A 57,311-nucleotide genomic window follows, 5' to 3' on the forward strand; every position below is an offset into this window, starting at 1 on the left:
GCTTTTTTACACGGAGTTTCCCCTACTTCCCGGTCGCCGGTCTATATCGCCCGCCGTGGAACCGATTAGGCGTTAAGAGTCGGCGCACGCTTGCGCCAGGTTCGCCGATCTCATCTCGAAGTGAAGCGTGATGTTGCTCGGGAACATGCAACGCTTAATAAGCGGCATATTGCCGCATCTGATATTGGATTCTCACCACCAAACAAAAAAGGGTTCCGAAAACTCGGAACCCTTCTTTACATCTTTGGTGGGCCGGGTCGGATTCGAACCGACGATGTCCTTTCGGAGGCGGATTATGAGTCCGCTGCCTGCAACCAGCACGGCGTCCGGCCCAAGAAAAAGACCCGGTCATGAAGGCCGGGCCAATTCGTTGATTGGCCGACATACTACACGAAAAAGGGGCCTTCGCAACCGCTTCGCCTAAGCGAAACAACCGGAAGACCCCTTCAAACCGCTACATCATTTCGCACGACCGCCTGCTTCGATCAATTCCCTTCGAGGAATGACTTCAGCTTGTCCGAACGGCTCGGGTGACGCAGTTTGCGCAGCGCCTTTGCCTCGATCTGACGGATCCGCTCACGCGTCACGTCGAACTGCTTGCCGACTTCTTCGAGCGTGTGATCGGTGCTCATCTCGATACCGAAACGCATGCGCAGCACCTTGGCTTCGCGCGGCGTCAGCGAGTCGAGCACATCCTTCACGACATCGCGCATGCTGGCATGCAGTGCGGCGTCGGCCGGCGCAACCGTGTTCGTATCTTCGATAAAGTCGCCCAGATGCGAATCGTCGTCGTCACCGATCGGCGTTTCCATCGAGATCGGCTCCTTCGCGATCTTCATGATCTTGCGGATCTTGTCTTCCGGCATTTCCATCTTCTCGGCCAGCGTTGCCGGATCCGGCTCGAGACCGGTTTCCTGCAAGATCTGACGCGAGATGCGGTTCATCTTGTTGATCGTTTCGATCATGTGAACCGGAATCCGGATCGTGCGCGCCTGGTCAGCGATCGAACGCGTGATGGCCTGACGGATCCACCACGTGGCATACGTGGAGAACTTGTAGCCGCGACGATATTCGAACTTGTCCACCGCCTTCATCAGGCCGATGTTGCCTTCCTGAATCAGGTCGAGGAACTGCAGACCACGGTTCGTGTACTTCTTTGCGATCGAGATCACGAGACGCAAGTTCGCCTCGGTCATTTCACGCTTTGCCTGACGCGCTTTCAGTTCGCCCGCCGCCATCTGGCGGTTGGTTTCCTTCAGGTCCTTCAGCGGCAGTACGACGCGCGCCTGCAGGTCCAGCAGACGTTGCTGCTGTTCGCGAATGGCCGGAATGTTACGCGTGAGGATCGCGCTATACGCGTGACCTTCGCCGACGATCTTGTCGGCCCATTCCAGATCCGTTTCGCTGCCCGGGAAACGCGCGATAAATTCCGCACGCGGCATGCCGCACTTATCGACCACCGTATGCAGAATCTGACGCTCGACCTGACGCACTTCGTCCACTTGCGCACGCAACGTGTCGCACAGACGCTCGACCGTACGCGCGGTAAAGCGGATCGTCATCAGCTCGTTCTGGATCGTTTCCTGCGCCTTCAGATACGACTTGGACTTGTAGCCTTCCTTCTCGAACGCACGACGCATCTTGTCGAACCATTCGCTGATCATGGCGAACTTCTCGAGGGACGCACGCTTGAGCGCTTCCATCTGCGCTGCGTTGGCCGTGGCTTGCGCGGCGCCGTCGTCTTCTTCCTCGTCGTCCGATTCCTCTTCCTCGGCTTCCTCGTCTTCGCTTTCGATCGCTTCCGCTTCCTGCGCCGAGAAACCGTCCGCATCTTCCGCGTTGGCGTCGATCAGGCCGTCGACCAGTTCGTCGATGCGGATTTCCTCGTTCGCGACGCGCTCGGCCATCGCCAGAATGTCGGCGATCGTGGTCGGGCACGCGGAGATCGCCATCACCATGTGCTTGAGGCCGTCTTCGATCCGCTTCGCGATTTCGATTTCGCCTTCACGCGTCAGCAGTTCGACCGTACCCATTTCACGCATGTACATGCGGACCGGGTCCGTTGTGCGGCCGAATTCGGAGTCGACGGTGGAGAGCGCGACTTCCGCTTCCTCTTCCACTTCGTCGTCTGACGAAGCAGCGGGTGCGTTGTCGTTCAGCAGCAGCGTTTCAGCATCCGGCGCCTGCTCGTACACAGCCACGCCCATGTCGTTGAACGTGCTGATGATGCCTTCGATCGCCTCGGTCTCGGTAAAGTTGTCCGGGAGGTGGTCGTTGATTTCCGCGTACGTGAGGAAGCCGCGCTCCTTGCCGAGCTTGATCAACGCGCGCAGTTTGGCGCGGCGCTCTTCGAGTTCCTCGACGGTGCCCGGCTGCGACGACGCAAACGCGTCCTTCAGCAGTGCTTTTTCCTTTGCACGACGATCGCGAGCCTTGACCTTTTCCACCTTGCCGGGAACGGCAGCAGGGGTTTCTTCGCTTTGGGTTGCGTCGTCATCGACGGGTGTTTCGTTCAGCTTTTTCGTCATGGAGTTCGTCGTACCGGCTGTAGTCTCGACTCGCGGCTGTTGGACAACAGCCGGTTGAACCGTGGATACTGGAGTCTCACGCTCTACCGCATCGTCCTGCGCGGCAGGCGCTTCCCTTGCGCTTCTGACACCCGGCCGTTTTGCGGCCGGTGGTGGTACAGCTTTCGCCGCCCTGACCGGCTCCGCTCGCGCAGCGGAAGTGGTCGAGGATTTCTTCCCGGCAGCAGGTGTGACGCTTGCGGCAGACGCTTTTCTGGGGGAAGAAGCTAACTTGGCCTCGGTGACCTTTCTGGTCGGCTCATTCGAACCTGTGCCCGTTGCTTTTTTTCCGCCTGGTGTCTTTGCCATCGCAATCGCCTTTTCGCCTTTGCTAGGAAAACCATTGAAAAAACAAACCGCTAGAAACTTTTTATTATAGCACTCAGCTTTCTGCCATCCCGCTTACAGCCCGAGCTGGCGCTTCATCTCAGCCCGCTTCTGATTCAGGCCCGTCAGCTCCGCAAACTCCTCCGGCGTGTGCCGGGATTGCAGCGAAAGCTGCTCGAGGCGATCGCAGTAAGCGTCGTATCGCATCTTCAGAATCGCCGCTTTCAACTCCTCTCCGACGATCCGTTCCTGCTCGCGCCGTTCCTCGATGACGGTCGCATCCTCCGGGTCCTTCAGCAGCAAATCCCGGACGTTTTCATCATAGTCTAGAATTTTGCGAAAGATTTCCTCGAAAGTTGGGGCATTTGCGCCGTTTCGCAATAGGTCGGACAGCAACTGAAACTCCGCCGAATCGCCCAGCGCGCGCGCATGCGTCGTCACTTCTTCGAACAGCTCGCCGTGCCGCGTGACGCTCAGAAGCGCCTGTTCGGCTTCCTCGTCGAGCACCGCCACGGTCCGCGGATACATCACCAAATTACGCAGCGTCTTTTCTTCGATCCCGGTCACACTGCGCCGGTCCTTGCGGGCCGGCGCCGATCGGGCGGCCGCCGCGATCCGGGCGTCGACTTCGCATAAAGCGGCCACTTCCTCGAACGGCACGTCGAGCCGGTCGGCAAACATATGCATGATCTGCGCGCGCAGCGCATTCGCGGGCAGCTGCTGCAGCAGCGGTTTCGCGTCGAACAGCGCACGGGCGCGGCCTTCCGGCTGATCCAGCTCCTTGCCGGCCAACACCTCGTTCAGCATGAACTGCGACAGCGGCATGGCGCGCTCGACCTGCTCGGCGAACGCTTCTGTGCCGAATTCACGCACGTAGCTGTCCGGATCGTGCTCGGACGGCAGAAACAGGAACCGGATGGTCCGGTTGTCCGCCGCGTGGGGCAGGCAGGCGTCCAGCGCACGGCGCGCGGCGCGGCGCCCCGCCGAATCGCCGTCGAAGCTGAAGATGACCGTATCGGTCTGGCGCATCAGTTTCTGCACATGAATCGGCGTGCAGGCCGTGCCGAGCGTGGCGACCGCGTTCTGGAACCCCAATTGGGCCAGCGCGACCACGTCCATATAGCCTTCGACCACCAGCACGTAATGCTGTTCACGAATCGCCAGACGGGCCTCGAAGAGCCCGTAAAGCTCGCTGCCTTTGTTAAATAGAGGCGTTTCCGGCGAATTCAAATATTTGGGTTCACCGCCGTCCAGCACGCGCCCGCCGAAGCCGATCACCTGCCCTTTCACATTCCGTATCGGGAACATGATCCGCTCGCGAAAGCGGTCGTACCGGCGGTTCTGACCTTGTGCGTCCGACTTTTCGCTGACGATCACGAGACCGGACTCGACCAGCGAATCATCCCGATAGTTGGGGAAGGCCGGTTCGAGGTTCTGCCAGCCGTCCGGCGCATAGCCGAGGCCAAAACGGGCGGCGATCTCGCCGGTCAGACCGCGTTTCTTCAGATACTGGATCGCGACCGGCGCGACACGCAACTGCTTGCGGTAGAAATCGCAGGCGGTCTGCATGACATCGGACAGCGCCGTGGTCACCGCCTTGGACGCACCCGGCGAATACCCGCCGGAGCCGCCACCGCCGCCATAGCCCGGCGAAGGCTCGTTCGGCACGGTCAACCCGACCGATTGCGCGAGTTCGTTGACCGCCTCGGGGAACGTGGACCCAACGTGCTCCATCAGGAAGCCGATGGCCGTACCGTGCGCGCCGCAGCCGAAGCAGTGATAGAACTGTTTAGTCGGACTAACCGTAAACGAAGGGCTCTTCTCGTTGTGAAACGGGCACAGCCCCATGAAGTTCGCGCCGCCCTTTTTCAACTGCACGTACCGGCCGACCACGTCGACGATATCGACGCGGTTGAGCAGGTCCTGCAGGAATGACGGTGGAATCACAGTGAATGACGCTACCTAAAAAGCTCAAGGCTGTGCGCGCCGTCGAACAACGGCACGCGCAGACCGGAAATACAGGAATTACTTCGCGAGCGCGGCTTTGACTTGCGCCGAGACAGCGGTCATGTCGGCGCGACCGGCCAGCTTCGGCTTGAGCACGCCCATCACCTTGCCCATGTCCTGCGGGCCCGCAGCGCCGGTTTGCGCGACCGCGGCCTGAACTTCGGCAACGATCTCCGCTTCGGACATCTGCGCCGGCATATAGGCGGACAGGATGGCCAGTTCGGCCTTTTCCTTGTCGGCCAGATCCGTGCGGCCAGCGGCTTCGAACTGGCTGATCGAGTCTTTGCGCTGCTTGATCATCTTGTCGATGACGGCGGTGATCGCCGCGTCGTCAAGGGTGACGCGTTCGTCGACTTCGCGTTGCTTGACCGCGGCGAGCAGCAGGCGGATCGTGCCGAGACGCTCGGTCTCACGCGCCCGCATGGCCGCTTTCATGTCGTCGTTGATCTGGTCCTTGAGGCTCATCACTCACCTGAATGCGTTGAAAATTTAAAAACCGGCCGCTTACGGTACCAATGCGCCGTATCAATACGCCACATCCAACACAAACGCCCGCTTGGGACTGCTTCCTCAAGCGGGTTGGCGCAATTTTGCGTAGTGGATGCGACCCTGCCGGCTGGCCCGAAGGGCCGTGTTTTCCGCGATGGCACCTGCTGTGCCGTCACCGTTGGATGTCGCCGCTCCGTTCAACGGGAACCGCGGCAACGCCAGAATCAGTAGAACTTCTTTGGCAGCATCTGGCCACGCAGACGCTTGAAATGACGCTTAACCGCAGCCGCCTTCTTGCGCTTGCGCTCAGCCGTAGGCTTTTCGTAAAACTCGCGGGCGCGAAGTTCCGTTAGCAGCCCGTTTTTCTCCATCGTGCGCTTGAAGCGGCGCATGGCCACTTCAAACGGCTCGTTGTCTTTTACATGGACGGTCGTCATTTTTCAATAACGGGACTTTGTAAAGGTTCAGGAGTATAGCAGAGCTTTCTCACAAAGCTAATGCGCCGTCAAGCCCCTAAAACGTACTCCGCGGACGCCTGGCCGGCCGCCACGCCGGAGGCCCACGCCCACTGGAAATTGTAGCCGCCGAGCCAGCCAGTCACGTCGACCGCCTCGCCGATGAAGTACAAACCCGGCGTGCGGGCGCTCATCATCGACGCCGACGACAGCTCGCGCGTATCGATGCCGCCGCGCGTGACTTCGGCCTTGCGGTAGCCTTCGGTGCCGTTCGGGGTGAGCGTCCAGCGCGACAGGGCCTCACCGATGCGGCGTAGCGTCTTGTCAGGCAGATCGGCCACGCGCGCTTCGGCGGAAATCTGGTGGGTTTCCAGCCAGACGTGGGCGAGCCGTTGTGGCACCCATTCCGAGAGCAGATTGGCGATCTGGCGCTTCGTGCCGGTTTTGGCTTCCAGCAACGCGGTGGTGGCGTCCTGCTCGGGCAGCAAATTGATGTGAATCGGCTCGCCGGGCTGCCAGTAGCTCGAAATCTGCAGAACCCCCGGGCCCGACAGGCCGCGGTGCGTGAGCAGCAGGTCCTCGTTGAACTCGGAGCCGGTCTTCTTGTTGCCGGTCGCCAGTTGCACTTCGAGCGACACGCCGGAGAGCGCCGAGAACGGCTCCCAGTCGGCCGGAGCAAAGGTCAGCGGCACCAGCGCGGGGCGGGTGTCGATCAGCTTATGGCCGAATTGCTTGGCGAGGCGATAGGCGAAATCAGTGGCGCCGATCTTGGGGATCGACAGGCCGCCGGTCGCCACCACGAGCGCGCGGGCCGTGATCGGGCCGGAGTGGGTGTCCAGCGTGAACCGTCCTTCGGCGTCATGCCGCACCTGGTCGACCGCGAGCGGCGTGCGCCACGCAATGCGGCCCGCGTCGCATTCGTTCTTCAGTACGTTGATGACCGCGTCGCTCGACTGGTCGCAGAACAGTTGCCCCTTATGCTTCTCGTGCCACGTCACGTGATGGCGCTTGAGCAGCGCCATGAAGTCGCGCGGCGTATAGCGCGCCAGCGCCGAGCGGCAGAAATGGGGATTGGCCGACAGGTAATTGGCCGGTCCGGCATACAGATTCGTGAAATTGCACCGGCCGCCACCGGAAATGCGGATTTTCTCCGCGAGGCGCTGCGAGTGGTCGATCAGCACCACGCGACGGCCGAGTTGCCCGGCCACGGCCGCGCACATCATGCCGGCCGCGCCCGCGCCGATCACTGCGATATCGAAGGATTCCATGGGGCCGCATTGTACCTGCGCGCCTGCGGCTCCCTGCCCGCACTGCTATACTTTCAGGCTTGCCTTTTCACTTTTGGGCGCTGGGGTGGCTTCACTCTCGCTCCCATTCAAACCCCACCCATCATGCTCGTTCTCGGCATCGAAAGCTCCTGCGACGAAACCGGTCTCGCGCTCTACGACACAGAGCGCGGACTGCTCGCGCACGCGCTGCATTCGCAAATTGCGATGCACCGGGAGTACGGCGGCGTGGTGCCGGAATTGGCGTCGCGCGACCATATTCGTCGCGCGCTGCCGCTGCTCGAAGAGGTGATGGAACGCGCCGGCACGGTGCGCAGCGACATCGACGCGATCGCCTATACGCAAGGCCCTGGCCTCGCGGGCGCGCTGCTGGTCGGCGCGAGCGTGGCGAATTCGCTGGCCATGGCGTGGGACAAGCCGACCATCGGCATCCACCATCTCGAAGGGCATTTACTGTCACCGCTGCTGGTGGACGAGCCGCCGCCGTTTCCGTTCGTCGCGCTGCTGGTGTCGGGCGGCCACACGCAGTTGATGCGCGTCACGGATGTGGGCGTCTACGAGACGCTCGGCGAAACGCTGGACGACGCCGCCGGCGAAGCTTTCGACAAAACCGCCAAGCTGCTGGGCCTAGGCTATCCGGGCGGCCCGGAAGTGTCGCGGATGGCGGAATTCGGCACGCCCGGTGCAGTGGTCCTGCCGCGTCCCATGCTGCATTCCGGTGACCTCGATTTCAGCTTCAGCGGGCTGAAGACCGCTGTCCTCACGCACGCGAAGAAGCTCGGCGGCGCGAATATCTGCGAGCAGGCGAAAGCGGATCTGGCGCGCGGTTTCGTCGATGCGGCCGTGGAAGTGCTGGCGGCGAAATCGCTGGCCGCGCTCAAACGGACCAAGCTTAATCGGCTGGTGGTCGCAGGCGGCGTCGGTGCAAACCGGCAACTGCGTGAAGCGCTTTCCGCCGCGGCGAAGAAACGCAATTTCTTTGTGCACTACCCCGATTTGTCGCTGTGTACGGACAACGGCGCGATGATCGCGTTGGCAGGCGCATTGCGATTGCAACGCTGGCCCGATCAATCGGGTAAAGACTACGCGTTCACCGTAAAGCCGCGTTGGGATTTGACTTCCCTCGCACGCTGAGCCCGCAACGAGGCCGCGACGCCCTTCGCATACCGGGCCACACGATGACAATGGCAACCCCATAGAAAAAGCCGCTTCGAAAGCGGCTTTTTCTATTTGCGGAAAGCAAGAAGCTAAAGCGTGATCACGCCGCCCGCTTATCCCGCTCGATCACTGCATACGCGCTGTGATTGTGAATCGATTCGAAGTTCTCAGCTTCGAGCACATAAGCGACGATGCGCTCGTCTGCATTCAGACGCTGCGCAACGTCACGCACAAGGTCCTCGACGAACTTCGGATTTTCATAGGCACGTTCGGTGACGAACTTCTCATCCGGACGCTTGAGCAAACCCCACAGTTCGCACGAGGCTTCTTCTTCCGCGATACGAACCAGCTCTTCCACCGCCACGTCGCCCACTAGCTCCGCGTTGATCGTGACGTGCGAGCGCTGGTTGTGCGCGCCGTACTGCGAAATTTTCTTAGAGCATGGGCACAGGCTCGTGACCGGCACCAGCACCTTCAGGAACAGACGCGTCGCGCCGTTGCGGGTCTCGCCCGTCAACGTCACTTCGTAGTCGAGCAGACTTTGCACGCCGGACACCGGCGCGGTCTTATTCACGAAGTACGGGAACGACACTTCGATTCGGCCTGCCTCGGCCTCGAGCTTTTCCAGCATCGCGGCGAGCATGGTGCGAAACGTGGCCGCCTCGAGCGGCGCCTTGTTCTCTTCAAGCAGCGCGACGAAGCGCGACATGTGCGTGCCCTTCTGATCGGCGGGCAGATGCACGTCGAGATTCCACGTGCCTACAGAAGGCTGCACTTCGCCGCCTTGCGTGCGCACCGTCAACGGATGGCGCACTGCCTTGACGCCGACTCGTTGAATCGGGATCTGACGCGTATCGGGCGTGCTCTGCACGTCGGGCATCACAAAGGCGGGATTCATCTGGTTCATATTCTTGTCCTTTCAGGAAACGCCGGGCCGTCCCATGTTTTCCGCTCCGCAGGAAGTCCCCCGCCCCGAAGGAAGCCCCTTCAGGGATTGGAGGACCCCATCGGCGGGTGTCGCAAAGCGACACGTTTGAGGGCGCTCAGCGGCCGTGCGAATCAGGTCGCGCAACGGCAAACGCCGGCCCCTGCCGGCGTTGGATGATGGACCCGAAGGTCCATCGACTCAAGTTGGAGATTGCTATGGCCGCCATAGCCGCGGCGTAGCGCACGGCAGTGCAGCTGAACGACTCAGCCAATCCACGCCGCTAAGTGAGGCAACTGAGTGACGCAACTAAGCGACGCGCTTCACCGAGGATTGGCCAGCGACCGCGCCGCTGGAAAGAAAGCGTTCGCGAATCGACTTGGCGATGCCCGCTGCGTCCAGACCGCAGGCGGCGAGCAACTTGGCCGGATCCCCATGATCGATGAAGCGATCCGGAAGGCCCAATTGTAGTACGGGCCGGATAACTCCACTCTCAAGCAGGGCTTCGACGCATGCCGATCCCGCGCCGCCCATCACGCAGCCTTCTTCCACCGTGACGATGGCGTCGTGCGTTTCGGCGAGCTGACGGACCAGTTCGGCGTCCAGCGGCTTCACGAAGCGCATGTTCGCCACCGTGGCGTCCAGTTGCTCAGCGGCCGCCAGCGAGGGCGCAACCATCGTGCCGAATGCCAGAATCGCAATCCGCTTGCCGGCCGGTTGCGACGTTTCGCGACGGACCTCGCCCTTGCCGAGCGGCAGCGCCGTCATTTGCTTGACGGTTGCCACGCCCGTGCCGGCGCCGCGCGGGTAGCGCACTGCCGTCGGGTTCGGCTGCTGCAATGCCGTGTACAGCATCTGGCGGCATTCGTTTTCGTCCGACGCAGCCATCACCGTCATGTTCGGGATGCAGCGCATGAACGCCAGATCGTAAGCACCCGCGTGCGTGGCGCCGTCCGCGCCGACCAGACCCGCGCGGTCGATGGCGAACACCACCGGCAGGTTCTGCAGCGCGACGTCGTGGATCAACTGGTCGTAAGCACGTTGCAGGAAGGTCGAGTAAATCGCGACCACAGGCTTCATGCCGTCCGCAGCCAGGCCGCCGGCGAACGTCACTGCGTGCTGCTCGGCGATGCCGACGTCGAAGTAACGATCCGGGAAGCGCTTCTCGAACTCGACCATGCCCGAGCCTTCACGCATGGCCGGCGTAATACCGACCACGCGCGCGTCCAGCTCGGCCGCGTCGCACAGCCATTCGCCGAACACCTGCGTGTACGTCTTTTTCGACGGCGTGGTGGCGGGCTTGATGCCCTCAGCCGGATTGAACTTGCCCGGGCCGTGATACAGCACCGGATCGGCCTCGGCCAGCTTGTAGCCCTGCCCCTTCTTCGTGACGACGTGCAGGAATTGCGGACCGCGCAGTTCCTTGATGTTCTGCAGCGTCGGGATCAGCGAATCGAGGTCGTGACCGTCGATCGGGCCGATGTAGTTGAAACCGAACTCTTCGAACAGCGTAGCCGGCACGATCATGCCCTTCGCGTGCTCTTCGAGCTTGCGGGCCAGATCGAGCATAGGCGGCGCGACGCGCAGCACACGTTCGACGCCCGCACGCGCGGCGGCGTAGAAACGGCCCGACATCAGGCGCGCCAGATGGCGATTCAACGCGCCGACCGGCGGCGAAATCGACATGTCGTTATCGTTCAGGATGACCAGCAGCGGCACGTCGTCTTCGACGCCGGCGTTGTTCATCGCCTCGAAGGCCATGCCGGCCGTCATCGCGCCGTCGCCGATCACGGCGATGCCCATGCGGTTCTCGCCCTGCAGCTTACTGGCAACGGCCATGCCAAGCGCCGCCGAGATCGACGTGCTGGAGTGCGCGGTGCCGAAGGTGTCGTATTCCGACTCGTCGCGCTTCGGAAAGCCCGAGATGCCGCCGAGCTGACGCAGCGTGTGCATCTTGTCGCGGCGGCCCGTCAGGATCTTGTGCGGGTAGGTTTGATGGCCGACATCCCACACGATCCGGTCGCGCGGCGTGTCGAACACATAGTGCAGAGCAATGGTCAACTCGACCGTGCCGAGGTTGGACGAAAGATGGCCGCCCGTCTGCGATACGCTGTCGAGCACGAAGGCACGCAACTCGTCGGCAAGCGGTTGCAATTGGCGGCGATCGAGGCGGCGCAAGGCTGCCGGGTCGTCGATAGTTTTCAGCAAGTCGTACATCGTCGTTCCATTGTAGGAAAACTTACGCGCCCGCACTTCATACATGCACCCCGTAGCAAAGGTGCGCGGCGGCGGGCTTTCGCGTTCAGCTAACCCGGTTCACCACCAGGTCGGCCAATTCGGCAAGACGCTGCGCGCGCGCACCAAACGGCGCAATCGCAGCGTGGGCGTCGCTGCGCAGTTGCGCTGCGAGCGCACGCGACGCATCCAGCCCAATAATCGACACGTAGGTCGGCTTCCCGTCCTTCGCGTCTTTACCTGCGGTCTTGCCAAGCGTCGCGGAATCGGTCGTCACGTCGAGAATATCGTCGACAACCTGAAACGCGAGGCCTACGGCGGCCGCGTACGCGTCGAGCGAACGCATGGCGTCCGCATTCGGCGTTTCGCCCGCCAGCGCGCCCATGCGCACCGCGGCACGCAACAAGGCGCCGGTTTTCATCCGGTGCATGGTTTCGAGCTGCGGGCGCGTCAGCGTATGGCCGACACTCGCGAGATCAATAGCCTGGCCGCCGCACATGCCGATCGAGCCGCTCGCCAAGGCCAGTTCACGCACCAGCGCGGCCTGCTGCGCCGGCGCCAGCACATCCGACGTCAACGCGACGAATGCCTGCGCTTGCAGCGCGTCGCCGACCAGCAGCGCCGTGGCTTCGTCATACTTGACGTGCACCGTGGGCTTGCCGCGACGCAGCGCGTCGTCGTCCATGCAGGGCATGTCGTCGTGCACGAGCGAGTACACGTGGATCATTTCCAGCGCCGCCGCGGCCGCATCCAGGCACTCGGCGCGCGCGCCGGTCAGCTCGCCGGCCGCGTGGCACAGCAGCGGGCGCACCCGCTTGCCACCGCCCAGCACGGCGTAGCGCATGGCTTCATGCAGTTTGGCCGGCTCAGTCGCTTCCGTGGGCAGATAGTGTTCTAGTGCCGATTCGACACGTTCGAGTACCGAGCGTGTCCATTGTTCGAATGTCATAGGTCGTCCCCGCTTTCAGTAGCGGCTGTGCCTGCGCTATTCATAGGCAGCGGCTTCAGCGTCTCGCCATCGAGCACGCGCACCTGTTGCTCGACCTTCTCGAGCTGCTGCTGGCAAAACGCGACGAGCGCCGCACCGCGCCGGTAGGCGGTGAGCGATTCCTCGAGGCTGAGATTGCCGCCTTCCATGCGCGCCACCAACCCTTCCAGCTCAGCCTGGGCGGCCTCGTAGTTCTCGGGCAACGGCGTGGTATCGACGCCTTCAGCAGGCGCGGCAGCAGTATCTTTCGACGCGGTCTTCGCCATGAATAGTCGCAAAATTAAAACAAGTCGGACATTCTACGGCAAAAGCGACATTTCCGATCCCATCGCCAGCCCGCGCCCCGCCTTTGCCCTTCGCGCCCGCCTCTCAGTCTCGCAGAAAAAAAACGATTGGTCTGCGGCGAAAACCGTGAACTTCCTTGACATTTTTGACCCAAATCAGGCACTTAAGCGCCCCGAGGAGGGGGAATCGGGTATAATCGCGGGCTCCCTAAATCGAATCTATCGATGGTTGGGTTGTTCACTGCTTTCACGTCTTCACGGGAGTGGGAATGTCCAATCTGAGCAATGCATTGCAGTTGCGGTCTGTCCACAGCCAGCTGCCAGTCACGGCTTACTTTGACGAAGCGCTTCTAACGCGCGAAATCGACACCCTTTTCAAGAAAGGTCCTCGCTACGTCGGCCACGATCTCATGGTGCCCGAAGCGGGAAATTATTTTGCTCTGCCCAGCGAGAGCGAAGGGCGTGTGCTCGTCCGTAACCAGCAGTCGCAAGTCGAACTGTTGTCGAACGTGTGCCGCCACCGGCAAGCCATCATGCTCAACGGCCGCGGCCAGACGGAGAACATCGTCTGCCCCCTGCATCGCTGGACGTACGACCTGAACGGCCAGCTCCTCGGCGCACCTCATTTTGCGGATAACCCCTGCCTGAATCTCGGCGCCACGCCGCTGCAGAACTGGCAAGGCCTGCTGTTCGAAGCGCAGGGGCGCGACGTCGCGCGGGATCTGGCGCGCCTCGGCACCAAGCAACACTTCGATTTTTCGGGCTTCATGTTCGATCACGTCGAAGTGCACGAGTGCAATTACAACTGGAAGACCTTCATCGAGGTCTATCTGGAGGACTACCACGTCGCGCCGTTCCATCCGGGCCTCGGCAGCTTCGTCAATTGTGACGACCTGACGTGGGAATTCGGCGAGTGGTACAGCGTGCAGACGGTCGGCGTCCACAAGGATCTGGAGCAGCCGGGCAGCCCGACGTACCGTAAATGGCACGACGAGGTGCTGCGCTTCCGCGGCGGCAATCCGCCTGATTTCGGCGCGATCTGGATGGTGTACTACCCCGGCATCATGATCGAGTGGTATCCGCACGTGCTGGTCGTGTCGTGGCTGATTCCGCGCGGTCCGCAGAAAACCACCAATGTGGTGGAGTTCTATTACCCTGAGGAAATCGCGCTGTTCGAACGCGAGTTTGTCGAAGCCGAGCGCGCTGCCTATATGGAAACGGCCCGCGAAGACGACGAGATCGCCGAACGCATGGACGCCGGCCGCCGCGCGCTGATGGATCGCGGCGAATCGCAGGTCGGCCCGTATCAGAGCCCGATGGAAGACGGCATGCAGCACTTCCACGAGTTCTTGCGGCGTGAACTCGGCGCGATCTGATTCGCGCGCGGTCCGCATGCATCGGTGTTTGATGCCGATCCTGGCGCGAACCGCATCAAAACATGGAAGACGGGCTTCGGCCCGTCTTTTTTTGTTTAGACTATCAGTATCGTTCGGCCATTCGCTAACGGCCTCAAGCCGCTGCGTAAGCGCCGCAACCATCTTGCATGGGACTGGAGACGTCATGCCCCACACTCACTACACCACACTCATCTCCGCGACAAACCTCGCGGAACGGCTGGCCGCCGCGCCGGGCAGCGTGTTCGTCATCGACTGCCGTTTCGATCTGGCGGACACCGAGGCGGGCGAAAAAGCCTATCTGGCCGGGCACTTGCCGGGTGCGCACTATCTGAACCTCGATCGCGATCTGTCGGGGCCGAAGAACGGCCACAATGGCCGCCATCCGTTGCCGGATCGTGCAAGGCTGGTGGAAACGCTGGAGTCGCGCGGGCTCAAGCAGGGTCAGCAGGTTGTCGCGTATGACGCGCAACGCGGCATGTACGCCGCGCGCGCATGGTGGCTGCTGCGCTGGCTCGGCCACGATGCGGTTGCGCTGCTCGACGGCGGACTGCAAGCCTGGGAGGCCGCCGGTCAACCGCTGACACAAGACGCGCCGGCGCAGAATACCGGTGACTTCAAAGCGGGGGCGCCACTCTCCGTCACCGTGGACGCGCAGACCGTCGAGCGCAATCTCGGCACGAAAGAACGCGTCGTGGTCGATGCGCGCGCGAACGATCGCTATCGCGGTGAAAACGAAACGCTGGATCGCGTCGGCGGCCATATCCCTGGCGCGCTCAACCGGTTCTTCAAGGACAACCTCACCGCCGACGGCCGCTACAAGCCGGCCCACACGCTGCGTGAGGAATTCCATGCGTTGCTGGGCGACACGCCGCCGGAACACGTCGTGTTGCAATGCGGCTCGGGCGTGACGGCGTGCGTGAACGTGCTCGCGATGGAGATCGCCGGCATGCATGGCGCGGCGCTGTATGCAGGATCGTGGAGCGAATGGAGTTCTGATCCGAAGCGGCCGGTTGCAACGGGCCCGAATCCTTAAGCGGCCCATCAAGCGGGACGAATAGCAAAAGGCCGTGGCTGCTTTCCAGCGGCTACGGCCTTTCTTATTCTTTAAGGCGAGCATATCGACGCACCCTTTTGGCACGTTAGCGACGACATCAAGACGCACAACCGGTCAGGCAAGCGCGCGCCCTCAGGCGACCCCATGCTGCTTGAACCACACCAGCGCACGTCGCCAGCCATCCTCGGCATCAGCCTCCTTGTAACTCGGCCGGTAATCCGCGAAAAACGCGTGGCCCGCATCGTCGTACACGACGAATTGCGAGCCGCGCCCCGCCCGCGGACCCTGCGCGATGGCCTGTTTCATCTGCTCGAGCGTGGCTTGCGGGATACTCTTGTCCTGGAGCCCATATAAACCCAGTACCGGCGCATGCAGATCCGCCACCAGGTCAAGCGGATTGGCCGGCGTCATCGCGTTCTTCGCGCCCACTAGGCGCCCATACCAGGCCGCGGCAGCCTTCAGCCGTGGATTGTGTTCGGCATACAGCCACGCAATACGCCCACCCCAGCAAAAACCGTTCACACCGAGCCGGTTCAGATCGCCGCCATGTTCGCCGGCCCACATGACGGTCGCATCGAGATCGGCCATTGCCTGCTCGTCCGGCACCTTGCTCATGATCTGATCGTCGATCTGCTGGATGGTCGGCAGCACCGAAGGATCACCCTCCCGCTCGAACAGGTTCGGGGCGATCGCCAGATACCCCAGCTTCGCAAAGCGCCGGCACACATCGGCGATATGCTCGTGCACGCCAAAGGCCTCATGCACGACGATGATCACTGGCAAATGCGTCTTGCCCTTCGGCTGCGCGCGATAGGCCGGCACCAGCGTGTCGCCCGAACGCACGCCAATCTCGCCGGCTTCAAGACCGTCGCTATCGGTATGGATGGTTTGCGCCGACACCGGCAGCACGGCCGCGGCGAATCCGGTGCCGAGCGCGGCTTTGATGAAGGTGCGTCGATTGAAGGGAACGTGCGGGACCAGGCTGTCGATATCGGGTTTCAGCATGCGGCGCTCCTCAGGTAAAGGTTGGAGGCAACAGGATACGCTTCACCCGCATCCTGTTGCAGATGCAACCTTCTCGAGCGCAGTCAGCCTTCAGTGCAGCTTGACCCGCGGCAGCGTGGTGCGTCGCAACCAGTGCGCGAAGGTGTCGAGCACCATCCGCGCGTAGCCGTGCAGCGCCGCGATATGCAACCGGTACAGCGACATGTACATGAAGCGCGCGAACAGCCCTTCGATCAGCATATTGCCGCCGATCACGCCACCCATCAGATTGCCGACCGCGCTGAAGTGCCCGAGCGACACCAGCGAACCGAAGTCGCGATAGGTAAATTCGGGCAGCGGCTTATTCTCGAGCCGTGCCGCAAGCGCCTTCATCAGGAAGCTCGCCTGCTGGTGAGCCGCTTGCGCACGCGGCGGCACGTTGCGCTCGTTGCCCGGCCATGGGCAAGCGGCGCAATCGCCGAGGGCGAAGATGTTGTCGTCGACTTCGGTTTGCAGCGTGCGGCGAACGATGAGTTGACCCAGACGGTTGACCGACAGGCCGTCGAGTGCACTCAGGATGGCGGGCGCCTTGATGCCCGCCGCCCATACCGTCAGATCGGCGCGTACAGTTTTGCCGCTGGCCGTGCGGATCATGCCGGGCGCGACCTCCGCCACCGTCTCGCCGATCATCAGCTTCACACCGAGCTTGGTAAGCAATTCGGCGGTGGCCGTCGACACGCGCTCCTGCAAGGCCGGCAAAATGCGCGGCCCCGCCTCGATCAGCACGATGCCGACGTCGTGCCGCGGATCGAGCTTATGCAAACCGTACGCGGACAACACCTGGGCCGTATTGCGCAACTCAGCCGAGAGTTCGACGCCCGTCGCGCCGCCGCCGACAATCGCCACCTGGATGCGCGGCTCAGTGGAGGTCGACGACGTGCCCGGGCCCGATTCGACCGGTTCATGCACCTGATGCTCCGCGCGCATACATGCCGCGATCAGCCGTTTGCGGAAGCGCTCCGCCTGGCTGACCGTATCGAGCGCCAAGGAAAACTCAGGCGCACCCTTTACGCCGAAGAACGCCGTGGTGCTGCCGATCGCGATGATCAGCGTGTCGTATTCGAGTTCGCGTGCGGGCAGCAATTCGGCGCCGTCGTCGTCGAGCACGGTACCGAGCGTGAGACGCTTGTTCGCGCGGTCCAGACCGGTCAGATCGCCCTGCTGAAACTCAAAGCCGTGCCAGCGCGCCTGCGCCGCATATTCGAGTTCCTGGGTGAACGGGTCCATGCTGCCGGCGGCCACTTCATGCAACAGCGGCTTCCAGATATGGGTTGGATTACGGTCGACGAGCGTCACTTGCGCGCGCACACCGCCTTTGTTCTTGTGGGGCGAATAGCGGTCGCCTAAGCGCGTCGCCAGTTCCAATCCCCCCGCGCCCCCGCCAACGACGATAAAACGATGCATTGAACTCTCCGTATTTGCCGATGGGTTATGCGTCGCGACGGCGCGCATGAAGCATGAAACGCGCGCCGTCTGTCCTGGCGATTGTCCGCGAGCGGCACGGGTTGTCACAAGCCATCAATACGCATATGTGACATGCGCGCGACGATATCGCCTATCACGCGCGCCGTCACATGCACGTCAATGCGCTTCCTCCCAGTTCAGGCCGGCGCCCACTTCGGCGACCAGCGGCACTTTCAGCGCGGCGACACCGCACATCAGTTCCGGCAAGCGCTTACGTACATCGGACAACTCCGCGTCCGGCACTTCGAGGATCAGTTCGTCGTGCACCTGCATGATCATGCGCGTACCGACCTTCGACTCTTCGATCCACTTCTGCACCGCGATCATCGACAGTTTGATCAAGTCGGCGGCCGTGCCTTGCATCGGCGCGTTGATTGCCGCGCGCTCTGCGGCCTGACGGCGCGGACCGTTACCGCCGTTGATCTCCGGCAGCCACAGGCGGCGGCCGAACGCCGTTTCCACGTAGCCCTTGGCCTTCGCGCTCAGACGCGTTTCGTCCATATAACGCGCAACGCCCGGATAACGCGCGAAGTAGCGGTCGATATACAACTTGGCCGCGTCGCGCGTAATGCCGAGGTTCGCGGCAAGACCGAACGCGCTCATGCCATAGATCAGGCCGAAGTTGATGACCTTCGCCACGCGCCGTTGATCGTTCGACACTTCGAGCGGCGTCACGCTGAAAATCTCCGCGGCAGTGGCGCGGTGAATGTCTTCGCCTTGCGAGAACGCACGCAGCAGGGATTCGTCGCCGGAAATGTGCGCCATGATGCGCAATTCGATCTGCGAGTAGTCGGCGGAGACGAGTTTGTGTCCCGGCGGGGCGATAAACGCCTCGCGAATGCGGCGGCCTTCGCCGGTACGCACGGGGATGTTCTGCAGATTCGGATCGTTCGACGCCAGCCGGCCCGTGACCGCCACCGCCTGCGCATAGTTCGTATGCACGCGACCGGTTTGAGCGTTGACCATGCGCGGCAGCTTGTCCGTGTAGGTCGATTTCAGCTTCGACAAACCGCGGTGTTCGAGCAGGATCTTCGGCAACGGATAGTCTTCGGCGAGCTTTTGCAGCACTTCTTCGTCGGTGGACGGCGCGCCGCTCGGGGTCTTCTTGACCACCGGCAATTCGAGCTTCTCGAAGAAGATCTGACCGATCTGCTTCGGTGAACCAAGATTGAATTCGCCACCGGCCAACACGTACGCTTCGCTTTCCAGTTGAATCAGACGCGTGGCGATTTCACTGCTTTGCGCGCGCAGCTTTTCCGCGTCGATCAGCACGCCGGTGCGCTCCATCTTGCGCAAGACGCGCGAAGTCGGCACTTCGATGTCGCGATAGACGTAGTCGAGCGTCTTCTCCGCGGCCACTTGCGGATACAAGGCCTGATGCAGACGCAAGGTGATGTCAGCGTCTTCCGCCGCGTACTCGGCGGCTTTGTCCAGCGCGACTTCGTCGAAACCGATTTGCGACGCGCCCTTACCCGCGACCTCTTCGTACTTGATCGTCTTGATACCGAGATGGCGCAGCGCGAGGCTGTCCATGTCGTGCGTACGGTGCGATTCGAGCACGTACGATTCCAGCAGCGTGTCGTGTTCGACGCCGCGCATTTCGATGCCGTAGTTCGCCAGGACCTGTTCGTCGTACTTCATGTGCTGGCCGACTTTCTTGTGGTCGGCGCTTTCCAGCCACGGCTTGAGTTTCGCCAACACTTCATCGCGCGGCAGTTGCACGGGTGCGTCCGGACCGCGATGCGCGAGCGGCACATAAGCGGCATAGCCGGGTTCGACCGACAACGATAGGCCCACGATTTGCGCGGTCATCGGGTCGAGCGAGGTGGTTTCGGTATCGAATGCAGTCAACTCGGCGGCGTTGATTTTCTCAAGCCACGCGTCGAGTTGCTCCCAGGTCTGCACGGTATCGTAGTGACGTTCGTGATCCACGGTGAGCGCGGGCGGTACATCGGTCTCGGGACCTTCCACGACTTCGGCGACTTCCACCTCACGCAGCCAGGTCTTGAAGCCGTTGCGCGTGAACACGTCGCGCAGTTCCTCGCGCGATTCCGGCCGGCTTTCCAGGCTCTCTTCGATCGACACGATATGGCCGGTCAGATCGCATTGGCGCTCGACGGTGACGAGTTTCTTCGCCATCGGCAGAAAATCGAGCGCACGTCGCAGATTGTCTCCTACCGCACCTTTGATCTCGTCCGCATGTGCGACGATGCCATCGAGGGTTTCGTACTGCGTCAGCCATTTGATCGCCGTTTTCGGCCCGCATTTTTCGACGCCGGGCACGTTGTCGACGGTATCGCCGATCAACGACAGGTAGTCGATGATGCGTTCCGGCGGCACGCCGAATTTGGCAATCACGCCTTCGCGGTCGAGCTTCTCATTAGTCATCGTATTGATGAGGGTGACATGATCCGACACGAGCTGCGCCAGATCCTTGTCCCCAGTCGACACGATCACATTCATGCCGCGCTTTTCCGCCGCGGTGCTGAGCGTGCCGATCACGTCGTCAGCTTCGACGCCTTCGATCATCAGGAGCGGCCAGCCGAGCGCACGCACGGCGACGTGAATCGGCTCGATCTGACGCGCGAGATCCTCCGGCATCGACGGGCGGTTCGCCTTATAGTCGGCATACCAGTCGTCGCGGAACGTTTTGCCCTTGGCGTCGAACACGCACGCGCTATACTCTGCGGTAACTTCCTTGCGCATGCGCCGCAGCATGTTGATCATCCCATAGAGCGCACCCGTCGGGCCACCCTCGGGTCCGCGCAGATCAGGCATCGCATGGTAGGCCCGGTACAGATAACTCGAACCGTCGACCAATAGCAGGGTCTTACCTTCAAGGCTTCGTTCTTCAGGCATTATGACTAAGAGAAAAGTGATTCCGAGTCTGCGATCACTCGCAGATCAAGAGCGCGCTACGGCTAAGAAGGCCCGCGCATCGTGGCAGATGTTCACGATTATGGCAGAGTTTATCGAGGCGACCGAGTACCTCTCGGAGATTCGTCCGGCTGTCAGCATCTATGGTTCAGCGCGCCTGAAACCGAACTCGCCGTATTACAAACTCGCCACGCAGATCGCACGCAAGCTGTCGGACGCCGGCTTCGCGGTCATCTCGGGCGGTGGCCCCGGCATCATGGAGGCGGCCAACAAGGGCGCCCATGCAGGCAAAGCCCCTTCGGTCGGCCTGAACATCGAACTGCCGCACGAGCAATCGGGCAATCAATGGCAGGACATCTCGCTGCGCTTCCGCCATTTCTTCACGCGCAAAGTCACGTTCGTGAAGAACTCGGATGCGGTGATCGTCATGCCGGGCGGTTTCGGCACGCTGGACGAGCTCGCCGAAGTCCTCACGCTGATTCAAACCAAGAAGTCGCGCCACGTGCCGATCATTCTGGTGGGCGGCGAGTTCTGGGAAGGCCTGCTTGCGTGGTTCAAGAACTCGCTCACGCCGATGGGCCTGATCAATCCAACGGATATGGATTTGATGCAGGTGATCGACGACCCGGACCAGGTGCTCGAAGCAGTGCTGAAGTTCTATGAAGACCGCGAAGAAGCCGAACCGCATCCGGCCAAATCGGATGAGGACCGGATGTTCTATCTGTGATGCTGGCTCTTCGCGCCTCGTGCGCGAAGTCAGCTTGCTGATGTTCAATGCGTATTGAGCAGAGCAACGCATGCGGGTTCTAGCGAGTGGCCTCCAGGTCGCTCGCTTCCGCTACGTCGGTCTGATCACCCTGCGCTTGCAGCCATTCGCAGAACTGCGCCACTAGCGGCGCCTGCGCGACCTCCCGCCTCGCCACCCACCAATAGCCGCGCGCATCGATACGCGGACCGGCCAACGGCACGACGAGCCGTCCCGATGCCAGCTCATCCGCCAGCAAAGGCAACGGGCCGAGCGCTACGCCGAGCCCATCCACCGCGGCCTGCAAGGCCAGATAGAAGTGGTCGAACGACTGCTTCTTCCGGCATGTCGCCGTGACCCCTGCCGCCGATAACCAGTTGCTCCACGCATCGGGCCGCGTGTCCGAATGCAGCAGCACGTGCTTCGCGAGATCGTCGGCCGCCTTGATTGGTGAGCGTTGCAGGAGAGTGGGACTGCACACCGGGATCTCGCTCTCGCCAAGAAAATGGCCGCTCACGCAGTTCGGCCAATGCGCCGGCCCGCGCCGCACGGCGACGTCGAAGCCGTCCAGCGTTTCGACCGGTGCGTTTGAAGTCGATAGGCGCAGCTCCACATTTGGCACCTTGCGCTGGAATTGATGAAGCCGCGGCAGCAGCCACTTCATTGCGAAAGTCGGCAGCGCATTCACCCTTAAAACGTGAACGACGCCCGTATCACGCAATTGATCCGTAGCAAGCGCGATGCTGTCGAACGCGGCCTGGACGGTGGCCAGATAGCGGCGGCCGTCGTCGGTCAGGCGCACGCGCTTGCCGCGGCGATGAAACACCTGCACGCCGAGCCATGTTTCGAAAGCCGCGACTTGCCGGCTAATTGCACCGTGCGTCACATGCAATTCGTTCGCTGCGGCGGTGAAACTTTCATGCCGTGCGGCAGCCTCGAAGGCACGCAGCGCCGGAAAAGGAGGAAGATTACGAGCCATGCTTGTGATTCTAGATCACAAAGGCGCGCTCAAAAATCGTTTTGCCCAACGAGGGTTCGGCGCTAACCTCCAGAGCTTGAACTGGAAGCCTAGCGATATGGATCACGATCTCACTTCAATCACGGCCGACCGGGCGCCCACGCCCACATTGCGGGAAATTTTTAGCGGCTTTCTCGGCCTCGGGCTGATCTCATTCGGTGGCGCACTGCCGCTGGCGCGGCGCGCCGTGGTCGAGCAACGGCGCTGGCTGACCGACGCGGAATTCACCGACTTGCTGGGCCTGTGCCAATTCCTGCCGGGCGGCAATGTGATCAATCTTTCGGTGGCCATCGGGATGCGCTTTCGCGGCGTGCCGGGTGCGCTGGCGGGGTTGCTCGGGTTGATCGCGGGGCCCTCGCTGGTGGTGATCGGCCTTGGCGTGCTGTACGAACATACGCAAAACGACCCACACATTCGCCATCTGTTTGCCGGTCTTGCCGCCGCAGCGTCCGGTCTGCTGATCTCGATGGCCGTAAAAATCCTTCTGCCGTTGCGGGATAAACCGATGGCCGCGCTTATCGCGGCGCTCGGCTTCATCGCGATCGCCATCATGCGCCTGCCGCTTCTGCCTACGATGCTGGTGCTCACGCCACTCAGCATCTACATCGCGTCGAGGGCCGCACGATGAACGACACGCTCATTTCTCTCGCCATCATTTTCAGTCAGCTTTCGCTGCTCGCGTTCGGTGGCGGCAACACGATTCTTCCGGAGATGCAGCGACAGGTGGTGGATGTGCATCACTGGATGCCGGCCAGCGAATTCAGCGCGCTGTTCGCGCTCGCGCAAGCGGCGCCAGGGCCCAATCTGATGATCGTGACGCTGGTCGGCTGGCACGTGGCGGGTTGGGCGGGGATGCTGGTGACTTCTGTGGCGAAGTTCGGACCTTCGTCGCTCGTGACGATTCTTGCGCTGCATGCGTGGGATCGGTTCAAGGACCGTCCGTGGCGGCGTTACGCGCAAGCAGGACTGGTGCCGGTGACAGCAGGCATCGTCGCGGCGAGCGCGTCCTTGATCGCCGAAGCGTCGAACCCGACGGCGATTGCATGGGCAATTTGCGCATTTACCGCCGTACTGGCGTTGAAGACGCGCATTCATCCGCTGTGGTTGCTGGCGGCGGGGAGCTTGATCGGGCTGACAGGGTTTGGGCAGTTTTAAGGCGGTAAGGCGAGGAGAGGAGCAGACGCTCGCCCTCGCCTTACCGCGCCCTATCAAGAGGCGCTTATTGAAACGCCACTTCCGCGAAGCTGCGCAACTTACGGCTATGCAAACGATGCAGGCCATTCATCCGCAACAACTCCATCGCCTTCACGCCGATCTGCAAATGCTGATCGACCTGCGCGCGATAGAACTGATCCGCCATGCCGGGCAGTTTCAATTCGCCATGCAAAGGCTTGTCCGACACGCATAGCAAGGTGCCGTAAGGCACGCGGAAACGGAATCCGTTGGCGGCGATCGTCGCGCTTTCCATGTCGAGCGCGACCGCACGGCTTTGCGACAGCCGCTGCACCGGCTCACGGTGATCGCGCAATTCCCAGTTGCGGTTATCGACACTCGCCACCGTGCCCGTGCGCATCACGCGCTTCAACTCGACGCCATCCAACTGCGTGACCTGCGCGACCGCGCGTTCCAACGCCACCTGCACTTCGGCGAGCGCAGGAATCGGCACCCACAGCGGCAAATCGTCGTCGAGCACGTGATCTTCGCGCACATAGCCGTGCGCCAGCACATAGTCGCCCAAACGCTGCGTATTGCGCAGACCCGCGCAGTGCCCAAGCATGATCCACGCATGCGGCCGCAGCACGGCAATGTGATCCGTGATCGTCTTCGCGTTCGACGGCCCGACACCGATGTTGACCATCGTGATGCCGCTGCCGTCGGCACGCTTCAGGTGATACGCGGGCATCTGCGGCAGACGCGGCGGCGCCGTGCCTTCCTGTGCCTGCTCGCCGAGATTCTCGTTGTACGTGATCACGTCACCTGGTTCGACAAACGACGTGTATTCGCTGCGATAGGCGCGCAGTTCTTCGTCGTCGGTATGGGCCATCATCGTGCGGCCGAGTTTGACGAACTCATCGATATAGAACTGATAGTTCGTGTACAGCACGTAGTTCTGGCAATGCGTGGGCGAGGTCGCCGTGTAATGCTTCAGCCGATGCAGCGAGAAATCCACCCGCGCCGCCGTGAACAGCGCGAGCGGATGCGGATCGCCTGGCAGCGGCTCATACGTGCCGTTGACGATGCGGTCGTCGAGCAGCGCGAGGTCCGGCGTATCGAACACGTCGCGCATCAGGAACAGGCGCTCGCGATCCAGATCGCCCTCGAGATGGATGCCTTCGGCGAAAGCAAAGTGAATCGGAATCGGCTGGTCAGACACGCCGACTTCGATCTTCACATGATGGTTCTTCGCCAGCAGGCGCAATTGCTCGCGATAGTAGTTGCCGAACAGATCGGGCCGAGTGACCGTGGTCTCGAACACACCGGGGCCTGCAACGAAACCGTACGAGCGGCGCGAGTCGATATGCGTGTTGACTTCGGTGCGCACTCTGACGAACGGGTAGCAGGCGCGCACCCGGCGTTCGAACAGTTCGTTGCGGCGGTAGCGCGCGAAGGCGTCGCGCAGGAACGAGGTGTTCGCTTCATAGATCGCCGACAGACGCGTGACGGCCTCGACCGCGTCGTCAAAGGATTCGGTTGGGAAGCTGTTGGCGGGAGTCTGCACCGCGCGTTGATTGGTATCGTTGTTCATCTTCATTCGCCCCTATTCATGAGATGACATTACCACGGAACCCGCGATCGCCAAATGACCTCGCCGCGCCTACCACACCTGCCGCAACAGCGGCCGCAAGATTGCGCGCACGTCGCGCGAAAGCGGCGCAAAATAAGGCGATCGCGCCCGTAGGCAAGGCTGGATTTGCTAGAATCGGGGCACCATATTGGAGAATCACCATGAAGCCGTTCCTTCCCGTCGCCGTTGCATTGGCCCTCGCCTTTGGCAACGCGGCGATGGCTGCCCAGCCTGTCGATGACACTCCGGCCCCCGGCGCGCCCCAGTCCGCCAATGAACGGGCTGGTCTGCCTGACCTGGAGAAGATCAATCGTCCGGCCGCCGAGGTCAGCTCGAAGGTCGAAATCAACGTCCCGCGCACGCCGAGCTTCTACGAACGCAGCGCTAACGGCACCGAAATCACCGAATACCGCGACAAAGGCAAGCCCGTTGAAATCAACGTGCATTCGAATCTCGGCACGCGCTATCAAATGAGCGCGCCGCTCGACACGTCGCCTACCGTGCGCGACAACGGCCGCGCAAGCACGCGTCTGCCGTCGGTGAATCTGACATATTGACGGTTGCCTGGGCGGCGGCGTGACGTACGCCGCTCCGTGGAACTGCGCGGCCCGCGGGCGTCGCCCCGGGCTTTTAGCCTGCTTGCCGATTTTCAGCACCGCCTGCAGCATGGCGATACCGCGTTGAATTGTCACAGCGCTTAGCGACCCTGACGGGTGGCCAGGATTGGCAGGCAAGATTCGCTGCCTGATTGACTTTGACTGCGTGACCTTGACCGCGCTTTCTGCAACGCATTCGCCACACCTCGTACTGGTCGCCTCGCGCCAGCCCGACTAACCTGATCCGACGTTTCCCGCATGGCTGTCTTCACCGCTGTCACCGAACCCCAACTAGCAGAATGGATGCGTCATTACGATCTCGGCGAAGTCGTCGAGTTTCGCGGCATTCCGTCCGGTATTGAGAACAGCAACTTCTTTCTGACGACGACGCGCGGTGAATACGTCCTCACGATTTTCGAAAAGCTGACGGCCGAGCAACTGCCGTTCTATCTCGATCTGATGCAGCACCTGGCCGCGCACCGCGTGCCGGTGCCGGATCCCATGCCGCGCGAAGACGGCGCGCTGTTCGGCACGCTGCACGGCAAGCCCGCCGCCATTGTGACCAAGCTCGAAGGCGCGCCGGAGTTGGCGCCGCAAATCGAGCACTGCGTCGAGGTCGGGCAAATGCTCGCGCGCATGCATCTGGCGGGGCGAGACTACGCGCGCTATCAGCCGAATCTGCGCAGCCTGCCGTGGTGGCAGGAAACGGTGCCGACCATCCTGCCGTTTCTCGCTGGCGCGCAGCGCGACTTACTGTCGTCCGAACTGGCGCACCAGGAAGCTTTCTTCGCCTCGGCGGATTACGCCGCGTTGCCCGAAGGCCCCTGCCACGCTGACCTGTTCCGCGACAACGCGCTATTCGCGCATGCCGCGCCGGAATCCGGTCACGAGGTGCGCCTGGGCGGCTTCTTCGACTTCTATTTCGCCGGCTGCGACAAGTGGCTGTTCGACGTCGCGGTAACGGTCAACGACTGGTGCGTCGACCTCGCCACCGGCAAGCTCGACGAAGCACGCACCGAAGCCATGCTGCGCGCCTACCAGACCGTGCGCCCGTTCACCGTCGAAGAAAACCGCCACTGGGGCGATATGCTGCGTGCCGGCGCTTACCGCTTCTGGGTCTCGCGCCTGTATGATTTTCATTTGCCGCGCGCGGCCGAGTTACTCAAACCGCACGACCCCGGTCATTTCGAGCGCATTCTGCGCGAACGCCTGTCCGGCGTTGCTCTTCCAGGCATTCATACCTCATGCAACTGATCGAAGTCCCCGCGAAAACCGGCTATGTCTGGTTCCGGCAGGGTATCTGGCTGTTCCGCAAGAACCCGCTCGCGTTTCTGACGCTGTTCTTCACCTATCTGCTAGTCATGACGCTGGCAGCGCAGATTCCGGTCGTCGGCGGCGTGCTGCCGCTGGTCTTCATTCCGGGTGTCGCCGTCGGTTTCATGGCGGCGTGCCGCAACACCATCGCGGGCAAGCCGGTGTTCCCGACCATTCTGGTGGACGGCTTTCACTCGTACGGCCCCGCGGTCGCCAAACGTCTGCTGGCGCTGGGCGTGCTGTACGTCGTCGCGATGGCGCTGGTGCTGGCCGGCTCGGCACTCGCCGACGGCGGCATGCTGCTGAAAGTCATGCTCGGCATGGCTACGATGGATCAGGACGCGATCGCCAACAGCAATATCCCGCTGGCGGTGATCGCCGCGTTCGCGTTCTACATTCCCGTCGCGATGATTTTCTGGTTCTCGCCGGTTCTTATCGCGTGGCACGACGTGCCGCCCGTCAAGGCAATGTTCTTCAGCATCGTCAGTTGCTGGCGCAATCGCGGCGCGTTTATCGTGTTCGGTGCATTGTGGTTCGCGGTGGCGACGACCGTCTCGTTCGGCTTGTCCGCGCTGATGCAGGCGCTGGGCGCGGGCGACTTCGCATTCGCGATCCTGATGCCCGCCACGATGATCGTCACGACCATGCTGTATTGCTCGTTCTACGCGACTTATCGCGGCTGCTTCGGCGTGCAAACGCCTGAAGCACCGGACCTGCCGACCACGCCGGCGGCTTGAGCGCCGGCTAGGCCGCTGCTCAAGCGCGGGCGCTTTTTCGGCGCCCGTGTGGTTTCAATCCGGCGCACTGCCCGCTTTCGCCTTGGCACGCTCGGCATCTCGCCTCGACTTGCGGCACAATGGTTTGCGCGCAATCGATTTGCACGCTCTTTTTTCCGCGAGATGCAACATGACCCAGCGCCCCGCTTTGCCCTTCACGCTCGACGAGCAACTCTGCTTCGCCCTCTATTCGACCTCGCTTGCGATGACGAAGGCGTACAAACCGCTGCTCGACAAGCTCGGCCTGACGTACCCGCAATATCTGACGATGCTCGTGCTATGGGAAGCCGACGACGTCACGGTGAAAGACATGGCCGCGCGCCTGAATCTCGACTCGGCGACGGTCACGCCGCTGCTCAAGCGCCTCGAGGCGCAGGGCTACCTGGAACGGGTACGCGGCGTCGAAGATGAGCGGCTCGTCTATATCCGGCTCACCAAAGCGGGCACCGCGCTGAAGCGTCAGGCACGCGAAGTGCCGGCGGAAATCTTCTGCGCGACCCAGCAGACGCCGGAATTCCTGCTCCGTCTGCGTGACGATCTGACGCGCCTGCGCACCACGCTCAACGATTACATGGACCACTAGCCGGCCTGTTTCAAATGGCACGCTATCGAGTCGATACAAAAATTAGTTTGCACACAAATGATTTGTGTACTATCTTTATCACATGCCGCTTCGATAGCACTCCGCCAGAAAGGTGGCCAAACAGCGGCAAGCATGCAAACCACCCTGACAACCCAGATTTAGGAGCAGCACAATGAACATCCTCTACAAAGCAAGCGCAACCAGCACCGGTGGCCGTGACGGCCGCGCAGTGTCGTCGGACAATGCGTTGGACGTGAAGCTGGCGGCACCGCGTGAACTGGGCGGCACGGGCGCAGCGGGTACCAACCCGGAACAACTCTTTGCAGCGGGCTATTCGGCGTGTTTCCTGAGCGCGATGAAGTTCATCGCCGGCCAGCGCAAGCAGGCTTTGCCGGCTGACACGCAAGTCACGGCAGAAGTGGGGATCGGCCCGAACGACAATGGCGGCTTCGCGCTCGACATCGATCTGCGCGTCTCGTTGCCGGGCCTCCCCGCAGATGCAGCCAAGGAACTGGTCGACGCAGCACATCAGGTCTGCCCGTACTCGAACGCCACGCGCAACAACGTCGCGGTGCGCCTGCAAGTCGCGTAAGCTCCGGCGGCTTGAACGAATTGCCAATGAATCGAATCGTTGACACGCGCGGCACGACCGCGCCGTCATGAATAACGCCCGTATCCTGCAAACCAGGCGCGGGCGTTGTGCCATTTTGCGGCGCAACAGGCATTCGCAGACGCGGCACGCAATGTGCGGCATCAACCCGACCGATCACCTGCCGTCACGCGACTCCGCCGATAGCTCTGTTAGTAAACGCGCAGTTCAGTAATATCGTCGCCTGGCAACTGATCATTGCGCCGGTCGATGCTTAGCCGCGCAGCCCTTTACCCGACCCACGATTCCGATGACACGCCCCCGGCGCCTGAGCGACACCTTCGATACCGGTCTGGTCTGGTTTCGCCGCGATTTGCGCAGCACGGACAACGCCGCGCTCTACTACGCGCTCAAGCATTGCAGGCGCGTCTGGTGCGCGTTCGTATTCGACACGACGATCCTGCAACCGCTGAGCGACGCCTGGCAAACTCGCCATCCGGACACGCAGCCACAGGACCGCCGCGTCGAGTTCATTCTTGCTGCATTGGGCGAGTTGGACGAGGCGTTGCGCGCCAAAGGTGGCGGGCTCATCGTGCTGTACGGCGATCCGGCCGATCTCGTGCCCAGGCTCGCTGATGAACTCAACGTGGATGCAATATTCACGAATCACGATTACGAGCCGGTCGCGATCGAGCGTGACGAGACGGTGCAGGAGCGGCTTGTCGAAGCCGGACGCCAATGGCTGACGTTTAAAGATCAGGTGATTTTCGAGCGCGATGAGGTGCTGACAGGCCAGAACAAACCGTTCACGGTGTTCACGCCCTACAAGAACGCATGGCTCAAGCAGCTGACGGCCTTTGATCTGAAACCGTATCCGGTCGAGACCTATACTAAGCAGCTCGCAGCACTGCCGCCCAGGCTGAACCGTCAGTTGCCGACGCTCGATCAACTCGGCTTCGCACCGAGCAATCTTGCGGAGCTCAACTTGCCCACCGGCATGAGCGGCGCGCAACGCCTGCTTGACGACTTCATGACCCGCATCGACAGCTATCAGGACCGGCGAGACTTTCCCGCAGTCAAAGGCCCGAGCTACCTGTCGATGCATCTGCGCTTCGGTATCGTCTCGATCCGCACGCTCGCGCGGCTCGCGCACGAGATGTCACTGCAGCCGGACGGGCAAGGTTCGGCCACGTGGCTGACGGAGCTGATCTGGCGGGATTTTTACTTCATGATCCTCTCGCATCATCCAAAGCTGGCGGATGGTGCGTCGTTCAAGGAAGAGTACGACCGGCTGCGCTGGGAGCAAGGCCCGGAAGCGGACGAGGCGTTCGCCGCATGGTGCGACGGCCGCACGGGCTATCCACTGGTCGACGCCGCGATGCTGCAACTGAACCGCACGGGCTACATGCACAACCGCCTGCGGATGGTGACGGCGAGTTTTCTGGTGAAGGATCTGGGCGTCGACTGGCGACGCGGTGAGCGTTACTTCGCCGAACAACTGAACGACTTCGATTTCTCGGCGAATAACGGCGGCTGGCAATGGGCGGCATCGACGGGATGCGACGCGCAGCCGTATTTCCGGATCTTCAACCCGATCACGCAATCCGAAAAGTTCGACACCGAAGGGCGCTTTATCAAACGCTACTTGCCCCAACTGGCGAAACTGCCTGCCAAATGGATTCACGCGCCGTGGCTGGCGGGTGCGGATCGGCTCGCGGAATTTGGCGTGATTTTGGGCAAAGATTATCCCGCGCCGATCGTCGACCATGCCGACGCGCGGCAGCGTACGCTTGCCCGTTTCGGCAAGTAAGCGCCCGCTCACATTGATTTGATCAGGAACGTCTGGCGAAGACTGAAGGACGCGCCGTTTGCCGTCGTTGTTCGTGTTTTACTGCTGATCGTCGCACTGACGCTTGCACTCTGGCGACGGGACCACTGGGCTGGCGAACTACTCGAGCCCCATGTAGCCTGGGTGGCATTTACCGCGGTGTTGGATCACGCGCTGTGGCAATTGAATCCGGCTGTTTAAGCGTGTTTGAGCCCTTCCAATAGCTCATAACAGCTTGGGCGCCTTACCCCAAACATCGGCGTTCTTCATTACGCGCCGATGCTTCAAACTCGCGCAGCTTAGTGCTGGGCCATCCACGCCGGATGACGGGTAGCCGCCTCACGGTCGAGCTTGCGCATACGGAATTCCAGATCGTAAAGATCGGTTGCCTCTGCGAGGAAGGCGTCAGCGCGTTCTTTCGCGAGTTGATCGGGCGATTTGGTCAGGAACAGAAACAGGCGGCTAAGCAGGTACATGGTCAACCTCGACAATGAGTTTAGGCGTTAACGCCTAAGGGATAACCCGTATTATAGGGAAAACCCTAGGATCGCGCCAATACTCATTTCGAAGTGTTGTTCCAACGTCACCGTGCGCCCGCCGAAGCTTCTGTGGCGGTGCTTTCAGCGATACGGCCGGTGCCCGTGCGGCGTTGGTGCCTGAAAAATTCCCACACCATGGCGCTTGCGTCCGGACCTTTGGCGGAATGGAAAGGTACGGCGTCATCGCCGCCACTCCATGCGTGCGCGAGCCCCTGGACACGGCACAGCCGCACCACGCGCCGGCCGCCGCGCAGGTAGTCGCGCATCACTACGCCACCTTTGCGCTCTTCCTTCACTTCGCCGGATTTGCGCGCGCCGTTCTCGTCGACGATCCGGTTCAGACGGAGAAACTGCACCGCCAACTGGTCCGCATTGACGGGCGCGACCACATGGTCGGTGTCGCCGTGGAGGATGATGGCCGGCATCCCGGGGTATTCAGCCACATTAACGAGTTCGTCGACCAGCTCGGCAGGCTCGCGACGCGCGCCGCGCCGCATCACGTCCATCGCCGCAATGCCGGAGCGAGCCTCGCCGAAAGCGGGGCCGGAATGCAACGCGACCGCCGCGAAACGCTCCGGGTAGTTAGCGGCCAGAAGCGCCGTCAGGCCGGCCCCGGCAGAGATTCCGGCGACATAGACGCGCTCGCTGTCGAAGCCGTGCTGGGCAACCAATGAATCCACCAGCGAGACGACCGCACGCGCCTCAGCACCACCGGCGCTGTCGCTGGCGTCGTACCAATGCCAGCAGCGATGCGAATGCACATGCTTCGACTGTTCCGGATAAACCACGGCAAAGCCGAACCGGTCGGCGAGCACGTTCATCCGCGTGCCTTCGGCGAATTCGTCAATCGACTGGGTGCAGCCGTGCAGCATCACCACCAGCGGCATCGCCTCGTGCGCATGGCCGGTCGGGATGTACAGCCCGTACTGAAGGTGGTTGACGAGCCGCCCAGGCGCGGTAGGCGCCGAATGGAACGAGCGCGTCCATGAACCGCTCGCCCATGCAGAGGCGCGCGGACGAACCCGCGATTCCCGTGGAGCGGCACGCGGCGCCTCGCGTTTCGCGGATGCGCGCAGCGCGGCCACCGGCTTGACAGGACGGACCTTGGCCGAAGGTTTGGTGGTAGCGACGCGTGCCGGCCGCGCAGTGGCGCGCTTGGTGGTTGCGTGAGTGTGCTCGGTTTGAATGGCGAGCAGCCGCTTAAGACCACGTAGCCAGATTTTCGACAGACTTTTTGCCATCGGCGGGTAACCTCGCAAAAAGGGACAGGTGTCGTTCGATCGAACGACGCTTTGTTGTGCAATGCACAATAACACCAATCCTCATGCGATGCTGACGGCCTTAGCCTCTGCCGGATACCGAATTTTCCGTCCGGCGAACCTTGCAGCAGCACCAACGTCAAACCATGGCAAAGCTTGTTCGCTAGCCAACGCCCCGTCACAAAAAGCCTGACGCGTGGCGAATCCCGCCCGCAGCACCCGTCTATACTGGCGGGTAAATAATGTCGGTAGACGCCTTCGCCGCGTCGGCGATTCGCGCCGTTCGCGCGTTAAACCATTACCAACCCGATTCTACGCGGCCTTGGTCGCGCCTTTGCCATGCCCGAATTACCTGCCCATCTGTGGTACTCGATCACCAGCCTCGGCGGCGCCGGCATGACGCTGCCGCTCGCGTTCGCCATCGCACTTTGGCTGGCGATCGGCTACACGTGGCGCATGGCGGCTGGCTGGTTGCTGCTGCTTGGCGCGGCCATCGGCGTTGTGACCGTGACCAAACTTGCCTTCCTCGGCTGGGGCGTCGGCGTGCGCGAACTGGATTTCACTGGCGTCAGCGGTCACGCCATGCTGTCTACCGCCGTCTATCCGGTCGCGTTGTTCCTGATGTTGCTGCCGGCGCGCCCGGCGATTCGTCTGCTCGGCGTCTTGTTGGGCCTGGCTGCGGGTATTGCGGTCGGCTTGTCGCGCGTCGTACTGAGCGCTCACTCACCGTCTGAAGCCGTAACCGGCTGCCTGGTCGGCGCGCTGGCGGCGCTCTTCTTCGTGCGCATGGCGTGGCATGCCGAGCCGGGCCGGTTGTCGGCGGCGCCCGTCGCCGCAAGTCTGATGATCCTCGCGCTGCTGATGCATGGTGTGCACGTGCCGACGCAACGCTGGGTCACACATATCGCGCTGAAGGTGTCCGGCCATGACCGGCCGTTCATCCGCGCCAAGTGGCGGGCCGTGCGCGACGTACGTCCCGCCATGACGCCGCTGTCGCAGACGCTCAACACGCTGACGCCGCCGCACTCGCCGGACGTCTGAAGCGCGTTCAATCGATTTCCTGTTTGGCAACTGAAGCCCACCCCTGCCGGCCCACGCGCCGCGTTATGCGCCTAATTGAATAATCGTCATGGGTACCGCTATAACCTTTCATATATTACGATAGCGTTTTAACCCGCTGCTCCGGCCTACGCCGGACATCCAGCCTTCATGACACTGTCCCGCCGCCTTGTGAAACACGCGCTGTTCATCGCCAGCGCCATCTCCGTTGCCGTCAGCGCCAACGCACGTGCCGACGAACTTGTGGTTTCCGCTGCCGCCAGCCTGACCAACGCGTTCAAAGCAGTGAGCGAGGTCTTCGAACAGCAGCGTCCGGGCACCAAGGTGCTGTTGAACTTCGGCGCTTCCGATGTGCTGATGCAGCAAATCGTCAAGGGTGCGCCCGCCGACGTGTTCGCCTCGGCGGATCAGAAAGCAATGGACAAGGCCGCAGCGGAAAAAGTGATCGTTCCGGCTACGCGCAAGGACTTCGCCGCCAACTCGCTGGTGCTGATCGTGCCGACCGACAGCCATTTCGCACCGGGCTCGCTGAACGACCTGACGTCGGCGAATGTGAAGCGGGTGGCTTACGGTGATCCGGCTTCGGTGCCGGTTGGCCGCTATACACAGGGCGCGCTGCAAGCCGCGGGCGTGTGGGACGCGGTCAGCGCAAAGGCTGTGCTGGCATCGAACGTACGCCAGAGCCTGGACTATGTGTCGCGCGGTGAAGTCGACGCCGGCTTCGTGTTCAGCACCGATGCCGCAGTCATGCCGGACAAGGTCAAGGTCGCGATGAACGTGCCGACACAAACGCCGATCACCTATCCAATCGCGCAGGTCGAAGGCAGCCGTCACGCGGCGGACGCGCAAGCGTTCATGAACTTTGTGCTCTCGCCGGCCGGCCAGGCCGTGCTCGCGAAGTACGGCTTCAAGCCCGCGCATTAACCTGGGTACCGCACGCACATGCAACAGGCCTGGATTCCGCTCCTGCTGTCACTGAAAGTGGCGGGCTGGGCCACCGCGCTCAATCTGGTGTCCGGCGTCGCGGCCGGTTTCGGTTTGTCGCGCTGGCGCTCCGGCGCGCGCGATGTGATCGATTCGCTGCTCATGCTGCCACTCGTTTTGCCGCCCACCGTGCTCGGCTACTACTTGCTGGTCCTGCTCGGGCGGCGCGGCGTGATCGGCGGATGGCTCGACAAGCTCGATATCCAGTTGGTGTTCACCTGGCAGGGCGCGGTGATCGCGTCGACGGTGGTGGCGTTCCCGCTCGTGCTGAAGTCGGCGCGCGCCGCCTTCGAATCCGTCGATCCGCAACTCGAGCGGGCCGCGCGCACGCTTGGCGTCAGCGAAACGGCGGTCTTTTTTCGCGTGACACTACCGCTCGCCGCTCGTGGCATCCTCGCGGGCGGTCTGCTGGCATTTGCGCGGGCGCTCGGCGAATTCGGCGCAACGCTGATGATCGCGGGCAACTTGCCGGGACGCACGCAGACACTATCGGTTGCGGTCTATTCGGCCGTGCAGGCCGGCGACGACAGCACCGCCAATTTTCTCGTGCTCGTGACTTCGGTGACGTGTGTCGTGATCCTGTTGCTCGCGGGCCGTCTGGTGCCGCAGCACACGCTTCTGACGTCCCGCTGATATGCTGCTCGCCGTCGACATCCGCAAAACCTTCGAGAGCGCCGAGCGCCATTTCACGCTCGACGTCTCGTTCAAGGCGACCACGCAGCGCGTCGTGCTGTTCGGGCCGTCTGGCGCGGGGAAGAGTTTGACGCTACAGGCCATCGCCGGCTTGCTTCGTCCCGACGAAGGGACAATCACGCTGCACGGCAACGCGTTGTTCGACAGCGCGCGCGACATCGATCAGAAACCGCAGGCACGCAAGATTGCGTATCTGTTTCAGGACTACGCGCTGTTTCCGCATCTGAACGTGCGGCAGAACATCGGCTTCGGGTTGCAGCAGGGTTGGCTCAATCCGCGCGCGCGAATCTCGCACCCACAAGTCGATTACTGGCTCGACGCGCTCGAGTTGAAAAGCGTGGCAGGAAATCATCCGGCGCAGCTTTCGGGTGGACAGAAGCAGCGCGTGGCGCTGGCGCGGGCGCTGGTCGCTGAGCCGCGCTTGCTGTTGCTGGACGAACCGTTTTCCGCGCTCGATAGCGCGCTGCGTCAGCGTATGCGCAGCGAGCTGTCGGACCTGCAGACGCGTCTGGATATTCCGATGGTGTTGATCACGCACGATCCCGACGATGTCGCCGCGTTCGGCGATCAGGTCGTGCAGGTCAGCGATGGTTGCGTGCGTGAGAACCATCCGTTTGCTGGGTACGAGCGCAGCGTGCCATAACGTCTGCGCGCGCCGTCGGATGGTTCGGGGCCATCCGGGACGCCACAATTCTCAGAATCGCCAGAGCCTGCGCCCTTCAGCGCCCTCGGCTCATTCAATCCTTCACGCCAAGAATCACGCTCGACGCCTTGAATACAGCGACCGCAGTCCCGCCTTCCACAAGCCCAAGCGTATCGACGCTTTGATTCGTGACGACCGCGGTAATCACCGCGCCGCCGTCCAACAGCAGCGACACCTCCGCGTTGACCGCCCCGCGCTTCACGCTCTGCACCGTGCCGCGCAACTGATTGCGCGCGGACAGTTGCAACGGCGCACCGCTTTCGTTCTCCACGAGCAGCACCACCCACGACGCCTTGATCAACGCAAACGCCGCCGCCCCCACCGCGAGGCCCAACGTCTCGGTACTTTCATGCGTGACTACGGCGACGATCGTATGGCCGCCTGGCAGCGCCAGCGACACTTCATCGTTGACCGTCCCGCGCGTGATGGCCGACACCGCTCCATAAAGCTGATTGCGCGCGCTCGTTTTCACGCCGATGCGGCCGATCAGATCCCAATCCGTTGCAAAGCCTTCGATCGCCGCGCCCGCGCGTTCGAGAAAACGCTGGTGCTCGCGTTCGACCGCCCGAAACGTATCGATCAGCTTCACGGCGCGCGGCGTGAGTATCGTGCCGCCACCGCCTTTGCCACCGGTCGAGCGCACGACGAGCGGCTCGCCGGCGAGATTGTTCATCGTGTCGACGGCGTCCCACGCGCCTTTGTAGCTCATGCCGATGGCTTTCGCCGCGCTGGTGATCGAACCGGTCTCGCCGATCGCCGCGAGCAGCGCGATCCGCGACGCGCCGCCGAGCGTTTGCGCGCCTGCCTTAAACCAGACGGAGCCGCCAAGTTCGAGGGCTTCGTGGGGCGGATCGGTGCGGTCGGATGTCATGGCGGCAGAGTGTCGGTGGGTGAGGAAAGGACAGCGAACCATTATAGCGACGCATCGTTGCCTGTCTGGCTGCCCCGCGCATCCATTCCCGCCCGCCTCAATTACGCGCAGGCCACCTGAGTTCGTCAGTCACTCAAACCGCGTACTGCGCGATTCCATTACCGAACGACCAATTCTCCTTCAGCACTTCGACGAGATTGATGAATACATCCTCTCGTCGCAGTCCGGGCGACTCCGCCAGTTCATCCGCCATGCGCTTGTACAGCGCCTTCTTCTGTTCGAGCGTGCGCGTATTGTTAAACGTGATCTGAATCACCACGAGATCGTCGCTGCGCTCGATGTTCAGGTACTGCCTGTCGTACACAAAATTGCCGGCTTCGTGCTCGGTGATCAGCATGAAGATGTCGTCTTTCGGCACATTGCACGTCTCCACCAGCGAACGCTGGATGCTCTCCGTCAGCGCCTTCCGATATTCCTCTGACTTGCCGGCGCGCAATGCGATTCGTGTGAGCGGCATGATGAAACTCCTTGGTCGCAGTGATTGGGTAAACACAGCTTAGGCGCGCTCAGTCATAATGAACAGCCATCTTTGGCTATTTCATCCATATTCAACTGAAATGAAAGTCCTCGATCTCGATGCGGTGCGCGCCTTCGTGCTGGTCGCCGATCTGCACAGCTTCACGCGGGCAGCGGACGCGCTCGATACCACGCAATCGGCCGTCAGCCTGAAGCTGAAACGGCTGGAAGCGCATCTCGGCAAGCAGTTAGTGGAACGTACGCCGCGTGTCGTGCGCCTTTCCGCGGATGGCAACGCATTCCTTGGCGCGGCCCGCGATCTGCTGAGCGCACATGAGCGGGCGCTGGGTTCGTTGTCCGTGGAGCGTCGGCGGCTCACGCTGGGGCTGAGCGAGCACGTCGCCGGAACGAACTTGCCGCAGTTGCTCGCGCGGCTCAACGCGCACGATCCGGGTCTGGTGGTCGAATTGCATCTGGGCATGTCCGCTGCGCTGCTCGCGCAATTCGACGAACGGCGCCTCGACGCCGTGATCATTCGCTACGGCGCCGATGAGCCGCCGCGTGACGACGCGCAAGTGCTGTTCAGCGAGCCGCTTGGCTGGCTCGCTACACCGGAATGGCTGCCGCGCGTCGGCGAGCCGTTGGCGCTGGCGCTGCTGAGTCCGCCGTGCAATGTGCGCGACGTCGCGCTGCACACGTTGAATGAGGCGGGGCTTGCGTGGCAGGAAGTGTTCGTCGGTGGCGGAGTGGCGGCGGTCGGCGCCGCGGTCGCGGCTGGTCTTGCGGTGTCGCCGCTGGCGCGCAGAGTGGCGCCGCGTGGATTGATCGATGTCGGCGCACGGCTGGGTTTGCCGCCGCTGCCGGAATCACGCGTGACCCTGCATTCGCGCGTGAGGGATACGCGGTCGATGGAGACGTTGCGGTTGGTGACGAATGGGTTGGCAAGCGCTTGAGACATTTGGGCGCTGTGCCATAAAAACCCAAGCGGCTACGGTATATAATCGTTGCCATGCCCATCATTGCCCGGATCGACGGGCTGATTCAGAACGCGAAGCGCGCCGGCTGGCAAAACGCATTAACGAAATGGTGCCGTTCCTGTGCTCCGCATGGAAAGGAATCCACTCATCATGAACAGCAGCGAAGAATGGCGGCTTGCGCGGGAACGCGGCGCTGAAACCGCCAAGCGTCCCGCCGCGCGTAGCGCCTGCTATAAACCGCGCACCAAACGGCTCGAAATTACGCTGACCAATGACATTTCGCTGCTGGTGCCAATCGCCTATATCGAAGGTTTGCACAACGCGTCGGCCGCGGATTTGCGCTCGATTGAGATTTTCGGTCTCGGTTCGGCGCTCGTTTTTCCCGCACTCGACGTCGTTGTGTCGGTGCATGGCCTGATCGACGGTGTATTCGGCTCGAAAGCGTGGATGCGCGATATCGGCCGCAGCGGTGGCAGCGTGAAATCCGAGGCGAAATCGGCGGCTGCCCGCGAGAACGGCAAGAAAGGCGGCCGGCCGCGAAAGGCTGCGTGAGGCGGCTAGTCGGTCGCCAGCATAGGTTCGGGCGAGCCACAGAACCGGCTAACGGACACCGCGTCGGCGTCATCTCTTTTAAAGGCACTCAGTGGACCTCGACCCCCGACAAACCGCCGCCGTCCGCGCGGTCATCGAAACCGGCAGCTTCGAGCAGGCTTCCGTGCGCCTGAACATCACATCATCGGCGGTATCGCAGCGTGTGCGGGCGCTCGAAACGCGCCTGGGCAATCCGCTGATCGTGCGCACGCGGCCCTGTCGCGCGACGCCGATGGGCCAGCGTCTGTTGCAATATCTACGGCGTGCCGCCCTGCTCGAAGACGACTTCGCCAGCGATCTCGCGGGCGCCAACGAAGCGCTGCTGAACGTCGCCGCCGCAGTCAACGCAGATACGCTGTCCACTTGGTTTTTCCCCGCGCTCTCCGAGATCCTGCTGCAGGAAAACGTGCTGCTCGATCTGACCGTCGACGACCAGGATCACACCCACGCGCTGCTCGCCTCAGGCCTCGCAATTGGCTGCATCACCACCGAACCGGCGCCGATGCGCGGCTGCTTCGCGGAACGGCTCGGCGCGATGCGCTACCGGCTGGTGGCGTCGGCGGCGTTCGTCGAGCGATGGTTTCCGAACGGCTTAACGCGTGAAGGCGCGCGGCGCGCGCCGGTGATCCTGTCCTCACGCAAGGACGCGTTGCAGGCGCGCTTTCTTGAGACGCGCTTCGGCCTGCCCCCGGAAGCTTATCCGTGCCACTACGTGCCCGCGCCAGTGCCGCGCTACATGGCGATCCAGCGTGGCCTCGCCTATGGCATGGTGCCCGAACTGGAATTCGGCGATGCCGTCGAGCGCGGCGAACTGGTCGACCTTGCGCCGAAGCAGCCCACCGACGTCGAGTTGTACTGGCACGCCTGGAAGGTCCAGTCGCCACGCCTCGAAAAGCTCTCGGCGCGCATCGTCGAACTCGGCCGCACGGCGCTGGGTCCGCCGGGCACCAAGGCCAAACGCAAACGCGCCGCCTGAATAGAACAGAGGGTCAGTGGAGAATCGGCGGCAACGACCCGCTGCTGGCGGTCGCCAGATTAGCGGGCGCGGTCGCCGCGGGACTTGCCGCTACGTTTGCGGCCTTGGCAGGCGCCTTCGTGTGAACCACGGCCGGTTTGGCCACGCTGGTTTTCGCCGTCACATTGACCACCTTGGCATGCGCTGCATGGCCTTGAACCAGGTCGGCGTGCATGATCCGGCCCTGCCCCGATTTCGCCTGAGCGAGTTGTGCGTGCGGCTTCTTACCCTGCGCCACCACCGCTGCCTTCGACTTAGGTTTGCCCGCGCCCTTCACCACGCCACCGTGGCCAACATTCCTGGCGGCGACCTTCTTCACGCTGCCGTGCGCTGCCGGCTTGGCACCGCTCTTCGACACCGACGCGACCCGTTGCGCCCCATGCTGCCCCTTCGCCGCCTGCTTCGAACCCGTCTTCGCGCCGGCGGTAGACTTGACCTTGGCGGCACCCGTCGTTTTCTTTGCGTGCTTCGCCGCATGCCCGGTCGACTCGGGCGGATTCCACACTTCCGCATAACCAGCGGCCATTGCCGCCCCGGACACGCACCACACTGCAACTGCCGTTGCTACTGCTCGAACCCACATCTCCTGCTTCTCCTGATCTTCGACTTCATAACGAGTCGGGATTATATTCTCTTGCAAAAATCCATTTTTAGACTAATATCAACAACAAGTACAGATAAGGACTCACCTCATCATGGCTCACGCCGCCCGCGTCACCCAGCCCGAACCGCCCATCCGCCGGCCGGTTTCGGAACCCACGCTCACGGAAATGTCGGCGGCAGGCCTGCGCGCGTTCTTCAACATCGCGCGAGACTGGGACTTGAGCGCCGAGGAGCAGATCGTGTTGCTCGGCTCGCCGGGCCGTTCCACCTACTTCAAGTGGAAATCCGCGCCGGGAACCGCACGTCTGGGGCGCGACACGCTGGAACGCCTGTCGCTGCTGCTCGGCATCTATAAGGCGCTGCAGATCCTGCTGCCGCAGCCCAGCGCCGCCGACACCTGGATCAAGCGCCCCAACAGCGCGCCGCCGTTCGGCGGCCGCCGCGCGCTGGACCGCATGCTGGCCGGCAACATCAGCGATCTCGTGGCCGTGCGCCAGTATCTCGACGCGATGCGAGGCGGCTGGGCGTGACAGAACCGCATTGGCAGCACCGCTGGCGCAGCGCGCCGCTCGACTGGTCGCCCGCGTATCGCGTGATTCCAACGCGCTTTCCGGCCGTCAATCTGTTCGACCGGGTCGCATCGCCCGAAGATTTCGACGCGCTCTACGCGCTCGAAGCGATGACCAACGACCGCCTGCGCACCGAAGTCGGCGAACTCGATCTCGTGCCGCGCGAGGAGCGCCGTTTCGGTCCGGGCTATGGGCCGATCATGGCCGCGTTGACACACCTGAATCCGCTCGGCAGCCGCTTCTCGGACGGCACGTACGGCGTGTTTTATTGCGCCCGTTCGCGTGCCACTGCGATCGCGGAGACGCGCTATCACACGGGGAAATTTCTCGAGGCGACAGCCGAGCCACCCATGCGGCAGCAGATGCGGCTCTACACCGTCGTGGCGCAAGGCAACGTGGTCGACATCCGCGACGACGCATCGCTCGATCTCGCGGTGCTGTCGCCCAACGACTATGTCGCCGGACAATCGCTCGGCCGTGCCGTACGCGAGGGGGGTGCGCCGGGCATCGTGTATCCGTCGGTGCGGGATGACGAAGGCGAGTGCCTCGCCGCGTTCAGAACCACGCTGCTACGCGATTGCCAACACGCGGCGTATCTGGAATACAACTGGAATGGCACGAGCATCGATATCGTGTTCGAGCTCAATCAGGTGGGCTAAGAGCTAAGAGACTCGAAACAATCAGGGTAGGGCCAACGCCGCCGCCCCGCTCTCCCGCGCCGCCTCAACCGAGATCGACCAGCGCCGCAATGCCTGTGGCTCCACGATGGTCAGCTTGCCACCGGGCCCGAACGCGCCGGTGTCGATGAAAATCTGCGAGCCGATCTGCTGGATGTCGCGCATCGGCGTATGGCCGCAATAGGTCAGCGAAAGCCCATGCTGCCGCTGCGGATCGCCATTGCCCAAGGCCAGATCCCGCCCCCACAGCAATTGCTGGCGCGTTTCGGCGGAAAAATTCCCGGCGTCGAGTTCGGCGTCCGTGCCGAAGAATTCGGCATGCAGAATATTAAAGCGCTCCTTACCGCTGCCGACCACGCGTACGAGCGGCAGTGGCCGCAGACGTTCGGCGTAGTGCTGCAAGCGTTCGTCGGACAAACTCGCCGCCCATATCCCGCCGATGCCATACCACCACTGGCGCCGCAAGCGCCCATCGGCGACAGCGCACAAGGTATCTTCATGATTGCCGAGCACCGCGTGAAACCACGGCTTGTCGAGCAGGGCCAAAGCCTGCTCGGAATGTTCACCGCGGTCTACCAGATCGCCGACCGAAAAGAGCCGGTCACGCGCCGGATCGAACGCGATGTCGCGCAGCAGATAGCGCAGCGCATCGACACAGCCGTGCAAATCGCCGACGACAAAGTCGCGGCCGCTCCGATTGGCCGGATGATGCTGGACGGAGTTGACGAGTACGGAATCCATTCGCTCATGATAGTGCGGCATCCGCAAGTGCGTATGCGCGTTGCCTATCTTATCCTGACGTCCCGCATCGTTCGAATGACGTAGAAACGACGCAAAAACGGCGCGCCTCCGGCAGAACTTACCGGAAAACGCGCCGTTCGCGCACTCATTATTGCTGGGCACGCAGCTTGGCGACCTGATCCACCGTTACCGTGGACTGCGGATTGCCGAACTGTTTGGTCACGTAATTGGTGATAGCCGCCACCTGGTCGTCGGTAAGCTGGGTGCCGAACTCGGGCATCAACACGTCAGCCTGTTTCGTCGTACGACTGACGCCGTGCAGGATCACCATCGCCAGATTGTTGGCATCGCTCGCGCCCACCGCCGAGTTGTGAATCAGTGACGGATACGCGCCCGGCGCGCTGGCGCCGACACCCTGACCTGTCCAGTTATGGCACGTCGCGCAATTGGCGATGAACAGTTGCGCACCGTTCACCGCATTGATCTTGGTGCCGCGCAGCGCGGTGACATCGTCGACGGCGGGATTGCCCCACTGGTCGCGCGGACGTGATTCGCCGCCGTTGATCGGCGGCACCGAGCGCAGATACGTGACGATCGAGCGGACGTCCTCGTGCGTCAGATACTGCGTGCTGTCGGTCACCACCTCGGCCATGGGGCCCGCCGCATTGGCGCGGCCCGGCGCTGCGCCGGTCGACAGATACGCCACCAGCTCGTCATCGCTCCAGTTGCCCACGCCGCTGTTCTTGTCCGACGTGATGTTGTACGCATGCCAGCCGGCCTGCACCGCGCCGGAGAAGCGCGAACTCGTCTTCAAGCCCTGCGTGAAATTGCGCGGCGTGTGGCATTCCTCACAATGCGCAAGACCCCGGACCAGATACGCGCCGCGATTCCATTCGGCGCTTTGCTTCGGATCGGGCACGAAGCGGCCTTCGTCGAAATTGAACAGGTTCCAGAACACCATCAGCCAGCGCAGATTGAAGGGGAATTTCAGGCTGTTGCTCGGCGGCGCGTAGTGGATCGGCGTGAGTGTGTTCAGATACGCGCGAATCGCCAGCACGTCCTGATCGGTGACCTTGGTGTATTCCGCGTACGGGAACGCCGGATAGAGCCGTTCGCCGCTCTTGCCGACGCCTTCATGCATCGCGCGCAGAAAATCGGTGTCGCTCCATTGGCCGATGCCGGTATCTGGGTCGGGCGTGATGTTCGGCGTCACGATCGTACCGAACGGTGTGTTGATCGGCAGGCCGCCCGCGAACGGGCGTGCTTTGTCAGCGGTGTGGCAGGCGACGCAATCGCCGGCACGCGCAAGGTATTCACCGCGTTTCACGAGATCGCTGCTGGTCGCCGCCATCGATGTGGCCGCCGCCTTGTCCGGTTGCGCAGCGTTGTCCGCGTGGGCCTGCGTGATCGGCAGCTCGTCGTTATGTCGTGCGATCGGCCCATGCGCTTCGTGCCAGGCGACATACAACGCAAACAGCGAAAAGACGGCCGCCAGCGTCGCCACCCGGAAGTGCTGACGACGCGCACGCTGAACAAGCGCATCGGCCGGCTGCACGCGAGAGGTGTTCTTCGTCATTGTGGCTCTCCGTTCAGGGCTCAGATTTCACGCTTGAGCTTGTCGGCAAGTTTCAGCGACAAGGCGGCGATCGTCAGCGTGCAATTCACGGAGGCCGCAGTCGGCATCACGCCGCTGCTGGAGATGAACAGATTCGAGTGATCGTGTGTGCGGCAATCCGCGTCGACAACCGAATCGCCTGGATCGCTTCCCATGATGGTGGTACCCATGATGTGATTGTTCGGCGCGAAAGTATCGTCGAACGAGACCTCGGCGCCGCCGAACAGCGAGGCGATCTGCGCATACAGTTCATGCGTGTTCGCCGCGCTCTTCTTCACGTAATCGTTGATCGAGTAGTAGATCTCGGGCTGCGGAATGCCGAGCGCATCCTTGTGATCCGCCGAGGGCACCACGCGGTTCTGCGGCTCCGCCAGATGCTCGTGAAAACTGTTGATGTTCAGCGTGCGCGACGCGCGGTCGCGAATCTGCCGGTCGAGTTCGGCGCCGGTGAGGCCTTGTTTCAGCAGATCGGCGGTCACGCTCATGGTCGGCACGCCATTCGACAGATGCAGCTTTTTCGCTGCGTAATCGGAGCGGAACGCGCCGTCGCGGAAGTTGACGATCGAGGTCATCTCCATCGGCCCGCGTCCGGGCCACAGCGGTTCGTTGGCGAGGAAGGTGACGCCCGTGCCCGGATGGTCCATCAGGTTGCGGCCCACCTGGTCGGAGCTGTTGCCAACGCCGTGCGGAAATTTGTCGGAAGTCGACATCAGCATCAGCTTGGGCGTTTCGATGCCGTTCGCGGCGAGTACGAACAGCTTGCCGGTCACGCGTGTGCTGTTGCCGTTCGGGTCCTTGTAGTGGACAGCCGTGATGAGCCCTTTGTTGTCCGCTTCGACGCGGTACACGACCGCCTCGGGAATCAGCTTCGCGCCGGCCTGTTCGGCCTTCTCCGCGTGCACCACGCCGTTGTACATCGCGGCGATCGGGCAGATCGGCATGCAGTTGTTGTTGCCACAGCAGGTGGGCCGCGCATCGTACGGACGGCTGTTGCGCGCCACCGGTTCGGGCACAACCTTGAAGCCTTGTGCATTGAGCACGTCGCTAAAGCGCTGATCCATGTACGACAGCGGCAACGCGCTCATCGGGTAGGGCTTGGAGCGCGGCGAACCGAGATCGATCGTGCTGTCCGGACCGGAAACGCCCAATTGCATTTCAGCCGCTGAATACCAAGGTTCCAGCGTTTCATACGGATAGGGCCAATCACGTCCCACGCCGTACAGCTTGTGCAACTGGAAGTCCGACGGCAACAGCCGCCACGCAGCGGCCGCCCAGTGCCACGTCGTGCCGCCGACCAGCCGCACATACTGCGAGTTGTACGGATAGTCGCCTTTCTGGATCAGATAATTGTTGGCGGGTGCGTACTCGGGATGCGGCGCGTAAGGCGTGGAGGGATAGGGTGTCGCGAAGTCGGACTTGGCCGGCGAATTGCGGAAATTCTCGACGATCTGCCAGCGCGGAATGCGCGGCCCGGCTTCGAGCAGAATCACCGACGCGCCGGCCAGCGCCATTTGATGCGCGACCAGTCCACCCGCCACGCCCGACCCGACTACGACGATGTCGGCGGAATTTGAGTTTGCCATTGTTACCCTCTTTTACTGGCTTATCTTTGCTTGCTGATCTCGCGTACCGGCGTTTCGTCGAACGGCTCAATCAGGCCATGCGACGACAAGGCGCGCGTGAGAGGAACATCGTTCAGGCGCTCACCGGCTTCTGCGTCCAGTAGAACGGCACGTCGCGGCAATAGGACGGAATCGTCAGCACGTCTTTGACCGGCTCGAACATCAGCGCTTTTTCATAAGCGACCACATCCACATGCGGCATGTCGCCCACGAGACCGAGATACCACGCGCGCATGATCGCGCTCACGGATTTCGCGAGCGCCGGCTGATCGACCTGCAAGGCCTGAGTGACCGTATCTGACGGCACGCCGCCATGGCCTTGCAGCCATGTGTTGAGCGCGGCGACGTTCTGGGAGAACTGGCTGTCGGATCTGGCGAGGGCGTCGTAGACGCGTTTGCCGAGCACGGCGTCGAAGCCCGTGTGACCGGTGAGACGCTGCGAGAGCGCAAGGAAGGCATCGAGTCCGCCACCGGGGGGCGCGGTGTCAGCGAACGCCGGCGCGATCCACGAGAGCGATCGGCCTGCCCCGGCAAACGCGAGCGCCGCGGCCGTTGCGCATGCGCCTAGCACCCAGGCTCTGCGCGAGGCGGAAAACGATGCATGCAGCGAAGATGAGCGAGTGGATCCCGGCGAAGAAAGCGGCGAAGAGGACTTTGGCGACGTTGGCGACGGAAACCTGGCCAGATGCGTCACGTCATGGTGCGCATCTTTATTCTCAGGAACATCTGTCATGGGGGCTCCAGATGGTGAGTTGATCGTGAGTTGTTCTCAACAGACAACGCCGCCGTAGCGTGATGCCTTTGGCGCGCTGCGTCGATTTCTCTACCCCAAACCTGGTCTGGCGCCGCTTAAGCGGTCTTGTGTGGCTGCATGATGCCGATGCGAGCCGCATTACGTTGTGCCGATGACAGCCTTGTGAAAACAGCCTGACTGCGCGGCACGCGCAGCGAAAAACCCGCCGCCTGCCAATCGCCTTTCAACTGAAAGCGGCCCGCAAGGCCGTTGCGAAAGACTATAGCCTGTGATTCCCCCATTCGACAAATGGTGCCCGAAGCGCGAGTAGAATCCGCGGCACAGACGGCCCTTCACCCTATATCTCATGCTCCTAAAATATTATCCGCAGGTTCTTCGCAATCGTCCCCGCATGCTGATCGGCCTCGCCGTCGGCCTCGTGGCCGCGCTGGTGCTCCCAGAACACATACGCCCCATGGTGCGTGTTCTGGCCGGCTGGGATGCCGCGGTGTGGATCTACCTCCTGCTCATGTGGGTGCACATGGCCGCCGCCGACGAAGGCCGTGTCCGCGAATTCGCGCAGCGCGACGACGAGAACGCGGGCGTGGTGCTGGTTGTGATCTGTGTCGCGACGGTCGCCAGTATTGCCGCGATCGTGCTCGAACTGGCCTCGGCGAAGGGCACGGCCGGCGCCTCGACTGCATGGCACTACCTGTTGACCGGCCTCACGATGTTCGGCGCCTGGTTCATGATCCCCACCATTTTCACGTCGCACTACGCGCGGCTTTACTACGACCCGGATGCACCGGAGACCCCCCTGCTGTTTCCCGACCACAAGCTCCAGCCGAACTACTGGGATTTCCTGTACTTCTCGTTCACCATCGCCGTGGCCTCGCAAACCTCGGACGTGGTGTTGCGCTCGCGGTCGATTCGCCGCGCCGCGCTCGCGCAGTCGATCCTGGCGTTCTACTTCAATGTCGCCGTGCTCGGCTTGTGCGTGAACATCGCAGCGGGCTTGCTCGGCTCTTGACCGGCCGTGCTTCCTTAAAAATCTTTTCCCTCTCGACGCTTGCCCCGCCGGCCGCCACTTCGCCTTTTGCGGCCCCGGCGGCCCCCGCGCCCGCGTCGCGCCACCCCGTGTAAAACCCGGGCGACGCCCGTCCGTTTTACACGCAAACCACCCGCCGCCGCGCTCCCATCGCGTCCGCCCGTCCGTCGCGCCTCCCCTTAGGGCGCGCGCTCCGCCACCCTTCCGCTTCAGTCCAGAACGCACTGGCACAACGTTTGCTGCGTCTTGCGAATAGTTCTGGCCGGCCCCGTGCCATCGACGCCTGGCGTCAAAGCACCCCTTACTGGCCAGCGGCGTGACGATCTTTGCACTACATTGACCAGTACGCGCCCTCGCTTCACGCATCGCGCGGTATCCGGCTCTGGAAGCCCAATGAGCGCTGTGATCGCATGTCAATTGCATCCACACCGCAGCAGGACGAATCTGGAAACGACCGATGGAATCCCCAAACGGGTACGCGCCGCGGATTTACTTTTTCCATTCACTTCTCGTCGGGCCGCTCGATGCATGGCCTGCGCAGTTCGCTCACGCAGCCGGACTGGGCTTCGATCACGCGCTGATCGGCGGCCTCTTCGAGCCGGGCCGCGCGGGTCACGCACAGGTGGTTGGCAACCACGGCCGGCTGCATCCGGCATTCGAGACTCAGCAACCCGCCACGGAGGCGATCCGTACGCTCGCGCACGCCGCACGCCAGAACGGTCTGACCTTGCTGGTCGATCTGGTGATCGACCGGATGGCCGCCGATGGCGCGCTGTACGCCGAACATGCCGCCTGGTTCCACCCATTCGAGTCTGAAGAGGCGCGGCTCGATCCGCGCCATGTGCATCACGAGGACAACGTCGCGTATGCCAACTTCAACGACGACGCCAGCCGCGCTGCGTTAGTCGGCTGGTGGACGCAGCAACTGCTGGCGCTGGCCGACGCCGGTGTCGGCGGCGTCCGGTTCGATTCGCCGCATCGCGTGCCGGCCGCGGTTTGGCGGCAACTCGGCGAAGCGGTTCGGGCGAAGCATCCCGACGTGCGCTTCCTCGCCGCGACGCCGGGTCTCGCGCGTGGCGATTTGCTCGGCCTCGCTGGCGCGGGCTTCGACAGCGTGTTCTCGTCGGTGCGCTGGTGGGACTTCCGCGCCGGCTGGATGGTGGAAGAGCATGCCGCGCTCGCCCGCATCGCCGCACCCATCGCCTTTCCCGAAGCGCCTTACGGCACCCGCCTCGCTGCCGATCTCAGCGAGGCGCACGACGCCGCCATCGTCGAGCGGGCCTACCGGCGCGCGCTGTTCGCGTCGGCCTCGACCGGCACCGGCTGGATGATGCCGATGGGCTTCGAATATGGCATCACCGAGCCCATGTCGCAGACGCGCGGCGACGCTGCGCAGTTTGCGCTGGCCTGCCGGTCGAAGCGATTCGATCTCTCGGAACAGATCAGCCATGTGAACGACGTGGCGCGCAATACAAAAACGCTGCACGCCAACGGCGAATTGCGCCCGCTAAGCGGGCCCGGCGCGCCCGCGGCCGTCTTGCTGCGCGCCGACGCGCCCGATCTGCGCGACGCCGGAGAAGCGATCCTGATCGCCATCAACCCCGAACTCGGTGCGCCTGTGCGCGTCGATCCAGCCCGCTTCCTCACGGGCGTACCGGGCAACTTCACGCGCTTCGTCCCGCTCGACGCGTCCGCGCATGCCACGCCCGCCACGCTGACGCCGTTCACGCTCGCACCCGGCGCCGTCAGTTTGTTCCGCGGGGTCGCCGATGAACCGATCCGTCTCGCGCCGCCGATCGACAAGGCAAACAGCAAGCGCAGCGGCCGCAAGACGGTGCTCGAAGCGATCAGCGCGCCGCGCGTGGCGATCGAGAGCGTGACACCCGCGGTCGATAACGGACGCTTCCCCGCCAAACGCACGGTGGGCGAGCGCGCCGAAATCACCGCCGCGATCTTCGCGGAAGGCCACGACAAGATCGCCGCCGCCGTCGTCTGGCGCGCCGCTGACGAAACCGCCTGGCACGAAGTACCGATGAGCCCCGCACAGCCGGCCGGCCTCGATATCTGGAAAGCGCGCATTCCGCTGGAGCGCATGGGCCGTCACGAGTTTACGGTGATCGCATGGCGCGACGACTTTGCGTCGCTGGTCGAGCATATTCAGAAGAAGCTGAAGGCGGGCCAAACCGTCGAACTCGAACTCGACGAAGCCACGCATCTGTTCGCCCTGGTGCTCGCCGAAGTGGAAACCGCGGAAGGCGCGGAGGGTACGATAAGCGAGCCGCTCGAACATATCGTCAAGGTCTTCACCAAGGCCGATCCCGAGGCCAAGCTCGCACTGCTGCTGGCGCCGACCACCGCGAAGGCGATGACCGCCGCGCGCCACCGCCCGTTCCTGAGCCGCGATCCAATCGTCTACAAGATCGACGCCGAACGCACCGCGGCAGGCTTTGCAAGCTGGTACGAAATCTTCCCGCGTTCGATGAGCGACGATGAATCGCGTCACGGCACCTTCGCTGACGTCGTCACGAAACTGCCGCGCATCCGCGACATGGGTTTCGACGTGTTGTACTTCCCGCCGATCCACCCGATCGGCGTCGCCAATCGCAAAGGCCGCAACAATACGCTGACCGCACAGCCGGGCGATGTCGGCAGCCCGTACGCGATCGGTGGGGTCGAGGGCGGCCACACTGCCGTGCATCCCGAACTCGGCACGCTCGACGACTTCAAGCAGATGCTGGCCGCCGCCCACGCGCACGGCCTCGAAATCGCGCTCGACTTCGCGATCCAGTGCTCGCCGGATCACCCGTGGCTGAAGGAGCATCCGACGTGGTTCGCCTGGCGTCCCGACGGCACGCTGCGTTACGCGGAAAATCCGCCGAAGAAGTACCAGGACATCGTCAATCCGGACTTCTATGCGCACGACGCCAAGCCCGATTTGTGGCTCGCGCTGCGCGACGTCTTCCTGTTCTGGATCGAGGCGGGCGTGCACATTTTCCGTGTGGACAATCCGCACACCAAACCGCTGCCGTTCTGGGAATGGGTGATCGACGATGTGCGCTCGCGCTATCCCGACACGATTTTCCTCGCTGAAGCCTTCACGCGGCCGCGCATGATGAACCGGCTCGGCAAGATCGGCTTCTCGCAGTCGTACACGTATTTCACGTGGCGCGAGTCGAAGCGCGACTTCATCGAGTACATGACCGAACTCACGCAAACCAGCGCGCGTGATTTCTACCGGCCGAATTTTTTCGTCAATACACCGGACATCAACCCGCGGCATTTGCAGTCGTCGGGGCGTTCGGGCTTTCTGATCCGGGCCGCGTTGGCCTCCACACTCGCCGGTTTGTGGGGCGTGTATAGCGGTTTCGAATTGTGCGAGGCCGCTGCGTTGCCGAACAGCGAGGAATATCTCGACTCCGAAAAGTATCAACTACGCGCGTGGGACTGGAACCGGCCCGGCAACATCGTCGGCGAGATCACTGCGTTGAACCGGATTCGCCGCGCAAACCCGGCATTGCAAACGCATCTCGGCCTCACGTTACTCACGGCGCACAATGACAAGATCCTGTTCTTCGAAAAAGCGACCGCAGCACGCGACAACGTGATCCTGGTCGCGATCAATCTCGACCCCTTCAACGAACAGGGCGCGGATATCGAATTGTCGTGGGACACTTTCAACCACTGGAATCTGCACGACCATGGCGCGCTGGAAGTGACCGATCAGATGACCGGTGCGCGTTTCGAATGGCACGGCCGCTGGCAGCACGTCCGCCTCGGTTCAGGCCAACCGTTTTCGATCTGGCGCATCGCGCCGCTCGGCGGCCTACCCGCTGAACGCCCGGATGATGCCGACAGCGACAATCACGCAGACGACGCTGGCAACCCAACCCCTACGGAAGGTGCGACATGAAGCGTGAAGATCCAGCCCAAAGCACGTCGCAGACCCACACGAGTACAGCCGCCAGCGGCGCGGCGAAAGCGCGGACATCGCGGCGCGGCAAACCCGCCGCGCTCAGCGACGATCCGCTCTGGTATAAAGACGCCATCATTTATCAGGTGCACATCAAGTCGTTCTTCGACGCGAACAACGACGGCGTCGGCGATTTTCCGGGCCTGATCGCGAAGCTCGACTACATCGCCGAGCTCGGCGTGAATGCGATCTGGCTGCTGCCGTTCTATCCGTCGCCGCGGCGCGACGACGGCTACGACATCGCCGATTACCGCAACGTGCATCCGGACTACGGCCAACTATCGGACGTGAAGCGCTTCATTCAGGAAGCGCACGCACGCGGCATCCGCGTGATTACGGAGCTGGTGATCAACCACACGTCCGATCAACACCCGTGGTTTCAACGCGCCCGTCGCGCGAAGCCGGGGTCGAATCATCGCAACTACTACGTGTGGTCCGAAACCGATCAGAAGTACCAGGAAACGCGGATCATCTTCATCGATTCTGAACCGTCGAACTGGACCCATGATCCGGTCGCGGGCGCTTACTACTGGCATCGCTTCTACTCGCACCAGCCCGATCTGAACTTCGACAATCCGGCCGTGCTGAAGGAAGTGCTGCAGGTAATGCGCTTCTGGCTCGACATGGGCATCGACGGGCTGCGGCTCGACGCGGTGCCGTATCTGGTTGAACGCGAGGGCACCAACAACGAGAACCTGCCTGAAACGCACGCGGTGCTGAAGAAGATCCGCGCAACGATCGACGCCGAATATCCAAACCGGATGCTGCTCGCCGAAGCGAACCAGTGGCCGGAAGACGTGAAGGAATATTTCGGCGACGAAGACGAATGCCACATGGCGTTCCACTTCCCGCTGATGCCGCGCATCTATATGTCGATCGCGAGCGAAGACCGCTTTCCGATCACCGACATCATGCGGCAGACGCCGGACCTCGCGGAAACGAACCAGTGGGCGATTTTCCTGCGCAATCACGATGAACTGACGCTCGAAATGGTCACGGATTCAGAGCGCGATTACCTGTGGAACACCTATGCGAGCGATCGCCGCGCGCGCCTGAACCTCGGCATTCGCCGCCGCCTCGCACCGCTGATGGAGCGCGACCGCCGCCGCATCGAGCTGATCAATTCGCTGCTGCTGTCGATGCCCGGCACGCCCGTGATCTATTACGGCGACGAACTCGGCATGGGCGACAACATCCACCTCGGCGACCGCGACGGCGTGCGCACGCCGATGCAATGGTCGTCGGATCGCAACGGCGGATTTTCGCGCGCCGATCCTGAACAACTGGTGCTGCCGCCGGTGATGGGTTCGTTGTACGGCTTCGACGCCGTCAACGTCGAAGCGCAAAGCCGCGATCCGCATTCGCTGCTGAACTGGACCCGGCGCATGCTCGCCACGCGCCGTGCGAAACAAACCTTCGGACGCGGCACGATCCGATTCCTGAAGCCGGAAAACCGCAAGATCCTTGCGTATCTGCGCGAACTGCCAGGCGAGCCGCCAATATTGTGCGTAGCCAACCTGTCGCGCGCACCGCAGGCGGTTGAACTCGATCTATCCGAATTCAACGGCTCGGTGCCGATCGAAATGACTGCCGATTCCGTGTTCCCGGCAATCGGCCAGCTCACTTATCTGCTGACCTTCCCGCCGTACGGTTTCCTGTGGTTCATGCTCTGCTCGAGTGGCCAGCGTCCGACATGGGCGCAAGCGCATTCCGAACCGCTGCCCGAATTCGTCACGATCGTGATCCGCGAGGGTCAGGTCGGCCCGACACCGGAAAACGTCCGCCTGCTCGAATCCGAAGTGCTGCCGTCCTGGCTGAGCCGACGCCGCTGGTTTGCCTCGAAGGATCAGAAGATGCACGCGGTGCGCCTCGCCGCGTTGACGACGATCCCCAACGGCGGTTTCGCGTTCACCGAAATCGAAGCCGACGTGGGCGATCACACCGAACGCTACGTCGTGCCCATCGCGATCACGTGGGGCGGCGAGACCACCACGCCGCTGTTCATGCAACTCGCCTTGGCGCGCGTGCGCCGCGGCCGCAACGTCGGTCATCTGACGGACGCGTTCGCGCTGCCCATCTTCGCTCATGGCGTGATGCGCAAGCTGCGCGAACGCGCGGTCGTGCCGACCGTACAGAAGAGCGAGATCAAGTTCCTCCCCACCGAGCGGTTCTCCGAACTCGATGATATCGGTGAGCGGCCCGAAATCCGCTGGCTGGCGGCCGAGCAAAGCAACAGCTCGCTGATCATCGCCGATGCCGCGGTGTTGAAACTGGTGCGACGTCTGGTGAGCGGCGTTCATCCGGAAGCGGAAATCAGCCGCTATTTGACCCAGCTCGGCTACGCGAACACCGCGCCGCTGTATGGTGAAGTGGTGCGCGTCGATCCCGAAGGCGTGCCGCATACACTCGCTATCTTGCAAGGCTATATCGACAATCAGGGCGACGCCTGGAACTGGTCGCTGGACTACCTGCGCCGCTCGGTGGACGAACTCGCGATCGCCGTCGATACGGACGGGCAATCGCCGGACCGCGACAACGAAACGATTCTCATGGAAGGCTACAGCGCGCTGGCCGGCACCATCGGTAAGCGGCTCGGCGAACTGCACATGGCGCTTGCGTCACCTTCCGACGACCCGGCATTCGCACCGGAACTCGCCAGCGCCGAGCAGGTGAAGGCGTGGGTCGCCGGCACGCAAGCCATGCTCGCCGGCGCGCTCGATCTGCTCGCGCCGCGCATCGAACAGATGAGCGATCCGGACACCCAGGCATTGGCACAAAGCCTGATCGACCGTCGCGCCGCGCTGGTCGCTGCGGTCAGCAAGCTGGTGTCGGGCGATGCGGGTGCGCTGCGTACCCGCATTCACGGCGACTTCCATCTGGGTCAGGTGCTGGTCGCGCAGGGCGACGCGTATCTGATCGACTTCGAAGGCGAACCCGCGCGTACGCTGGAGGAACGGCGTCAGAAGTCGAATCCGTTGCGCGACGTGGCCGGCTTGTTGCGCTCGCTGTCGTATGCGAGCGCCGCGGCGCAGTCCACGATGGAAAGCGCGCCACAGCAAACTGCCGATCGCAAGCGCGCGCTCTTCGACCGTTTCCGTGCGCATGCTACCGAGACGTTCCTCAAGGAATACCGCGCCGCCATCGCGGATTCGCCGACGCCGCTGGTAGCGCCCGAAGCCGAACAGGCCTTGCTCGATCTGTTCCTGATCGAGAAAGCCGCTTATGAAATCCGTTACGAGGCGGCGAATCGTCCAACGTGGCTCAGTTTGCCGGTACGCGGCCTCGCCTCGCTCACCAGCCGCTTGCTCGGTGACACTGGCAGCCCGCAGCACGATCCATCAACCCAGGCGCCAAACGCCGCCGCATCGCCTAATCCGGCCGAGGGCGACTATGAGTGAGCATGATCCGGCCGCAGGCCTCCAACCACTCGATATCGACGCGCTCGTTGAAGCGCGTCACCCCGATCCTTTCTCGCAGCTCGGCATGCATCGGACGGACGCGGGTCCGGTGGTGCGCGCGCTGTTGCCGAACGCCAGGCACGTCACCGTAATTTCACGCGCCAACGGCGCAACGCTCGGCGAGCTCGAGCAACTCAGGCCGGGGCTGTTTGCCGGCCGCATCACCTCTGCCGCGCCCTATCGCCTGCGCATCGACTGGCATGGCACCGTGCAGGAAATCGAAGACACGTATTCGTTCGGCCCCGTTCTCGGCGACGAGCCGTTGGGCCGTCTGGCCGGCGGCGACCCGTACGCAGTGCTCGAATGCCTCGGCTCGCGCCCGATGGAAGTGGACGGCGTGCCGGGCGTGCGCTTCGCCGTCTGGGCGCCGAACGCGCGGCGCGTCTCGGTGGTCGGCGACTTCAATTCGTGGGATGGGCGCCGTCATCCGATGCGGCTGCGTCATCAGGCAGGCGTATGGGAATTGTTTGTGCCGCGCGTCGGCCCGGGCACGCGCTACAAGTACGAATTGCTCGCCCGTGACGGCCATCCGTTGCCGCTCAAGGCCGACCCGTGTGCGATGCAGACGGAATTGCCACCAGGCACCGCATCGGTGGTCGCACATGTCGACGAGATCGAGCAGTTTGAATGGACCGATCACGACTGGATTCAGTCGCGCGCCGCCAAACAGACCCCGCGCGCGCCGATCTCGATCTACGAAGTGCATGCCGAATCGTGGCTGCGCGTCGCCGAAGAGGGCCAGCGCGGCCTCACGTGGGAAGAACTCGCCGAGCGGCTGATTCCGTACGTGAAAAGCATGGGCTTCACGCACGTGGAATTCATGCCGATTGCCGAGCATCCGTTCGGCGGTTCGTGGGGCTATCAGCCGCTCGGACAGTTCGCGCCTTCGGCACGCTTCGGCAAGCCCGAGCAGTTCGCGCTGTTCGTCGACAAGGCGCACGCGGCCGGCCTCGGCGTGCTTCTCGACTGGGTACCGGCGCACTTTCCGAACGACGCGCATGGCCTGATCGATTTCGACGGCACGCCGCTCTACGAGCACGCTGATCCGCGCGAAGGCTATCACCAGGACTGGAACACGATGATCTACAACCTCGGCCGCAACGAGGTGAGCGCGTTCCTGGTGGCATCGGGCCTCGCGTGGTTGAAGCGCTATCACGTCGACGGCCTGCGTGTGGATGCGGTCGCCTCAATGCTGTATCGCGACTATTCGCGCGCCGCCGATGAGTGGGTGCCGAACATCCACGGCGGGCGCGAAAATCTCGAGTCGATCGCATTTCTGAAGCGGCTGAATCATGAAGTCGGCTATGTGCCGGGCGTGCCGGGCGCGATCACGATCGCCGAGGAATCGACCGCGTGGCCGGGCGTGACCGCACGCCTCGAAGATGGCGGCCTCGGCTTCCAGTTCAAGTGGAACATGGGCTGGATGCACGACACGCTGCACTACATGGAAGAGGACCCGGTCTACCGCCAATACCATCACCACATGATGACCTTCGGGATGGTGTACGCGTATTCCGAGCGCTTCGTGCTGCCGCTCTCGCACGACGAGGTGGTGCACGGCAAAGGCTCGCTGCTCGGCAAGATGCCTGGCGACAGATGGCAGAAGTTCGCCAACCTGCGCGCGTACTTCGGCTTCATGTGGACGCATCCGGGCAAGAAGCTGCTGTTCATGGGCGGCGAATTCGGCCAGTTGGCCGAATTCAACCATGACACGTCGCCACACTGGCATCTGCTCGACGATCCGAACCATCACGGCGTGCAGAAGCTCGTGCGCGATCTGAACCATCTGTACAGCGAGGAGCCTGCGCTGCATCTGCTCGACAGCGAGCCGGGCGGTTTCCAATGGCTCGTCGGCGACGACAACGGCAACAGCGTGTATGCCTACCGCCGCACCGATGGCGAAGGCCGCGAACTGGTGGTGGTGTGCAATATGACGCCGGTGCCACGGGTCGGTTACCGGATGGGAATGCCGCGCGGCGGCCGCTGGGCAGAAGTGCTGAATACGGATGCCGGCGTGTACGGCGGCTCGAACATGGGCAATGGCGGGCTGATCCACACCGACAACGTCTCGAGCCACGGTTGGCCGCATTCCGCTGCGCTGACGCTGCCACCTTTGGCGACGATCGTTCTGCGCGCAGATTGATAGAAGTGTTGTAAGACGGGCGCGCGGCGGCCAGGCCGCGCGCCCGTTGCATGAAGTCCCACGATAGCGTTCATAAAACAGAACAAGGAAGGGGAATCATGTCGCATGCAATGCCCGACCGGCTTCTGCCCGGC

At 62.7% G+C, this 57,311-nt stretch carries 50 protein-coding genes and 1 tRNA gene (1 of these 51 only partly in view); 27 read left to right on the forward strand and 24 right to left on the reverse strand.

The window, feature by feature from the left end; genetic code table 11:
* Positions 1-245: 245 nt before the first annotated feature.
* The 6 genes from M0D64_RS00735 to M0D64_RS00760 form a co-directional block, all read right to left on the reverse strand.
* Positions 246-333 (reverse strand) — tRNA-Ile (locus M0D64_RS00735).
* 152 nt (positions 334-485) lie between these two features.
* Positions 486-2,876 carry an RNA polymerase sigma factor RpoD gene (rpoD, locus tag M0D64_RS00740; protein ID WP_154557899.1) on the reverse strand — a complete coding sequence of 797 codons (2,391 nt, stop codon included), beginning with the start codon at positions 2,874-2,876 and terminating at the stop codon, positions 486-488.
* A 93-nt stretch (positions 2,877-2,969) separates the two neighbouring features.
* Positions 2,970-4,841, reverse strand: a complete 1,872-nt coding sequence (gene dnaG, locus M0D64_RS00745) for a DNA primase (RefSeq protein ID WP_266256292.1) — start codon at positions 4,839-4,841, stop codon at positions 2,970-2,972.
* A 78-nt stretch (positions 4,842-4,919) separates the two neighbouring features.
* Positions 4,920-5,366, reverse strand: coding sequence for a GatB/YqeY domain-containing protein (locus M0D64_RS00750; protein WP_028196181.1), 447 nt, complete (start codon positions 5,364-5,366; stop codon positions 4,920-4,922).
* A 248-nt stretch (positions 5,367-5,614) separates the two neighbouring features.
* Entirely contained in the window at positions 5,615-5,827 is a 213-nt protein-coding gene (gene rpsU / locus M0D64_RS00755; protein WP_115778899.1) for a 30S ribosomal protein S21, read from the reverse strand.
* 68 nt (positions 5,828-5,895) lie between these two features.
* Positions 5,896-7,113, reverse strand: a complete 1,218-nt coding sequence (locus tag M0D64_RS00760) for an NAD(P)/FAD-dependent oxidoreductase (protein WP_266256293.1) — start codon at positions 7,111-7,113, stop codon at positions 5,896-5,898.
* 123 nt (positions 7,114-7,236) lie between these two features.
* Between M0D64_RS00760 and tsaD the strand changes: the two genes are divergently transcribed.
* Positions 7,237-8,265 carry a tRNA (adenosine(37)-N6)-threonylcarbamoyltransferase complex transferase subunit TsaD gene (gene tsaD / locus M0D64_RS00765; RefSeq protein WP_097394777.1) on the forward strand — a complete coding sequence of 343 codons (1,029 nt, stop codon included), beginning with the start codon at positions 7,237-7,239 and terminating at the stop codon, positions 8,263-8,265.
* A 124-nt stretch (positions 8,266-8,389) separates the two neighbouring features.
* Here tsaD and folE2 read toward each other — a convergent pair whose 3' ends face one another.
* From folE2 to M0D64_RS00785, 4 genes are all read right to left on the reverse strand, one after another.
* The gene (gene folE2, locus M0D64_RS00770; protein ID WP_266237986.1) at positions 8,390-9,196 is read right to left on the reverse strand and encodes a GTP cyclohydrolase FolE2; all 807 of its coding nucleotides are present in this window, start codon (positions 9,194-9,196) and stop codon (positions 8,390-8,392) included.
* 327 nt (positions 9,197-9,523) lie between these two features.
* A complete protein-coding gene (gene dxs / locus M0D64_RS00775) occupies positions 9,524-11,431 on the reverse strand; it encodes a 1-deoxy-D-xylulose-5-phosphate synthase (protein WP_266237984.1) in 1,908 nt (635 codons plus the stop codon).
* A gap of 85 nt (positions 11,432-11,516) precedes the next feature.
* Positions 11,517-12,398 (reverse strand): polyprenyl synthetase family protein, encoded by an 882-nt coding sequence (locus tag M0D64_RS00780; RefSeq protein ID WP_054034829.1) that lies wholly within the window; start codon positions 12,396-12,398, stop codon positions 11,517-11,519.
* On the reverse strand, positions 12,395-12,703 hold the full coding sequence (locus M0D64_RS00785) for an exodeoxyribonuclease VII small subunit (protein ID WP_054034828.1): 309 nt from the start codon (positions 12,701-12,703) through the stop codon (positions 12,395-12,397). The genes M0D64_RS00780 and M0D64_RS00785 overlap by 4 nt, the downstream gene beginning before the upstream one ends.
* Before the next feature lie 287 nt (positions 12,704-12,990).
* Between M0D64_RS00785 and M0D64_RS00790 the strand changes: the two genes are divergently transcribed.
* Both M0D64_RS00790 and M0D64_RS00795 read left to right on the forward strand, forming a co-directional pair.
* A complete protein-coding gene (locus M0D64_RS00790; RefSeq protein ID WP_266256294.1) occupies positions 12,991-14,097 on the forward strand; it encodes an aromatic ring-hydroxylating dioxygenase subunit alpha in 1,107 nt (368 codons plus the stop codon).
* Between the two features lie 184 nt (positions 14,098-14,281).
* Positions 14,282-15,151, forward strand: coding sequence for a sulfurtransferase (locus M0D64_RS00795; RefSeq protein WP_266256295.1), 870 nt, complete (start codon positions 14,282-14,284; stop codon positions 15,149-15,151).
* 153 nt (positions 15,152-15,304) lie between these two features.
* Here the strand turns inward: M0D64_RS00795 and M0D64_RS00800 are convergent, their stop codons facing one another.
* From M0D64_RS00800 to polA, 3 genes are all read right to left on the reverse strand, one after another.
* Entirely contained in the window at positions 15,305-16,177 is an 873-nt protein-coding gene (locus M0D64_RS00800) for a dienelactone hydrolase family protein (protein ID WP_266256296.1), read from the reverse strand.
* 90 nt (positions 16,178-16,267) lie between these two features.
* Entirely contained in the window at positions 16,268-17,620 is a 1,353-nt protein-coding gene (locus tag M0D64_RS00805) for an NAD(P)/FAD-dependent oxidoreductase (protein ID WP_266256297.1), read from the reverse strand.
* A 177-nt stretch (positions 17,621-17,797) separates the two neighbouring features.
* Complete coding sequence (gene polA, locus M0D64_RS00810) at positions 17,798-20,539, reverse strand: DNA polymerase I (protein ID WP_266256298.1); 2,742 nt, start codon at positions 20,537-20,539, stop codon at positions 17,798-17,800.
* 1 nt (position 20,540) lies between these two features.
* On the opposite strand from polA, the gene M0D64_RS00815 reads away from it, so the two are divergent.
* Complete coding sequence (locus tag M0D64_RS00815) at positions 20,541-21,284, forward strand: TIGR00730 family Rossman fold protein (RefSeq protein ID WP_054034825.1); 744 nt, start codon at positions 20,541-20,543, stop codon at positions 21,282-21,284.
* 79 nt (positions 21,285-21,363) lie between these two features.
* On the opposite strand, the gene M0D64_RS00820 is transcribed toward M0D64_RS00815, so the two are convergent.
* The gene (locus M0D64_RS00820) at positions 21,364-22,281 is read right to left on the reverse strand and encodes a transcriptional regulator GcvA (protein ID WP_154557910.1); all 918 of its coding nucleotides are present in this window, start codon (positions 22,279-22,281) and stop codon (positions 21,364-21,366) included.
* Between the two features lie 97 nt (positions 22,282-22,378).
* Here M0D64_RS00820 and M0D64_RS00825 point away from each other — a divergent pair, with 97 nt between their 5' ends.
* Positions 22,379-22,948, forward strand: a complete 570-nt coding sequence (locus tag M0D64_RS00825) for a chromate transporter (protein ID WP_266237969.1) — start codon at positions 22,379-22,381, stop codon at positions 22,946-22,948.
* Positions 22,945-23,475: a chromate transporter gene (locus tag M0D64_RS00830; RefSeq protein ID WP_154557912.1), complete on the forward strand. Its 531-nt coding sequence runs from the start codon at positions 22,945-22,947 to the stop codon at positions 23,473-23,475. Before M0D64_RS00825 ends, M0D64_RS00830 begins: the two co-directional genes overlap by 4 nt.
* Positions 23,476-23,539: 64 nt before the next feature.
* On the opposite strand, the gene M0D64_RS00835 is transcribed toward M0D64_RS00830, so the two are convergent.
* Positions 23,540-25,066: an AMP nucleosidase gene (locus M0D64_RS00835; protein ID WP_266238276.1), complete on the reverse strand. Its 1,527-nt coding sequence runs from the start codon at positions 25,064-25,066 to the stop codon at positions 23,540-23,542.
* Between the two features lie 200 nt (positions 25,067-25,266).
* On the opposite strand from M0D64_RS00835, the gene M0D64_RS00840 reads away from it, so the two are divergent.
* From M0D64_RS00840 to M0D64_RS00870, 7 genes are all read left to right on the forward strand, one after another.
* Entirely contained in the window at positions 25,267-25,662 is a 396-nt protein-coding gene (locus M0D64_RS00840) for a hypothetical protein (RefSeq protein ID WP_154557914.1), read from the forward strand.
* Between the two features lie 297 nt (positions 25,663-25,959).
* Complete coding sequence (locus M0D64_RS00845; RefSeq protein ID WP_266237966.1) at positions 25,960-26,955, forward strand: homoserine kinase; 996 nt, start codon at positions 25,960-25,962, stop codon at positions 26,953-26,955.
* Complete coding sequence (locus M0D64_RS00850; RefSeq protein ID WP_093634984.1) at positions 26,946-27,752, forward strand: BPSS1780 family membrane protein; 807 nt, start codon at positions 26,946-26,948, stop codon at positions 27,750-27,752. Before M0D64_RS00845 ends, M0D64_RS00850 begins: the two co-directional genes overlap by 10 nt.
* A gap of 169 nt (positions 27,753-27,921) precedes the next feature.
* Positions 27,922-28,374 carry a MarR family winged helix-turn-helix transcriptional regulator gene (locus M0D64_RS00855; protein WP_054034820.1) on the forward strand — a complete coding sequence of 151 codons (453 nt, stop codon included), beginning with the start codon at positions 27,922-27,924 and terminating at the stop codon, positions 28,372-28,374.
* A gap of 172 nt (positions 28,375-28,546) precedes the next feature.
* Positions 28,547-28,966 (forward strand): organic hydroperoxide resistance protein, encoded by a 420-nt coding sequence (locus tag M0D64_RS00860; RefSeq protein WP_093634982.1) that lies wholly within the window; start codon positions 28,547-28,549, stop codon positions 28,964-28,966.
* Positions 28,967-29,273: 307 nt separating this feature from the next.
* A complete protein-coding gene (locus M0D64_RS00865; RefSeq protein WP_266237964.1) occupies positions 29,274-30,773 on the forward strand; it encodes a deoxyribodipyrimidine photo-lyase in 1,500 nt (499 codons plus the stop codon).
* Between the two features lie 18 nt (positions 30,774-30,791).
* Positions 30,792-30,992, forward strand: coding sequence for a tryptophan-rich sensory protein (locus M0D64_RS00870; protein ID WP_266256299.1), 201 nt, complete (start codon positions 30,792-30,794; stop codon positions 30,990-30,992).
* Positions 30,993-31,090: 98 nt separating this feature from the next.
* Here the strand turns inward: M0D64_RS00870 and M0D64_RS00875 are convergent, their stop codons facing one another.
* Together M0D64_RS00875 and M0D64_RS00880 are read right to left on the reverse strand one after the other, a co-directional pair.
* The gene (locus tag M0D64_RS00875) at positions 31,091-31,267 is read right to left on the reverse strand and encodes a DUF3563 family protein (RefSeq protein WP_093634980.1); all 177 of its coding nucleotides are present in this window, start codon (positions 31,265-31,267) and stop codon (positions 31,091-31,093) included.
* Positions 31,268-31,374: 107 nt separating this feature from the next.
* Positions 31,375-32,571, reverse strand: coding sequence for a PHB depolymerase family esterase (locus tag M0D64_RS00880; RefSeq protein WP_266237962.1), 1,197 nt, complete (start codon positions 32,569-32,571; stop codon positions 31,375-31,377).
* Between the two features lie 357 nt (positions 32,572-32,928).
* Between M0D64_RS00880 and M0D64_RS00885 the strand changes: the two genes are divergently transcribed.
* The 4 genes from M0D64_RS00885 (at position 32,929) to M0D64_RS00900 (ending at position 35,968) form a co-directional block, all read left to right on the forward strand.
* Positions 32,929-33,630, forward strand: coding sequence for a phosphatase PAP2 family protein (locus tag M0D64_RS00885; protein WP_171927050.1), 702 nt, complete (start codon positions 32,929-32,931; stop codon positions 33,628-33,630).
* A gap of 168 nt (positions 33,631-33,798) precedes the next feature.
* The gene (gene modA / locus M0D64_RS00890) at positions 33,799-34,572 is read left to right on the forward strand and encodes a molybdate ABC transporter substrate-binding protein (RefSeq protein WP_266256300.1); all 774 of its coding nucleotides are present in this window, start codon (positions 33,799-33,801) and stop codon (positions 34,570-34,572) included.
* Positions 34,573-34,590: 18 nt separating this feature from the next.
* Positions 34,591-35,265 (forward strand): molybdate ABC transporter permease subunit, encoded by a 675-nt coding sequence (gene modB / locus M0D64_RS00895; RefSeq protein WP_266256301.1) that lies wholly within the window; start codon positions 34,591-34,593, stop codon positions 35,263-35,265.
* Between the two features lies 1 nt (position 35,266).
* The gene (locus tag M0D64_RS00900) at positions 35,267-35,968 is read left to right on the forward strand and encodes a sulfate/molybdate ABC transporter ATP-binding protein (RefSeq protein WP_266256302.1); all 702 of its coding nucleotides are present in this window, start codon (positions 35,267-35,269) and stop codon (positions 35,966-35,968) included.
* Between the two features lie 94 nt (positions 35,969-36,062).
* Here M0D64_RS00900 and M0D64_RS00905 read toward each other — a convergent pair whose 3' ends face one another.
* Positions 36,063-36,899 carry a TOBE domain-containing protein gene (locus M0D64_RS00905; protein WP_266256303.1) on the reverse strand — a complete coding sequence of 279 codons (837 nt, stop codon included), beginning with the start codon at positions 36,897-36,899 and terminating at the stop codon, positions 36,063-36,065.
* Positions 36,900-37,032: 133 nt separating this feature from the next.
* Complete coding sequence (locus M0D64_RS00910) at positions 37,033-37,416, reverse strand: tautomerase family protein (protein WP_266256304.1); 384 nt, start codon at positions 37,414-37,416, stop codon at positions 37,033-37,035.
* A 100-nt stretch (positions 37,417-37,516) separates the two neighbouring features.
* Here M0D64_RS00910 and M0D64_RS00915 point away from each other — a divergent pair, with 100 nt between their 5' ends.
* From M0D64_RS00915 to M0D64_RS00925, 3 genes are all read left to right on the forward strand, one after another.
* Complete coding sequence (locus M0D64_RS00915) at positions 37,517-38,368, forward strand: LysR substrate-binding domain-containing protein (protein WP_266256305.1); 852 nt, start codon at positions 37,517-37,519, stop codon at positions 38,366-38,368.
* 174 nt (positions 38,369-38,542) lie between these two features.
* On the forward strand, positions 38,543-38,944 hold the full coding sequence (locus tag M0D64_RS00920) for a DUF2442 domain-containing protein (RefSeq protein WP_200561362.1): 402 nt from the start codon (positions 38,543-38,545) through the stop codon (positions 38,942-38,944).
* Positions 38,945-39,035: 91 nt separating this feature from the next.
* Positions 39,036-39,959 (forward strand): HTH-type transcriptional regulator ArgP, encoded by a 924-nt coding sequence (locus tag M0D64_RS00925; protein WP_266237948.1) that lies wholly within the window; start codon positions 39,036-39,038, stop codon positions 39,957-39,959.
* A 13-nt stretch (positions 39,960-39,972) separates the two neighbouring features.
* Here M0D64_RS00925 and M0D64_RS00930 read toward each other — a convergent pair whose 3' ends face one another.
* Positions 39,973-40,581, reverse strand: coding sequence for a hypothetical protein (locus M0D64_RS00930; protein WP_266237946.1), 609 nt, complete (start codon positions 40,579-40,581; stop codon positions 39,973-39,975).
* Between the two features lie 112 nt (positions 40,582-40,693).
* On the opposite strand from M0D64_RS00930, the gene M0D64_RS00935 reads away from it, so the two are divergent.
* Together M0D64_RS00935 and M0D64_RS00940 are read left to right on the forward strand one after the other, a co-directional pair.
* Positions 40,694-41,131 (forward strand): MbcA/ParS/Xre antitoxin family protein, encoded by a 438-nt coding sequence (locus M0D64_RS00935; protein WP_054034811.1) that lies wholly within the window; start codon positions 40,694-40,696, stop codon positions 41,129-41,131.
* On the forward strand, positions 41,128-41,829 hold the full coding sequence (locus M0D64_RS00940) for an RES family NAD+ phosphorylase (RefSeq protein WP_266256306.1): 702 nt from the start codon (positions 41,128-41,130) through the stop codon (positions 41,827-41,829). Before M0D64_RS00935 ends, M0D64_RS00940 begins: the two co-directional genes overlap by 4 nt.
* Positions 41,830-41,850: 21 nt before the next feature.
* On the opposite strand, the gene M0D64_RS00945 is transcribed toward M0D64_RS00940, so the two are convergent.
* From M0D64_RS00945 to M0D64_RS00960, 4 genes are all read right to left on the reverse strand, one after another.
* Positions 41,851-42,588: a metallophosphoesterase gene (locus M0D64_RS00945; RefSeq protein WP_266237943.1), complete on the reverse strand. Its 738-nt coding sequence runs from the start codon at positions 42,586-42,588 to the stop codon at positions 41,851-41,853.
* A gap of 148 nt (positions 42,589-42,736) precedes the next feature.
* Positions 42,737-44,164 carry a cytochrome c gene (locus M0D64_RS00950; RefSeq protein WP_266256307.1) on the reverse strand — a complete coding sequence of 476 codons (1,428 nt, stop codon included), beginning with the start codon at positions 44,162-44,164 and terminating at the stop codon, positions 42,737-42,739.
* Between the two features lie 20 nt (positions 44,165-44,184).
* Positions 44,185-45,786, reverse strand: a complete 1,602-nt coding sequence (locus M0D64_RS00955; RefSeq protein WP_266256308.1) for a GMC family oxidoreductase — start codon at positions 45,784-45,786, stop codon at positions 44,185-44,187.
* A gap of 112 nt (positions 45,787-45,898) precedes the next feature.
* Positions 45,899-46,558 carry a sugar dehydrogenase complex small subunit gene (locus tag M0D64_RS00960; protein ID WP_266256309.1) on the reverse strand — a complete coding sequence of 220 codons (660 nt, stop codon included), beginning with the start codon at positions 46,556-46,558 and terminating at the stop codon, positions 45,899-45,901.
* A 367-nt stretch (positions 46,559-46,925) separates the two neighbouring features.
* On the opposite strand from M0D64_RS00960, the gene M0D64_RS00965 reads away from it, so the two are divergent.
* The 5 genes from M0D64_RS00965 to glgX all read left to right on the forward strand — a co-directional run.
* Entirely contained in the window at positions 46,926-47,588 is a 663-nt protein-coding gene (locus tag M0D64_RS00965; protein ID WP_266256310.1) for a DUF1345 domain-containing protein, read from the forward strand.
* A 475-nt stretch (positions 47,589-48,063) separates the two neighbouring features.
* Entirely contained in the window at positions 48,064-51,516 is a 3,453-nt protein-coding gene (locus M0D64_RS00970) for a maltotransferase domain-containing protein (RefSeq protein WP_266256311.1), read from the forward strand.
* Positions 51,513-54,974, forward strand: coding sequence for a maltose alpha-D-glucosyltransferase (gene treS, locus M0D64_RS00975; protein ID WP_266256312.1), 3,462 nt, complete (start codon positions 51,513-51,515; stop codon positions 54,972-54,974). Before M0D64_RS00970 ends, treS begins: the two co-directional genes overlap by 4 nt.
* Entirely contained in the window at positions 54,967-57,177 is a 2,211-nt protein-coding gene (gene glgB, locus M0D64_RS00980; RefSeq protein WP_266256313.1) for a 1,4-alpha-glucan branching protein GlgB, read from the forward strand. The genes treS and glgB overlap by 8 nt, the downstream gene beginning before the upstream one ends.
* Before the next feature lie 98 nt (positions 57,178-57,275).
* A protein-coding gene (glgX, locus tag M0D64_RS00985; RefSeq protein WP_266256314.1) for a glycogen debranching protein GlgX crosses the window boundary here: on the forward strand, positions 57,276-57,311 show its 5' portion. The gene runs 2,184 nt beyond the window's last position; 36 of the gene's 2,220 nt are visible here — the first part of the coding sequence; it begins with the start codon at positions 57,276-57,278; the stop codon falls past the right edge of the window.

It is taken from the genome of Paraburkholderia sp. WS6 (assembly GCF_030464835.1).
GTDB classification, from domain to species: Bacteria; Pseudomonadota; Gammaproteobacteria; order Burkholderiales; family Burkholderiaceae; genus Paraburkholderia; species Paraburkholderia madseniana.

Excerpts from the sequence above, each read along its gene's own strand:
- M0D64_RS00955 (WP_266256308.1), bottom strand. The coding sequence starts at position 45,786 with ATGGCAAACTCAAATTCCGCCGACATCGTCGTAGTCGGGTCGGGCGTG.
- M0D64_RS00880 (WP_266237962.1), bottom strand. The coding sequence starts at position 32,571 with ATGGCAAAAAGTCTGTCGAAAATCTGGCTACGTGGTCTTAAGCGGCTG.
- M0D64_RS00820 (WP_154557910.1), bottom strand. The coding sequence starts at position 22,281 with ATGGCTCGTAATCTTCCTCCTTTTCCGGCGCTGCGTGCCTTCGAGGCT.
- rpoD (WP_154557899.1), bottom strand. The coding sequence starts at position 2,876 with ATGGCAAAGACACCAGGCGGAAAAAAAGCAACGGGCACAGGTTCGAAT.
- M0D64_RS00800 (WP_266256296.1), bottom strand. The coding sequence starts at position 16,177 with ATGCTGAAACCCGATATCGACAGCCTGGTCCCGCACGTTCCCTTCAAT.
- M0D64_RS00855 (WP_054034820.1), top strand. The coding sequence starts at position 27,922 with ATGACCCAGCGCCCCGCTTTGCCCTTCACGCTCGACGAGCAACTCTGC.
- modB (WP_266256301.1), top strand. The coding sequence starts at position 34,591 with ATGCAACAGGCCTGGATTCCGCTCCTGCTGTCACTGAAAGTGGCGGGC.
- M0D64_RS00860 (WP_093634982.1), top strand. The coding sequence starts at position 28,547 with ATGAACATCCTCTACAAAGCAAGCGCAACCAGCACCGGTGGCCGTGAC.
- polA (WP_266256298.1), bottom strand. The coding sequence starts at position 20,539 with ATGCCTGAAGAACGAAGCCTTGAAGGTAAGACCCTGCTATTGGTCGAC.
- M0D64_RS00915 (WP_266256305.1), top strand. The coding sequence starts at position 37,517 with ATGAAAGTCCTCGATCTCGATGCGGTGCGCGCCTTCGTGCTGGTCGCC.
- M0D64_RS00875 (WP_093634980.1), bottom strand. The coding sequence starts at position 31,267 with ATGTACCTGCTTAGCCGCCTGTTTCTGTTCCTGACCAAATCGCCCGAT.
- M0D64_RS00815 (WP_054034825.1), top strand. The coding sequence starts at position 20,541 with ATGACTAAGAGAAAAGTGATTCCGAGTCTGCGATCACTCGCAGATCAA.
- M0D64_RS00830 (WP_154557912.1), top strand. The coding sequence starts at position 22,945 with ATGAACGACACGCTCATTTCTCTCGCCATCATTTTCAGTCAGCTTTCG.
- M0D64_RS00825 (WP_266237969.1), top strand. The coding sequence starts at position 22,379 with ATGGATCACGATCTCACTTCAATCACGGCCGACCGGGCGCCCACGCCC.
- M0D64_RS00920 (WP_200561362.1), top strand. The coding sequence starts at position 38,543 with ATGAACAGCAGCGAAGAATGGCGGCTTGCGCGGGAACGCGGCGCTGAA.
- rpsU (WP_115778899.1), bottom strand. The coding sequence starts at position 5,827 with ATGACGACCGTCCATGTAAAAGACAACGAGCCGTTTGAAGTGGCCATG.
- M0D64_RS00945 (WP_266237943.1), bottom strand. The coding sequence starts at position 42,588 with ATGGATTCCGTACTCGTCAACTCCGTCCAGCATCATCCGGCCAATCGG.
- M0D64_RS00935 (WP_054034811.1), top strand. The coding sequence starts at position 40,694 with ATGGCTCACGCCGCCCGCGTCACCCAGCCCGAACCGCCCATCCGCCGG.
- folE2 (WP_266237986.1), bottom strand. The coding sequence starts at position 9,196 with ATGAACCAGATGAATCCCGCCTTTGTGATGCCCGACGTGCAGAGCACG.
- treS (WP_266256312.1), top strand. The coding sequence starts at position 51,513 with ATGAAGCGTGAAGATCCAGCCCAAAGCACGTCGCAGACCCACACGAGT.
- M0D64_RS00960 (WP_266256309.1), bottom strand. The coding sequence starts at position 46,558 with ATGACAGATGTTCCTGAGAATAAAGATGCGCACCATGACGTGACGCAT.
- M0D64_RS00930 (WP_266237946.1), bottom strand. The coding sequence starts at position 40,581 with ATGTGGGTTCGAGCAGTAGCAACGGCAGTTGCAGTGTGGTGCGTGTCC.
- M0D64_RS00845 (WP_266237966.1), top strand. The coding sequence starts at position 25,960 with ATGGCTGTCTTCACCGCTGTCACCGAACCCCAACTAGCAGAATGGATG.
- M0D64_RS00835 (WP_266238276.1), bottom strand. The coding sequence starts at position 25,066 with ATGAACAACGATACCAATCAACGCGCGGTGCAGACTCCCGCCAACAGC.
- M0D64_RS00885 (WP_171927050.1), top strand. The coding sequence starts at position 32,929 with ATGCCCGAATTACCTGCCCATCTGTGGTACTCGATCACCAGCCTCGGC.
- dxs (WP_266237984.1), bottom strand. The coding sequence starts at position 11,431 with ATGTACGACTTGCTGAAAACTATCGACGACCCGGCAGCCTTGCGCCGC.
- M0D64_RS00750 (WP_028196181.1), bottom strand. The coding sequence starts at position 5,366 with ATGAGCCTCAAGGACCAGATCAACGACGACATGAAAGCGGCCATGCGG.
- M0D64_RS00965 (WP_266256310.1), top strand. The coding sequence starts at position 46,926 with ATGCTCCTAAAATATTATCCGCAGGTTCTTCGCAATCGTCCCCGCATG.
- M0D64_RS00850 (WP_093634984.1), top strand. The coding sequence starts at position 26,946 with ATGCAACTGATCGAAGTCCCCGCGAAAACCGGCTATGTCTGGTTCCGG.
- tsaD (WP_097394777.1), top strand. The coding sequence starts at position 7,237 with ATGCTCGTTCTCGGCATCGAAAGCTCCTGCGACGAAACCGGTCTCGCG.
- M0D64_RS00785 (WP_054034828.1), bottom strand. The coding sequence starts at position 12,703 with ATGGCGAAGACCGCGTCGAAAGATACTGCTGCCGCGCCTGCTGAAGGC.
- M0D64_RS00790 (WP_266256294.1), top strand. The coding sequence starts at position 12,991 with ATGTCCAATCTGAGCAATGCATTGCAGTTGCGGTCTGTCCACAGCCAG.
- modA (WP_266256300.1), top strand. The coding sequence starts at position 33,799 with ATGACACTGTCCCGCCGCCTTGTGAAACACGCGCTGTTCATCGCCAGC.
- M0D64_RS00805 (WP_266256297.1), bottom strand. The coding sequence starts at position 17,620 with ATGCATCGTTTTATCGTCGTTGGCGGGGGCGCGGGGGGATTGGAACTG.
- M0D64_RS00780 (WP_054034829.1), bottom strand. The coding sequence starts at position 12,398 with ATGACATTCGAACAATGGACACGCTCGGTACTCGAACGTGTCGAATCG.
- M0D64_RS00905 (WP_266256303.1), bottom strand. The coding sequence starts at position 36,899 with ATGACATCCGACCGCACCGATCCGCCCCACGAAGCCCTCGAACTTGGC.
- M0D64_RS00795 (WP_266256295.1), top strand. The coding sequence starts at position 14,282 with ATGCCCCACACTCACTACACCACACTCATCTCCGCGACAAACCTCGCG.
- M0D64_RS00760 (WP_266256293.1), bottom strand. The coding sequence starts at position 7,113 with ATGGAATCCTTCGATATCGCAGTGATCGGCGCGGGCGCGGCCGGCATG.
- M0D64_RS00950 (WP_266256307.1), bottom strand. The coding sequence starts at position 44,164 with ATGACGAAGAACACCTCTCGCGTGCAGCCGGCCGATGCGCTTGTTCAG.
- M0D64_RS00865 (WP_266237964.1), top strand. The coding sequence starts at position 29,274 with ATGACACGCCCCCGGCGCCTGAGCGACACCTTCGATACCGGTCTGGTC.
- glgB (WP_266256313.1), top strand. The coding sequence starts at position 54,967 with ATGAGTGAGCATGATCCGGCCGCAGGCCTCCAACCACTCGATATCGAC.
- M0D64_RS00910 (WP_266256304.1), bottom strand. The coding sequence starts at position 37,416 with ATGCCGCTCACACGAATCGCATTGCGCGCCGGCAAGTCAGAGGAATAT.
- M0D64_RS00900 (WP_266256302.1), top strand. The coding sequence starts at position 35,267 with ATGCTGCTCGCCGTCGACATCCGCAAAACCTTCGAGAGCGCCGAGCGC.
- M0D64_RS00840 (WP_154557914.1), top strand. The coding sequence starts at position 25,267 with ATGAAGCCGTTCCTTCCCGTCGCCGTTGCATTGGCCCTCGCCTTTGGC.
- M0D64_RS00970 (WP_266256311.1), top strand. The coding sequence starts at position 48,064 with ATGGAATCCCCAAACGGGTACGCGCCGCGGATTTACTTTTTCCATTCA.